General features: G+C 64.7%; 43 protein-coding genes. 29 read left to right on the top strand and 14 right to left on the bottom strand.

The features are described 5' to 3' along the window. Positions 1-825, top strand: an 825-nt coding sequence (locus B4L36_RS02825; RefSeq protein ID WP_292952043.1) for a YihY/virulence factor BrkB family protein, incomplete at its 5' end; no start/stop codon positions are given. A 165-nt stretch (positions 826-990) separates the two neighbouring features. On the opposite strand, the gene B4L36_RS02820 is transcribed toward B4L36_RS02825, so the two are convergent. Both B4L36_RS02820 and B4L36_RS02815 read right to left on the bottom strand, forming a co-directional pair. Then, positions 991-2,112: an alpha/beta hydrolase family esterase gene (locus B4L36_RS02820; protein ID WP_292952040.1), complete on the bottom strand. Its 1,122-nt coding sequence runs from the start codon at positions 2,110-2,112 to the stop codon at positions 991-993. Between the two features lie 23 nt (positions 2,113-2,135). Next, on the bottom strand, positions 2,136-2,552 hold the full coding sequence (locus B4L36_RS02815) for a CopG family transcriptional regulator (RefSeq protein ID WP_292952037.1): 417 nt from the start codon (positions 2,550-2,552) through the stop codon (positions 2,136-2,138). A 262-nt stretch (positions 2,553-2,814) separates the two neighbouring features. On the opposite strand from B4L36_RS02815, the gene B4L36_RS02810 reads away from it, so the two are divergent. The 8 genes from B4L36_RS02810 (at position 2,815) to B4L36_RS02775 (ending at position 9,020) form a co-directional block, all read left to right on the top strand. Beyond that, positions 2,815-3,522 (top strand): succinate dehydrogenase/fumarate reductase iron-sulfur subunit, encoded by a 708-nt coding sequence (locus B4L36_RS02810; RefSeq protein WP_292952034.1) that lies wholly within the window; start codon positions 2,815-2,817, stop codon positions 3,520-3,522. Between the two features lie 3 nt (positions 3,523-3,525). Next, positions 3,526-3,870, top strand: coding sequence for a succinate dehydrogenase (locus B4L36_RS02805; protein ID WP_292952031.1), 345 nt, complete (start codon positions 3,526-3,528; stop codon positions 3,868-3,870). Beyond that, a complete protein-coding gene (gene sdhC, locus B4L36_RS02800) occupies positions 3,867-4,208 on the top strand; it encodes a succinate dehydrogenase, cytochrome b556 subunit (RefSeq protein WP_292952028.1) in 342 nt (113 codons plus the stop codon). Before B4L36_RS02805 ends, sdhC begins: the two co-directional genes overlap by 4 nt. Positions 4,209-4,210: 2 nt before the next feature. Beyond that, positions 4,211-5,977 carry an L-aspartate oxidase gene (locus B4L36_RS02795; RefSeq protein ID WP_292952025.1) on the top strand — a complete coding sequence of 589 codons (1,767 nt, stop codon included), beginning with the start codon at positions 4,211-4,213 and terminating at the stop codon, positions 5,975-5,977. A 12-nt stretch (positions 5,978-5,989) separates the two neighbouring features. Further along, positions 5,990-6,958 (top strand): fumarate hydratase, encoded by a 969-nt coding sequence (locus B4L36_RS02790; protein ID WP_292952022.1) that lies wholly within the window; start codon positions 5,990-5,992, stop codon positions 6,956-6,958. Between the two features lie 66 nt (positions 6,959-7,024). After that, a complete protein-coding gene (locus B4L36_RS02785) occupies positions 7,025-7,729 on the top strand; it encodes a fumarate hydratase C-terminal domain-containing protein (protein WP_335662023.1) in 705 nt (234 codons plus the stop codon). 224 nt (positions 7,730-7,953) lie between these two features. Beyond that, positions 7,954-8,286, top strand: coding sequence for an NIPSNAP family protein (locus tag B4L36_RS02780; RefSeq protein WP_292952016.1), 333 nt, complete (start codon positions 7,954-7,956; stop codon positions 8,284-8,286). Then, the gene (locus B4L36_RS02775; RefSeq protein ID WP_292952013.1) at positions 8,283-9,020 is read left to right on the top strand and encodes a sulfite exporter TauE/SafE family protein; all 738 of its coding nucleotides are present in this window, start codon (positions 8,283-8,285) and stop codon (positions 9,018-9,020) included. Before B4L36_RS02780 ends, B4L36_RS02775 begins: the two co-directional genes overlap by 4 nt. Here the strand turns inward: B4L36_RS02775 and B4L36_RS02770 are convergent. From B4L36_RS02770 to B4L36_RS02750, 5 genes are all read right to left on the bottom strand, one after another. Continuing rightward, positions 9,017-9,919, bottom strand: coding sequence for a LysR substrate-binding domain-containing protein (locus tag B4L36_RS02770; protein WP_292952010.1), 903 nt, complete (start codon positions 9,917-9,919; stop codon positions 9,017-9,019). The genes B4L36_RS02775 and B4L36_RS02770 overlap by 4 nt on opposite strands. A gap of 79 nt (positions 9,920-9,998) precedes the next feature. Then, positions 9,999-12,647 carry a nitrate reductase gene (locus B4L36_RS02765; RefSeq protein WP_292952007.1) on the bottom strand — a complete coding sequence of 883 codons (2,649 nt, stop codon included), beginning with the start codon at positions 12,645-12,647 and terminating at the stop codon, positions 9,999-10,001. Between the two features lie 163 nt (positions 12,648-12,810). Continuing rightward, on the bottom strand, positions 12,811-13,146 hold the full coding sequence (gene nirD / locus B4L36_RS02760; protein WP_292952004.1) for a nitrite reductase small subunit NirD: 336 nt from the start codon (positions 13,144-13,146) through the stop codon (positions 12,811-12,813). Beyond that, positions 13,143-15,581 carry a nitrite reductase large subunit NirB gene (gene nirB / locus B4L36_RS02755; protein ID WP_292952001.1) on the bottom strand — a complete coding sequence of 813 codons (2,439 nt, stop codon included), beginning with the start codon at positions 15,579-15,581 and terminating at the stop codon, positions 13,143-13,145. Before nirB ends, nirD begins: the two co-directional genes overlap by 4 nt. A gap of 14 nt (positions 15,582-15,595) precedes the next feature. Then, positions 15,596-16,807 (bottom strand): MFS transporter, encoded by a 1,212-nt coding sequence (locus tag B4L36_RS02750; RefSeq protein WP_292951998.1) that lies wholly within the window; start codon positions 16,805-16,807, stop codon positions 15,596-15,598. 120 nt (positions 16,808-16,927) lie between these two features. Between B4L36_RS02750 and B4L36_RS02745 the strand changes: the two genes are divergently transcribed. Beyond that, positions 16,928-17,098, top strand: coding sequence for a hypothetical protein (locus B4L36_RS02745; protein ID WP_292951994.1), 171 nt, complete (start codon positions 16,928-16,930; stop codon positions 17,096-17,098). A 7-nt stretch (positions 17,099-17,105) separates the two neighbouring features. Here B4L36_RS02745 and B4L36_RS02740 read toward each other — a convergent pair whose 3' ends face one another. The 3 genes from B4L36_RS02740 to B4L36_RS02730 form a co-directional block, all read right to left on the bottom strand. Beyond that, positions 17,106-18,287, bottom strand: coding sequence for an ABC transporter substrate-binding protein (locus B4L36_RS02740; protein WP_292951991.1), 1,182 nt, complete (start codon positions 18,285-18,287; stop codon positions 17,106-17,108). Next, the gene (locus B4L36_RS02735; protein WP_292951988.1) at positions 18,284-18,871 is read right to left on the bottom strand and encodes an ANTAR domain-containing response regulator; all 588 of its coding nucleotides are present in this window, start codon (positions 18,869-18,871) and stop codon (positions 18,284-18,286) included. Before B4L36_RS02735 ends, B4L36_RS02740 begins: the two co-directional genes overlap by 4 nt. Before the next feature lie 177 nt (positions 18,872-19,048). Then, positions 19,049-19,927, bottom strand: coding sequence for an NAD(P)/FAD-dependent oxidoreductase (locus B4L36_RS02730; RefSeq protein WP_292951985.1), 879 nt, complete (start codon positions 19,925-19,927; stop codon positions 19,049-19,051). Here B4L36_RS02730 and B4L36_RS02725 point away from each other — a divergent pair. Genes B4L36_RS02725 through B4L36_RS02715 form a run of 3 tightly spaced genes read left to right on the top strand, consistent with a single transcriptional unit; the run spans position 19,908 to position 21,695 of the window. Further along, the gene (locus B4L36_RS02725) at positions 19,908-20,567 is read left to right on the top strand and encodes a PepSY domain-containing protein (RefSeq protein WP_292951982.1); all 660 of its coding nucleotides are present in this window, start codon (positions 19,908-19,910) and stop codon (positions 20,565-20,567) included. The genes B4L36_RS02730 and B4L36_RS02725 overlap by 20 nt on opposite strands. Positions 20,568-20,574: 7 nt before the next feature. Then, positions 20,575-21,159, top strand: a complete 585-nt coding sequence (locus tag B4L36_RS02720; RefSeq protein ID WP_292951979.1) for a cytochrome b/b6 domain-containing protein — start codon at positions 20,575-20,577, stop codon at positions 21,157-21,159. A gap of 41 nt (positions 21,160-21,200) precedes the next feature. Further along, on the top strand, positions 21,201-21,695 hold the full coding sequence (locus tag B4L36_RS02715; RefSeq protein WP_292951976.1) for a helix-turn-helix transcriptional regulator: 495 nt from the start codon (positions 21,201-21,203) through the stop codon (positions 21,693-21,695). A gap of 2 nt (positions 21,696-21,697) precedes the next feature. Here B4L36_RS02715 and B4L36_RS02710 read toward each other — a convergent pair whose 3' ends face one another. Next, positions 21,698-22,510, bottom strand: a complete 813-nt coding sequence (locus tag B4L36_RS02710) for an IclR family transcriptional regulator (RefSeq protein ID WP_292951973.1) — start codon at positions 22,508-22,510, stop codon at positions 21,698-21,700. A gap of 98 nt (positions 22,511-22,608) precedes the next feature. On the opposite strand from B4L36_RS02710, the gene B4L36_RS02705 reads away from it, so the two are divergent. The 8 genes from B4L36_RS02705 to B4L36_RS02670 all read left to right on the top strand — a co-directional run bounded on the left by B4L36_RS02705 (position 22,609) and on the right by B4L36_RS02670 (position 32,159). Then, positions 22,609-23,520 carry a polysaccharide deacetylase family protein gene (locus B4L36_RS02705; RefSeq protein WP_292951970.1) on the top strand — a complete coding sequence of 304 codons (912 nt, stop codon included), beginning with the start codon at positions 22,609-22,611 and terminating at the stop codon, positions 23,518-23,520. Positions 23,521-23,622: 102 nt separating this feature from the next. After that, on the top strand, positions 23,623-25,128 hold the full coding sequence (locus B4L36_RS02700) for an ABC transporter substrate-binding protein (protein WP_292951967.1): 1,506 nt from the start codon (positions 23,623-23,625) through the stop codon (positions 25,126-25,128). Positions 25,129-25,149: 21 nt separating this feature from the next. After that, a complete protein-coding gene (locus B4L36_RS02695; protein ID WP_292951964.1) occupies positions 25,150-26,070 on the top strand; it encodes an ABC transporter permease in 921 nt (306 codons plus the stop codon). Between the two features lie 10 nt (positions 26,071-26,080). Further along, a complete protein-coding gene (locus tag B4L36_RS02690; RefSeq protein ID WP_292951961.1) occupies positions 26,081-26,947 on the top strand; it encodes an ABC transporter permease in 867 nt (288 codons plus the stop codon). 12 nt (positions 26,948-26,959) lie between these two features. Further along, positions 26,960-27,739, top strand: coding sequence for an SDR family NAD(P)-dependent oxidoreductase (locus tag B4L36_RS02685; RefSeq protein WP_292951958.1), 780 nt, complete (start codon positions 26,960-26,962; stop codon positions 27,737-27,739). Beyond that, complete coding sequence (locus B4L36_RS02680) at positions 27,736-28,755, top strand: ABC transporter ATP-binding protein (RefSeq protein ID WP_292951955.1); 1,020 nt, start codon at positions 27,736-27,738, stop codon at positions 28,753-28,755. Before B4L36_RS02685 ends, B4L36_RS02680 begins: the two co-directional genes overlap by 4 nt. Continuing rightward, the gene (locus B4L36_RS02675) at positions 28,752-29,744 is read left to right on the top strand and encodes an ABC transporter ATP-binding protein (protein WP_292951952.1); all 993 of its coding nucleotides are present in this window, start codon (positions 28,752-28,754) and stop codon (positions 29,742-29,744) included. Before B4L36_RS02680 ends, B4L36_RS02675 begins: the two co-directional genes overlap by 4 nt. A gap of 30 nt (positions 29,745-29,774) precedes the next feature. Next, the gene (locus tag B4L36_RS02670) at positions 29,775-32,159 is read left to right on the top strand and encodes a penicillin acylase family protein (RefSeq protein WP_292951949.1); all 2,385 of its coding nucleotides are present in this window, start codon (positions 29,775-29,777) and stop codon (positions 32,157-32,159) included. Between the two features lie 22 nt (positions 32,160-32,181). Here B4L36_RS02670 and argE read toward each other — a convergent pair whose 3' ends face one another. Continuing rightward, the gene (gene argE, locus B4L36_RS02665; RefSeq protein WP_292951946.1) at positions 32,182-33,354 is read right to left on the bottom strand and encodes an acetylornithine deacetylase; all 1,173 of its coding nucleotides are present in this window, start codon (positions 33,352-33,354) and stop codon (positions 32,182-32,184) included. Positions 33,355-33,368: 14 nt separating this feature from the next. After that, entirely contained in the window at positions 33,369-34,325 is a 957-nt protein-coding gene (locus tag B4L36_RS02660; protein ID WP_292951943.1) for a LysR substrate-binding domain-containing protein, read from the bottom strand. A gap of 147 nt (positions 34,326-34,472) precedes the next feature. Between B4L36_RS02660 and B4L36_RS02655 the strand changes: the two genes are divergently transcribed. The 6 genes from B4L36_RS02655 (at position 34,473) to B4L36_RS02630 (ending at position 41,458) form a co-directional block, all read left to right on the top strand. Next, positions 34,473-36,074: an ABC transporter substrate-binding protein gene (locus tag B4L36_RS02655; protein WP_292951940.1), complete on the top strand. Its 1,602-nt coding sequence runs from the start codon at positions 34,473-34,475 to the stop codon at positions 36,072-36,074. 73 nt (positions 36,075-36,147) lie between these two features. Beyond that, on the top strand, positions 36,148-37,125 hold the full coding sequence (locus tag B4L36_RS02650) for an ABC transporter permease (protein WP_292951937.1): 978 nt from the start codon (positions 36,148-36,150) through the stop codon (positions 37,123-37,125). Further along, entirely contained in the window at positions 37,122-38,033 is a 912-nt protein-coding gene (locus B4L36_RS02645) for an ABC transporter permease (protein WP_292951934.1), read from the top strand. The genes B4L36_RS02650 and B4L36_RS02645 overlap by 4 nt, the downstream gene beginning before the upstream one ends. Beyond that, positions 38,030-39,016: an ABC transporter ATP-binding protein gene (locus B4L36_RS02640; protein WP_292951931.1), complete on the top strand. Its 987-nt coding sequence runs from the start codon at positions 38,030-38,032 to the stop codon at positions 39,014-39,016. Before B4L36_RS02645 ends, B4L36_RS02640 begins: the two co-directional genes overlap by 4 nt. Further along, positions 39,013-40,017, top strand: a complete 1,005-nt coding sequence (locus B4L36_RS02635; RefSeq protein ID WP_292951928.1) for an ABC transporter ATP-binding protein — start codon at positions 39,013-39,015, stop codon at positions 40,015-40,017. Before B4L36_RS02640 ends, B4L36_RS02635 begins: the two co-directional genes overlap by 4 nt. 25 nt (positions 40,018-40,042) lie before the next feature. Continuing rightward, complete coding sequence (locus B4L36_RS02630; protein WP_292951924.1) at positions 40,043-41,458, top strand: M20 family metallopeptidase; 1,416 nt, start codon at positions 40,043-40,045, stop codon at positions 41,456-41,458. A 79-nt stretch (positions 41,459-41,537) separates the two neighbouring features. Here B4L36_RS02630 and B4L36_RS02625 read toward each other — a convergent pair whose 3' ends face one another. Beyond that, positions 41,538-42,548 (bottom strand): LysR family transcriptional regulator, encoded by a 1,011-nt coding sequence (locus B4L36_RS02625; RefSeq protein WP_292951921.1) that lies wholly within the window; start codon positions 42,546-42,548, stop codon positions 41,538-41,540. Between the two features lie 281 nt (positions 42,549-42,829). Between B4L36_RS02625 and B4L36_RS02620 the strand changes: the two genes are divergently transcribed. Together B4L36_RS02620 and purU are read left to right on the top strand one after the other, a co-directional pair. Next, complete coding sequence (locus tag B4L36_RS02620) at positions 42,830-45,250, top strand: GcvT family protein (protein ID WP_292951918.1); 2,421 nt, start codon at positions 42,830-42,832, stop codon at positions 45,248-45,250. A 113-nt stretch (positions 45,251-45,363) separates the two neighbouring features. Continuing rightward, positions 45,364-46,269 (top strand): formyltetrahydrofolate deformylase, encoded by a 906-nt coding sequence (gene purU, locus B4L36_RS02615; RefSeq protein ID WP_292952046.1) that lies wholly within the window; start codon positions 45,364-45,366, stop codon positions 46,267-46,269.

Genomic DNA, 46,269 nt, shown 5'->3' with positions numbered 1-46,269 from the left:
TTCTACGCCTTGCTGGCGATCTTTCCGGCTATCACGGCGCTGATGGCGCTGGCGGGCATGGTGCTTGACCCTGCCCAGGTGACCGCGCAGCTTGCGACGCTGACCCAGATGATCCCCAGGCAGGCCGCGCAGATCATCCTCGATCAGGCGGTCGCCGTCGCGGGATCGCAGGATGCGGGCCTGGGGATCGCGTTCCTGATCGGCCTGTTGCTTGCGATCTATTCCGCGTCCAAGGGAATGAGCAGCCTGATGGAAGGGCTGAACGTCGCCTATGATGAAGACGAGGATCGCGGATTCATCCGCAAGACCCTGTGGACCCTTGGCCTGACGGTGTTTCTGATCGTCGGCCTGCTGCTGGGGCTTCTCGCGGCGCTGGCGGTGCCGGTCGCGCTGGATCTTGTCGCCCTGCCGGGCTGGCTGAAAACGGTGCTGGCCTTGTCGCGCTGGATCCTGCTTGCGATCATGACGATAATCGGGCTTGCGGTTCTTTACCGATATGGTCCGTCGCGCGATGACGCGGAATGGCGATGGCTGACGCCCGGCGCGATCGCGGCCTGCGTGATCTGGATCCTCGCATCGATCGCCTTCTCTCTCTACGTCGGCAATTTCGGCAGCTACAACCAGACCTTCGGCAGCATGGCGGGTGTCATCATCCTGCTGATGTGGTTGTGGATTTCGGCCTTCATCGTCCTGCTCGGAGCCGAGTTGAACGCCGAGATCGAGGCCCAGACCGCCGCCGACTCGACCGTCGGCCCGGACGAACCGATGGGTGCGCGCGATGCGGAAAAGGCCGATCATCTTGGTTCCGCGAAAGGCCGGACCTGACCCGACGTCGCCGCGGCCGGGACGATGCGCACAGGCCGGCCGGAGACCCCGGCAGGCTGCGTCGCGTGGCCTGGGGCGGCAGTTTCCGACCTTGCCGCCATCCGGCCCCTTGTCGGACCGAAGGTGGTTTTGGCCGCGACGGAGCATGTCGGGAAGGAGGTCATGTCATAAAACCGTCCCGGTCGCGTCAAGAAAGAACCGCACCATTTCCGCGCTTGCGTCGGGGCCGGCCGGATCGGCATAGGAGCCGGTCGCATCGCCGCCCGACCAGGCGTGGCCCAGCCCGTCGATGCGCCAATGTTCAAGGATCGGCTGACCGTTCGGGGCCAGCACAGTATCACGGATATAGCGGCGCCCGCCCATCGTGCCGCTATCGCGCAGCTCGGCCCCGGCGGCGCCCGCCTCGTCCACGATCCGCTGTCCGTTGGCCGCGTTGACGGTGGCGTCCGCCGCACCGTGAAACACGATCGTCGGCAGCGGGCGGAGGGGTGCGCCAGAAGTCTGGCGCAAGCTGCCGCCCATCGCCGCGAAGGCGGATTGCACGTCGCGGGCCGCCTTGTAGGGCAGACCGGAATGCACCCCCACATGAGTGAACACATCCGGGTAGGCCCGTCCGAGGATCACCGCCATCGCACCGCCGGCCGACAATCCGGCAACGAAAATCCTGTCCTCGGGGATGTCGTGATCCTGACGGATCTGAACGGCCAGACCGGCGAGGATCGCGGGTTCTCCGCTTCCGCGTTCCTGATCGGACGGCGCGAACCAGTTCCAGCACGATTGCATGTTCGCCCCACGCGACTGGCCGGGATAGACCACGATCAGGTCATGGGCATCGGCGATCCGGTTCATCCCGGTGCCATTCGCGAAATCCGCAGGCGATTGGGTGCAACCGTGCAGCATCATCACCAGACCGGCAGGGCGCCGCGCTCGCAGGTCGGGAATGTAGAGACGGTATGCCCGCTCTCCCGCCGGGCAGGTGAAACTGCCATGGTCGAAGCGGGCACCCCTGGGCAGCACCGGCTCGGGTGCGGGCGCACCGCCCACCCCGCCGCCCGGCCGTGCTCGGGCGGCCAGTTCGGCCAGGGTCTTGCGCAAACCCCGGCCCTTGCCGAAGGGCGCGACATCTTCTGCCGCGCGCAGCGTTTCCGGAACCGGCCCCGGTCGCGACATGGCGGACGCGGCCGTGCCGCGCAAGGCGGCCTGGATCATTTCCGTGGCAGCGATCGGGTTTCCGGCGCGCACAAGGTCACTGGCCCGGCGCATCGCCGAGCTTGCATCGTCTGTCATCTCTGTTTTTCCTTGATTGGGGGTCAGCGGATACGCGACCCAAGTGCCTTCTTGACCTCAGGGCTGGCCTGAAGGGCCCCCAGCACGTCGATGGACCCGATCGTCGCGAGGGCGAGTTCCGGCGTCACGTCGGATGCGATCCGCACGAGGCCGACGACCTTGATATGCAGTATTTCATGCGCATCGCGCGCGGCCTTCAGATCGGCTGCGCTGTAGTCGCGCAGGCCAAGCTCCATCGTATGCCGTTCGATCGATCTGGCCACCGCGTCGCCATGCGTGTCCAACTGCTTGCGGATCGCCGTGCGAATGAAGTCGCTGCGATTGGAATAGAATCCTTCCTGCACGAGCAGGTCGATCCTGCCGAGATCCACGAATCCCATATTGATGGTGATCTTCTCGTTCTCGGGCATCCTTTGGCCGATCTGCGTGACGTTGCCCATCTTCCATTCTCCATCTGTATGGATGGTATATGGATGTATTCAAGGAAAGCGCAAGGGGCTTGTTCCGGATATTCGGCGCAGGCCACCGGCGATCGGGTGATGCGACAGAGGTGCCCCGCCCGAATATGTCAGCTAAACTAACACGATTGTATAGTAATTGTCGCTTTTTGTAACTTTCATTTAAACGTATGCATCGTTGGAAAGAGATGAACATCACGCAAGCAGACAAGGATCCGGCACCGTGTCTTCGACCGATACCCGTATGAAGGTTTCCGTTTGGCGCGGCGACCATGAAGGTGGCGAATTCCAGATCTTTGACGTTCCCGCGCAAGACAGCCAGACCGTGCTGGATGTCGTGGCGTGGATCCAGCAGAACGACGATCCCACGCTGTCATACCGTTTTGCATGTCGCGTCGGAATGTGCGGATCCTGCGCGATGATGGTGAACGGCCAGCCGCGCTGGACCTGTCGCACGCATGTCAAGAAGGTGCTGAAGGACAATTGCATCGAGATCGGGCCGCTGCGCAATCTGCCGGTCATCAAGGATCTCGCGGCCGACATGGACCCGTTTTTCGAGAAATGGGTCAAGGCGGAAGGCGTGTTCCACCCGTCGAAGACCCGCAACGACCAGATCGAGGAGATCGACCCGGCGAGCGTTCAGCGGGTAAAGGCCGATGCCGGGATCGAATGCATCAACTGCTCGGTCTGCTATGCGTCATGCGATACCGTGGCCGGGAATCCCGATTTCCTCGGTCCCGCGGCGCTGAATCGTGCCTGGACGCTCTACAACGATTCCAGGGATGCGGGTTCGCGCAAAATCCTTGATGCGGTCAGCGGCGCCGGTGGCTGCCACAACTGTCACTCGATGGGAAGTTGCGCGCATTTCTGCCCCAACGGACTGAATCCGATGGACGCGATCGCCGGGCTGAAGCGGGCGACCGCCGCCGCGTTCTTCAGGCGGAGGACCTGACCGATGCTGGACATCCGGCTTTACCTGCTGCAGCGATTGTCGGCGCTGGTCATGGCGCCTCTGGTCATCGGGCACCTCGCGGTGATGATCTATGCGATTCAGGGCGGGCTAAGCGCAGCCGAGATCCTGGGACGAACGCAGGGCAGCTTTGCCTGGGCGACGTTTTACGGGACTTTTGTCATTGCCGTGTCTGTCCACGCGGCGATCGGCCTGCGCGTCATCGCACATGAATGGCTGGGTCTTGGGGCGCGCGCCCTTTCCGTGCTGACCTGGATTGCCTTTCTGGTTCTGGTCTGGATGGGCGTGCGCGCCGTCTGGGCCGTTACCGCCCCCGGGGGTGTCGCATGATCCGCCCGCACCGCACCCATCCGCTCTGGTATGCCTTCATTCTTCATCGCGTCTCGGGGGCCTTGCTGGCCCTGTTCCTGCCGGCGCATTTCTGGGTTCTGTCCATGGCCCTGAACGAAGCCGCGCGGCTGGACGGATTCCTGGCATGGACGGACATGCCGCTGGTAAAATTCGCGGAATTCGGGCTGGTCTTCCTGCTGGCCGTCCATTTCTTCGGAGGGTTGCGCCTTCTCGCGCTTGAACTGATGCCATGGACCTCTCGCCAGAAGACGCTGGCGGCGGGGGCGGTGGGCCTCTCGGTTCTCGTCTCCGGAACCTTTTTCCTGCAAGCGGTGTGATCATGCCCCTGAAAAGCGATATCGATCGTCACGACACCGACATCCTGATCCTTGGCACCGGCGGAGCAGGGCTTTTCGGCGCGCTGCATGCCCAGCAATCGGCGCCGCCGGGGACCAAGATCACCATCGCGGTCAAGGGGCTGATCGGCAAATGCGGCTGCACCCGCATGGTTCAGGGCGGCTACAATGTGGCCCTGGGACATGGAGACACCGTCGAGCGGCATTTCATGGACACGATCGTCGGCGGCAAGTGGCTGCCGGATCAGGACATGGCCTGGCGGCTGTGCGAACAGGCGGTCGTGCGTGTCCGCGAACTGGAAAACGAAATCGGCTGCTTCTTCGACCGGGTTGCGGACGGCTCGCTGCATCACAAGGCGTTCGCGGGACAGACGGCCGATCGCACGGTGCACAAGGGCGATCTGACCGGGATCGAGATCATCAACCGGCTGATGGAACAGGTTCTGGCCCGCCCGATCGAAAAGCTTCAGGAGCATCGCGCCGTCGGACTGATCCCGACCAAGGATGGCTCGGCCCTCGCCGGGGTCCTGTTCATCGACATGCGCAGCGGAAAGTTCCGCTTTGTCCGCGCCAGGACGGTGCTGATGGCAACGGGTGGCGGCCCCACCATGTACAAATACCACACGCCCTCGGGCGACAAGACGATGGACGGGCTTGCAATGGCGCTGCGCGCGGGGCTGCCGCTGCGCGACATGGAGATGGTTCAGTTCCATCCGACCGGGCTGCTGGCCGGCGACCATACCAAGATGACCGGCACCGTTCTGGAAGAAGGGTTGCGCGGCGCGGGCGGGCATCTGCTGAACGGCAACGATCACCGGTTCATGTACGATTATGACACCCGCGGCGAACGCTCGACCCGCGACGTGGTCAGCCGCGGCATCTATTCGGAGATGCGCAAGAACAATTCATCGCCCAATGGCGGGGTGTTCATCTCGATGGCGCATCTTGGCCCCGACATCGTTGCGAAGAAGTTCAAGGGCATGGTCCAGCGCTGCGCCGATTCGGGCTTCGATCTTGCCGGCGGCAAGGTGGAGGTGGTGCCGACCGCGCATTATTTCATGGGCGGCGTCGTTGTCGATGTCGATACCCGCACGGCCATGGAAGGGCTGTATGTCGCCGGCGAGGATGCGGGCGGGGCGCATGGATCGAACAGGCTGGGCGGAAATGGCGTCGCCAATTCGACCGTCTATGGCGGTATCGCGGGTGACGTGATGGGCCGCGACATTCGCGCCATGACGGCACTGCGCGATCCGGATGAGAATATCCTGTCGGCCGAGATCGAGCGCGCGCGACGCCCGTTTGGCAAGCCTGTCGGCAATGTCCAGAACCTGCGCCGCGTATTGCAGGACGCGATGTGGGACGATGTCGGCGTCATGCGGACCGAACAGGGATTGATCAGCGGCCTGAAAAAGATCGCGACGGTCGCCACCGACCTGCAGGATATCGGCGTCGATCCGTCCAACCTGGCGTTCAACCTGACCTGGCACGACTGGCTCAACCTGGCATCGCTGGTCGACGTGTCCGAAGTCATCGCCGAGGCTGCCCTGGCGCGCGAGAATTCGCGAGGCGCGCATTTCCGCGAGGATTTTCCCGATCAGGGAGATCTGGAAACCTCGTATTTCACGGTGGCGCGGAAAACCGCCGAGGGGCTGCGCGTATCGCGCGACCCGGTCCGGTTCACAATCGTTCGGCCGGGCGAAACCGTGCTGCCCGAGGGCGAGCCCGAGACGCTGGTGCAGGCGGCCCGGTAAAGGAGACGATCCATGATTTCCATAGACCTCATCGAATCCACCGCCGAAGTGCTGATGGACAAGGCGGCCATCGAGATCCCGCAAGACTATCTCGATGGGCTTGAAGCCACGGCCAGTGTCGAGGACGGCGATCTGTCGTCCTTCGTTCTTCAAGCCATGCTGGAGAACTACAAAGCCGCAAAGGAGGATCGTCGCGCGATGTGCGGTGATACGGGGTGCCCGCGCTGGTATGTCAAGATGGGCAACGAGGCGCAGATCGAGGGCGGTCCCGTCGCATTGGAAGAAGCCCTGCGTCGGGCGACGGCGACCGCGACGAACGGCGTTCCGCTGCGCCCCAACCGGGTCCATCCGCTGTGGCGTACCGATCACGACAACAATGTCGGTATCAACGCGCCCGAGATCGAATACGGTTTCGAGCCGTCAGCCCCCGGCCAGGGCGACTGGATCGACCTGACGACCGTGCACAAGGGCGGCCTGTTCGGCACCGATTACCGGATGCTGTTTCCATCCGACGGGATCGAGGGGATCAAGCGGTTCTATCTGGACAGTCTTGTCGCCTTCGGCAAACGCGGTCTGGCCTGCCAGCCGGCGATCATCGGTATCGGGCTGGGCGGCTCGAAGGATACCTGCATGGTGCTGGGCAAGCGCGCCGCCTGCCTGCGCACCGTCGGCGACCGCAACCCCGACCCCAGGATCGCCGAGCTGGAGATGGAGTTCAAGGAACTCGGCAACTCGATCGGCATGGGCGCCATGGGTTTCGTCGGCAAGTCGATGGTCGTCGATTGCCATATCGAGGTTGGCTATTGCCACACCGGCGGGATGCAGATGAGTGTTCACGCCTTCTGCCTGTCATCCCGGCGGGCCTGCGCGCGGGTCCATGCCGACGGGCGGGTCGAACACCGCACCGATCCGCAATGGTTCACCCCGTTTCAGCGCCGCGAGACGGTCGAATGGCCCGCGACCGCGACCGCGGCACAGTAGCATCCGGCCCCCGCGCAACCTGACGCGGCCCGATGCGGAAGGCCGCAAGGATCCGGCTGCGAAAAGATGGCTCCAAGCCCCGCGCTTGAAGGAGAAAATGTCATGACCCACAAGATCATTCGCCTTTCGACGACACCGTCGCCCGAAGACCTTGCAGCATTGAAGCTGGGGGACATCGTGCATCTGGACGGCGTGATCTATACCGGCCGGGAAGGTGTCTACAAGCGCGCGATCGAGGAAGGTGTCCCCATCCCGATGGACCTGCCGGCCGAAAGCGCGGCCAATTTCCACTGTGCGCCAGCCGCGGCGCAACGCGACGATGGCAGCTTCGACATGGGTGCCGTGACCGCGACAGCCAGTTTCCGTTTTTCCAGGTGGATCGCGGACTGGTTCCGCATCTCGGGCGCGCGCATCATCATCGGCAAGGGCGGCATGAGCCCGGAAGACTATCGGACCAAATTCGTTCCCAACGGCGCCATCTATCTGACCACCGTCGGCTATGGCACCGGCGCCCTGCTGGGGCGCGGAATCAAGAATGTCAAAGGCCTGCACTGGCGCAAGGAACTGGGCCTGGCCCAGGCGATGTGGGTGATCGAGGCGGAAAACATGGGACCTTTCATCGTCGCATCCGACATCGAGGGCAATTGCCTGTTCGAACGCGAGAACGCGAAGATCGCAGGCGGTCTTGCCAAGGTCTATGAAGGGACGCGCCCCGCCGTCCTCAAGCGGTATGGGGAAACCGATGACAGAACGGACGAAGTCATCGGCTGAGGAAGTCAGCGGTCTGTCCGGCAGTCTGATCCTGCCCGGGGCCGAAGACCATGGCGATCGCCCGGCCCGCGCTGGCATTGTCGCGCTGGTGTCAGGTGTCAGCAATCTTCGTGCCGGCCTGCGGATGTCGCCGAAGGCTTGCCGTTGGTGGCAGGTCCGCCATCGCGGCTCTGGGCCGCGCCGACAGGCATGCCGGCCGCTCTGGATCATTCTTTCCCTTCCGAATGCATGAGGAAACGATGTTTGTCGATGAACGCATCTACACGCTGAACGCAGGAAACGTACCGGTCTTTCTGAAACTTTACGAAGAACAGGGAATGGAGGTTCAGGTTCGCATCCTGGGCAGGATGGTCGGCTACTACTACACCGATTTCGGACCATTGAACCAGATCGTGCATATGTGGGGCTATGAATCGCTTGACGACCGTTTCCAGCGGCGCAAGCAGTTGCAGGCGTCGCCGGAATGGCAGTCCTATGCCAAACAGATGCGTCCCCTGGTCGCGAAGGTCGAGAACAAGCTGCTCGTGCCCGCTCCGTTCTTCAAGGTTCCTGCGTGAACGGCGAATATCTTCTGGTCCTGGTGGCCGGAGCGTTTTCGGGCGGGTTCGTGAACGGGCTGGCCGGCTTCGGAACCGCGCTTTTCACGCTTGGCTGGTGGCTGCAGGTGATGCCACCAACCCAGGCCGTGTCGGTGGTTCTGGTCATGTCGGTCGTCAGCGGGGTGCAGGGGGCAATCCTTGTGCGTCGCGCGATCGAATGGCGGCAGCTGTCCCGGTTCCTGATACCCGCGCTGATCGGTATTCCGATCGGATTGCGCCTTCTGCATCGCATCGACGCCGATTTTCTGAAGTTCATCGTCGCCGGATTCATGATCCTCTATGGTGGCTTCTTCACGCTGCGGCGCGACCTGCCCAGCCTGCGTCGCCCGACCCCGATCATCGACAGCGGAATCGGGCTGGTCGGCGGCTTTCTTGGCGCGGTATCGGGTTTGTCGGGCGCCCTGCCGACGATGTGGATCTCGATGCGAGACTGGACCAAGGAACAGAGCCGTGCCGTCTTGCAGCCCTACAACGTCGTCGTCCTGGGAATTTCGGCAACGCTGATGGCAATGGATGGCGTCTACGACGCGGCGTCCCTGAAGGTGATGGCCATCGCTTTGCCGGTAACGCTGATCGCCGCGCAGATGGGCCTGTGGACATTCAAGCACCTGAGCGATGACCAGTTCCGGCGCCTGCTGATCGTGATGATGTTCGTGGCCGGGATCGCGATTCCGCTTCGGGACATGGTCTAGACCGCGGTTCCGGGCGGCGTGAACCGGCCGATTTCGACCGCTTCGCGCAGCTTCTGCAAAAGCTGCTCCAGCACCTGCCCCTTCACATTGTCCGACCGCGACAAGAGCCCCAGAACCCGGCGGGGCATGGCCGGGGAAAGGGCAAGGCGCTTCAAGGGCAGGCTGATCGGAGGCGGGACCGCCTGCACCGGAACGATCGAAACCCCCAGATTTGCATAGACCATGCTGGCAATGATATCGAGATTGGCCAGTTCCATGCTTTCCTTGACTTCGATGCCTTGCGACTGCAGCCAGTTTTCGATCATCGTGCCGACCACGGCTTCGCGCGAAAACCGGATGAAGGCATGGCTCCGAAGCAGCTCGATCGGGTCGTCGCTGACAGATTGCCTGGAGGCGAGCAGCACCATGTTCTCTTGGGCGATTTCCTGCCACTCGTGCCGTCGCGGAACCGCCGGCAGACGGGTCAGGATCGCCGCGTCCAGCGCGCCGCGTTCGACCTGCAAGGCCAGTTCCGTGGTCTGGCCCGGCACGACGCGAACCAGCAGCCCGGCATGTTCGGATTTCAGCATGGAAATGACGAACGGAACCAGGCCGGTCAGCGTCGTCGGCACGGCGCCCAGGATCAGTTCGCCGCTGAACGCCGCTTCGCCCGACACGGACAGGACCATGCCGTCATAGGCGGCGACGATCTCGCGCGCCTTTGCGACAAGCGCCTTGCCGACCGATGTCAGCACGGGTGTCCGGCGGGAACGGTCGAACAGAACGACATTCCATTCCTGTTCCAGCGATTTCATCTGCTGGCTGACGGCGGCATGGGTAATGAAGACGGCTTCCGCCGCAGCCGAAAAGGTGCCGTGATCGGCAAAGGCGATCAAGGTTCTCAGGTTGCGAATGGTCATCTTGCGTTTATGAAAGCCGCGCTATCAATAGATTTAATTTGTGTGGCTTTTATAAAGATAATTTTACCGATATTGATTGTCAATCGGCATCGAACCCGTTTCCGGGCTTTGGCAGATCGGGATCGCCGAGCCTTGTCAGCAGGTTGCTGATCTCGGGGCGGCAGGAACCGCAATTGGCGCCGGCGCCAAGCGCCTTGCCGACCGCATCCAGCGTCACCAGTCCTTGCGTCGTGATCGCGCGTACCAGGCTGTTCATGCCGACGGTGGCGCAGGCGCAGACGATCGCGCCCTCGTCCGGCTGGTGGACACCCGGACGGCCGGCCAACAGGTTCGCGTCCATGTCACAGCCAAGCGCCGCAGCGACATGATGGCGCGACAGGGCAACCGGCTCGCCAGAGACGAAAAGCGCCGCCTGCACGCGGCCGTTTCCGGCAAAGGCCAATCGTGCAAGGCCGCGCCGCCGGTCATGCACGGCAAGCGGATCTGATGTCAAAGAGAACAGGTGCTTTGCAAAGGCGGTCCAGTCATCGGGTTCGTGCAGCCCGGCCAGTTCCGCCTGATAGCCGCCAGCCAGGGCCGAGACCGCCCAATATTCGCAATCGGGCCTGATCGGGGCCTGGGATATCGCAAAGCCATACCAGACCGCGCCAAAGGGCCGAATGGCTGCGGGCGACGATTTCAGCGCCGGCTGGCCCGAAACAGCGTCCACCAGCGCGGGTATGGCGCTGTTGATGCGCCCCGAAGCCGCTGTCTCGGCGCTCCAATGCATCGGGACAAAGGGTTGCCCGGCAGCGACGCGGTCGGTGACCAGGACGCGCAGCAGCGCATCTCCCTGCGCTCCGCTGACCCGCGCCAGACTTGCGGGTGACAAGCCAAGCGCGGCGGCGTCGCGAGGATGGATTTCCAGGAATGGCTCGGCCAGATGACGCGAGAGGCTGGGTGAAAGTCCGGTCCGGGTCATGCTGTGCCAGTGATCGCGCACACGGCCGGTATTGAGGCGGAAGGGAAATTCGCCCGTGACCGGCTGCGGCGGGCGCGGCGCGACGGCCACCATGCATCCGCGACCCGAGAAGGTATGATAGCGGCCGTCACCGAAAAAGCGGCCTCCTTGCCGCGCACCAGCACGCGGCCAGAGAAACGGCGTCATCCCGTCATAGGCGGCCCTGCCGATCCCCGCGCAATCGGAAATGTCGAAATCGCTGCCAAGACCGCCGGCGATCCCCGAAAGCGCCGCATATTCGGCGAAGATTTCTGACGGGTGGGACCAGCCGAAGGCGTCGCCCCATCCCATGCGCCGGGCGACATCGGCAATGATGCGCCAGTCGTCGCGCGCCTGCCCCACGGGCGCGAGGCTGGGCCGCTGGCGGCTGATGCGGCGTTCGGAATTGGTGACGGTGCCATTCTTTTCGCCCCATCCGGTCGCCGGCAGCAGGACATCGGCCAGCCGCGTCGTGTCGGTTCGCGCCATGATGTCGGAAACCACGGTAAAGTCACAGCCGGCGATGGCGCGGGCGACCCGGTCGGCGTCGGGCATCGAGACCGCCGGGTTGGTGCACATGATCCACAGCGCCTTGATCCGTCCCTCCTCGACCGCGCGGAACATGTCCACGGCCTTCAGTCCCGGCCTTTCGGCCATGCGCGGCGCATTCCAGAATCGCCGCACGGCGTCGCGGTGGGCGGCGTTTTCGATCTCCAGGTGGCAGGTCAGCATGTTGGCCAGCCCGCCGACCTCGCGCCCGCCCATGGCGTTCGGCTGACCCGTGACGGAAAACGGTCCCATGCCCGGTCGTCCGATCCGCCCCGTCGCGAGATGGCAATTCAGGATCGCGTTGACCTTGTCGGTGCCGCTGTCGGATTGATTGATCCCTTGCGAAAACAGCGTCACGACCTTTTCGCTGTCGCACCACAGGTTCACGAAACGGGCCAGATCCGCGGTCGCCAGCCCGGTCACGGCGGCATCGGTCCGGTTTGCGGCCAGAAGGGCCTGGTCCAGCCCGTCCAGGGCCGGATCGGGCGCGATCAGTCCGCGCCTGTCGATCTCGGCCAGCAGCCTGTTGAACAGGGCGGCATCCGCCCCGGCCGCGATGGGCAGGTGAAGATCGGCGATCTCGCAGGTGGCGGTGCGGCGCGGATCGATCACGACGATTCTGGTGCCGCGTTTCTCGCGCGCGGCCGCCAGTCGCTGGAACAGAACCGGATGGCACCAGGCGAGGTTCGAACCCACAAGGACGACGCAATCGGCCTGATCCAGATCCGCATAGAGCCCCGGCACCGTATCGCTGCCGAAGGCGCGCCGATGCCCCGCGACCGACGAGGCCATGCAAAGCCGTGAATTGGTATCGATATTGGCGCTGCCGATAAAGCCCTTCATCAGCTTGTTGGCGACATAGTAATCCTCGGTCAGCAGCTGCCCCGAGACGTAGAAGGCGACCGAATCCGGACCGTGCCGGGCGACGGTCCGGGCAAAACGCCGCGCCACCAGGTCCAGCGCCGCGTCCCAGCCGGCCGGGCGCCCGTCGATTTGCGGGGCCAGAAGCCGGCCCCGCAAACCCACGGTTTCGGCCAGGGCGGCACCCTTGACGCAAAGCCTTCCGAAATTCGCCGGATGATCGGGGTCGCCGGCGACGGTCAGGCCGCCTTCCGGTGTCGGTGTCGCCAGCACGCCGCAGCCGACGCCGCAATAGGGACAGGTCGTGCGAACCGCGCCCGCCGGGGAATGCATGTTCATGGCGCGATCTGTCCTTGTGGCGCCAGGACGGCTGTGCGCCGGACGGTCGCAATCGGGCCGCGCGACAGGCCGGACAACCCGCGGTGGCGGGTCGCAGCGATCATCGCGGTGGCGTCGCCGCGCGTGATTTCGCCAATGGAAGGCGTGATCATGGGCTTTCCTTTCAGGCGGCCTTGCCGCGCATGAGGCTTTCGGCGGAAATCAGGATGCGACCGCGTTCCACCCGGACCGGCCAGGTGCGGACCGCCCCCTGATCGGCGCCCCGGGCCGCCCCGGTGGTCAGGTCGAACACCCAGTCATGCAGCGGGCAGGTGACCTGATGGCCATGCACGATGCCTTCGGACAGCGGGCCGCCCTTGTGCGGGCAGCGGTCATCCAGCGCGAAGACGCGGTTGTCGGCGGTGCGGAACAGCGCGACGCAGCCATCGGTGGTGCGGATCAGCCGTGCGCCCTGGGCGGGGATGTCTTCCAGCGATGCGATATCGACATAGCGCGTCATTCGGCGGCCTCCAGGGTCAGATCGGCAAGCGGGGCCCAGCGGGGCGTTTCCGAAGGCGTCGAATGTTCGGCCCAGGGATCGCGGCGATAGACCGACTGGCTGGTCTCGAACCGCTTGACCAGCGCGCGGCGGTTTCGGGGATCATCCACGACCTGCGCGATGACCCAGTCCAGGCCGACCTTGGCGACCCACTTGTAGGGCCGGTCGAGATAACGGGCGTGTTCGCGATAGAGCTGGATGAAGGCGGTGACGATCTCGACCGCCTCGTCCTCGGAGGGGGTCGCGGCCAGATGCTCGGTCTGCTTCACCTCCATGCCGGCGGCGCCGGCGACGCTGATGTTGTAGCCGCTGTCCACGCAGACGATGCCCACATCCTTGCAGGTCGCCTCGGCGCAGTTGCGGGGGCAGCCCGAAACCCCCAGCTTGACCTTGTGCGGTGTCCAGGACCCCCATAGCAGCTTTTCCAGCCGGATCCCCAGCCCGGTCGAATCCTGTGTGCCAAAGCGGCAGAATTCGCTGCCCACGCAAGTCTTCACCGTCCGTAGCCCCTTGGAATAGGCGTGGCCCGAGACCAGCCCGGCCCGGTTCAGATCGGCCCACATCAGCGGCAAATCCTCCTTGCGCACGCCCAGCAGGTCGATCCGCTGGCCGCCGGTGACCTTGACCATCGGCACGCCATACTTGTCGGCCGCATCCGCGATGGCCCGCAATTCGTCCGGCGTGGTGACGCCGCCCCACATGCGTGGCACCACCGAATAGGTGCCGTCCTTCTGGATATTGGCGTGGTTGCGTTCGTTCACGAAGCGCGATTGCCGGTCGTCCCGGTATTCCAGCGGCCATTCGGCCAGCAGATAGAAATTCAGCGCCGGACGGCAGGAACGGCAGCCGCCGACGGACTTCCAGCCAAGTTCCTGCATGACGGCGGGGATGGATTTCAGACCCATCGACCGGATCAGCCGGCGCACATCCTCGTGACTGTGATCGGTGCATTTGCACATTCCGCCGGGCGCGGCGGCGGCAAAGCCATCGCCCAGCGTCAGACGCATCACCTGCTCCACGAGGCTGGTGCAGGTGCCACAGGATCCGCTGGCCTTGGTGCCGGCGCGAACCGCGTCCAGCGTGGTCGCGCCCCCTTGCACGGCATTGACGATGCTGCCCTTGCAGACGCCGTTGCAGCCACAGATTTCCGCCTCAGGCGGCAAGGCTGCAACGGCCGCCATAGGGTCCGGCCTGGACCCTCCCTGGAAGCCGGGACCGAAGATCAGCGTGTCGCGCATCTGCTCGATATCGGTGCCGTCCTTGATCAGCCCGTAGAACCAGTTGCCGTCAGCCGTGTCGCCATACATGACCACGCCGATGACGCGGTTGTCCTGCAGGACCAGCCGCTTGTAGATGCCACGCCCCGGATCGCGGAACACGATATCCTCGCGGCCCTGCGCCTCGGCGAAATCGCCCGCGCTGAACAGATCGCAGCCGGTCACCTTCAGTTTGGTCGCGGTCTGGACCGGGCGGAATTCGGCCGTCTCGCCGGACAGGGTCCGGGCCAGCGCCCGAGCCTGATCGTAAAGCGGCGCGACAAGGCCGAACAGCTGGCCGCGATGTTCCACGCATTCGCCAAGTGCGAAGATGTTCGGATCGCTGGTGCGCAGGCCGTCATCGACGGTGATGCCGCGCTCGACCTCCAGCCGTGCGTCCACGGCGATGCGGGTCTCGGGGCGGATGCCCACGGCCATGCAGACCAGATCGGCGGGATAGACGGTGCCGTCTTCCAGCAGCACCGCCTCGGCCCGGTCGTGACCCAGGATCGCCTTAGTGGCCCCCTTGCAGTGGACGGCAATGCCACGCCGTTCCAGATCCCGTTGCAGCAGATAGCCCGCCGCAGGATCAAGCTGGCGTTCCATCAGGTGGCCCATCAGGTGAATGACGGTGACCTTCGCCCCGCGCGCAGCCATGCCGGCAGCGGCTTCCAGGCCCAGCAGGCCGCCGCCGATCACGACCGCATCCCGGCCGGCCCTGCCCGCCTCGATCATCGCATCGGTGTCTTCCAGATCGCGATAGGTCACGACGCCGGGCAGATCCTTGCCCGCCACCGGGATGATGAAGGGGGCCGAGCCCGTGGCGATCACCAGCGCGTCATATTCGGCGCTGCTTTGGTTCGAATGGACCACGCGCGCGGCGCGGTCGATCCGCACCACCGGCTGGCCAAAGCGGCAATCGACGCCATGGGCCGCATACCAGTCAGCATCGTGGGTGACGATGTCGTCATAGGTCTTTTCGCCCGACAGGACCGGCGACAGCATCAACCGGTTGTAGTTGCCGCGCGGCTCGCCGTTGAACAGCGTCACCTGCCAGGCGTCCGGGGCGGTTTCAAACAGATGTTCCAGCAAACGGCCCGAGGCCATGCCGGCGCCGATAACGACCAGTTTCTTCTTCATGGCGACAGATCCTTTCAGGCGGCTTGCATGGCGGCGGGACGGCCCATGCGACGGACCGAGGCGTGCATCCACAGCGCACAGGCGGCGACCAGCACGAACAGAACCATGAAACAGCTGGACCACAGCCCGGTCTGATCCTTCAGCCAGCCGAACAGCAGCGGCAGCGCGAAGCCGCCCAATCCGCCGATCATGCCGACCAGGCCGCCGACGGCGCCGACATTGTGCGGATAATAGCTTGGGATATGCTTGTAGACGGCGGCTTTCCCCAGGCTCATCACGAAGCCCAGAATGAAGATCACCACCAGGAACACCGGCAGGGTGACCCCCGCCGGGATCGACAGGATCGCGGTCGCCGCCAGCGACACCGCGAAGGTGGCATACAGCACCCGGCGCGCCCCGATCCGGTCGGACAGCACGCCGCCATAGGCGCGGAAGATGGAGGCCGGGATCGAATAGGCCGCCCCGACCATGCCCGCCACCTTCACGTCGAAGCCATAGACACCGATCAGGTAATGCGGCAGCCACAGCGCCAGCGCGACGAACGCGCCGAAGGCGAAGAAGTAATAGGCCGAGAAGCGCCAGACCTGGAGGTTCCTCAGCGGCGCGAATTCGGCGCGCAGGCTGCGCCGGGATGCCGCGCTGCCGCGCCGGGCGGCGGTGACCGGATCATCCTTGCTGAGGATCCAGAACAGCACGGCCGTCACGGCCAGCGCGAGGGCCCAGATTTGCGCCGTGGCCTGCCAGCCGACGGCAACCATCACGAAGGGCGCGACGAATTTGGTCACCGCCGCGCCGACATTGCCGACGCCGAAAATGCCAAGCGCGGTGCCCTGCTGCGCATCGCGATAGAAGCGGGACACATAGGCCACGCCGACCGCGAAGGACCCGCCCGCAAGACCCACGCCAAGCGCGGCCAGCAGCATTTGCGGATAGGTCGTGGCCCATGACAGCAGCAGCGTCGCCAGTGCGGCGCTCAGCATGTTCAGCGTATAGACCAGACGCCCGCCCAGTCGGTCGGTGGCAACGCCCAGAACGATCCGGCTCAGCGAGCCGGTCAGGATCGGCAGCCCCACCAGCAGGCCGAACTGCGTCTCGGACAGGCCAAGCTGCTGGCTGATCTGGATGCCGATGATCGAGAAGATCGTCCAGACGGCGAAACAGATGGTGAAGGCAAGGGTGGACAGGCTCAGCGCGCGGCGTGAATCCTGCTGCGAAGGATGGGACATGAGATGCTCCGATGGCTGGCGTGGGACGGATCGCGCAGACATCCATCGTGGCTCCCAGAGGGAGGTCCGCGGCGGAACGCGCAATCAGGCTGTCAGGGGAACCGCGTCCTCGCGGAAATCGTGCGCAACGTTGCGAACGGGCCTGTGGCGCGCCATTGCGTCCTGGCCATGTCCTGCATCTTCACGCTTGTCCGGCGGCAGGGCAAGCGGAACACCGCGATCGCGACCGATGCCACCGGGGAAAACCGCGCGGCGCATCAAGTTTTTGCGGCGGATGCGGTGATTGCCTGAAAAGTGGTCAGTTTATGGATGAATCCGGGATCGGCGGCTCGAACACGAAGCCGTCGAAGAAGCTGTCGGCGCGCAGGATCATCTGGCCACGCTCGGCCGCGACGGTGCGATCTTCACCGATCATCCCCTCCAGTCGCAGCGACGCGCCGGGCAGGGACGCGCCTGCCGGTCTCAGGTGCCGGCGATAAAGATCGGTGCGGAAATGCCCCATCGCGCGCTGCATCGCGCCCTCGGGCGGCAAATCGTGGCGCAGTGCGATATTGCGCGCGATCAGCGCGGCCAGGCTTTTCCAGGGAAAGCTGGCCGCTCCGGCATTGAACGCCAGCAGGCGCGGGACCGCGCGCGCCTCGCCGGCCGGGGAAACCAGCAGCCGGCCGGTCAGCCCGCGTTCAACAAGTTCGGACGGCAGATCCAGATATTCGGCGCGCGACACGATCTCGGCGGCGGTGCCGCGATGGTCGGGTTCATCCAGCCAGCGCCCCGCCCGCCAGATCGCGCGCATCAGCGCGCCGGTCTGCCCGGGCCGGGTTTCGGCGAAGTCACGCCGCAGGACCAATCCCTTTTCGGGCGGCGAGGTCCAGATCGCCGTGCCCGGCAGCAGCAGCGCGGCGATGCCGCGTTCGACCGCAAACGAGGCCCAGGGTTCGCCCACGCAGAAGGCGTCGATTTCGGCCGCCGCCAGCGCATCGGCCATCATCGGCGGCGGCACGGTCTTGAGATGCAGATCATCTTCGCTGAATCCCGAAGCGCCGAGCCAGTGGCGGATCAGTTCAAGCTGGGTCGAGAACATGAACGGCACCCCCACCCGCAGCGGCCCGGTGATCGCGCCGCGCAAGGCCCGGCCCGCCGCCCCGGCGTCGGAGAAGTCAAAGCCGTGACCTGCCGCGCGCAGCCGGGTCTCGATCGCGGTGCTGACCCCCACCGCCTGGCCGCCATGCGACAGAAACATCACCAGATCGAGGTCGGGCAGGCGCGGCCCCAGCCCAAGCGCCTGACCGATCGGCATCGGGACCAGCATATGGGCCGCGTCGATCAGCCCCGCGCCCAGCATGTCGCGGCCCTGCGCCCAGGCCCCCAGCCGGATCAGATCCAGTTGCAGCCCTTCTTCGGCAGCAAAACCCAGCTCGCGCGCGACAATCAGCGGCGCCGCGTCAACCAGGGGAAGATAGCCTAGCCGCAGCGCGATCATCGCCCCAGCAATCCCGCCGCCGTCACCAGTTGCTGCGCGATTTCGCCGATGCGCTTGCCCTGATCCATCGCCGTCTTGCGCAGCAGCGCATAGGCCTCGGCCTCGTCGATGCCGCGCGCCTTCATCAGCACGGCCTTGGCACGATCCACGATCTTGCGGTCTTCCAGCGCGGCACGGGTGGCGGCCAGTTCGGCCCGCAATTGCCGCAGGATATGAAAGCGCGCGACGGCGGCGTCGATGATCGGCTTCAGGCGGTCCGGGCGCAGCCCGTCCACCACATAGGCCGACATCCCCGCCTCGATGGCCGATCGCGTCAATTGTTCGTCCGAACGATCCACGAACATCGCCACCGGCCGTTCGGCCGGACCAGAGGCCAGCGCAAGTTCCTCGAGCATGTCGCGCGACGGATTGGCGATGTCGATCAGGACCACGTCCGGGCTCAGTTCGGCCACGCGCCGGGCCAGCGCCGAATGCTCGGCCAGGATGCGGATATCGTGATCGCCGACGTCGCCCAGCCCGTCCGCGATCGCCTGCGCCCGGTCGGGATCCGATTCAACGACGACGATGAGAAGTTTTTTCAGCATGGCGACCCGATCACGCTTCTCGCGTTGGCACAGGCAGCCCTGCGACGCAAGGATGTCCGGCACCCGTGACCATGCCTTTCGCCCCGATGCACCTTGTTTGCCCAGATCTGCCTGCCGAATGCGGGGCGCATCGGCACCGGGACGGACGACCTGCGATCCGTCGCCATGGGCAGGTCATTATTCGCGTGGGGTTCCCGGCAGCGCATTGTGGATCGCGGTCGCGGCCACGGCGGCCTGACCCATCGCATGGGCGATCTGATCCAGCCCGTCGGTGATATCACCGATGGCATAGACTCCGTCGATGCTGGTTTTCAGTTTTGCATCGCCGATGATGCAGCCCGCATCACCAAGTCCGACGCCCAGCGAACCGGCCAGTTCCGAATGCGCGGAGGTGCCCAGGGCGACATAGAGCGTGTCGAAATGGTGCGTCTGGCCGTCTTCCAGCGTCACGACGACCTGCGAATCCGTCAGAGCCAGACCTTTCATCGGCGCGTCCAGGGCGCCGATCCCGTCCCTTGCGCGCGCCGGAATCCCCTCGGGCGGGATCAGCGTCACCGTCGGGGAATAGTCGCGAACGAAGCGCGCCTCGGCCAGGCCATGCGCGCCATTCCCCAGGACGGCAACACGCTTGTCGCGAATTTCATAGGCATCGCAGACCGGGCAATAACGGATCAGCCCCTGCGCGACGCCCCGATCGTGGTCGCTGGCCGACAGCGGCGGCCGATGGTTGACGACCCCGGACGCGAAAATGACGAAGCGCGCGGTTTCGGTCCGGCGGTCGGCCGTGACCCGGAACAGGTCGCCCTGTTTCTGGACCGCCTCGACCGTCGCGTTTTCGATCCTGGCACCGTAAAGTTCGGCATGCGCGCGCATCCGGTCAAGAAGCTCCTTCCCGGAAATGCCGTCCGGAAAGGGTCCGAGATTATGGGTTTTCGGGATCATCCGCGCCCGCCCCGCTCCGGCGTCGAAAACCGTGACGCGGCGCAGGAACCGGGCAAGATAGAGCGCCGCGGTCAGTCCCGCCGGGCCTCCGCCGATGATGATGCAGTCTTCCATGTCCGGCCTCTTGTTCTGTCACGCCATTCCTATAGCCAAACACCGGCCGGGCAAGCGAAGCTATCGTGATCGTCACGGCCAAGGGGGCCGCGACGCGGGGCCGAACCCGAATGGCGTTTCAGACACCTGCCCCCAGTCCCGGCTCAGCGAACGGCAGAGCGGCGCGCGGGATGATCCCGCGCATCTTCGGTGGTCCTTCCCCCTGTCGCGATGGCCGTTTTTCCGCAACAGTCGCCCCCATTTCGGCGAAATGTCGTCGGGCCGGCCCCATACGCTGACGCTTATGCCGGCTTGCATAAGCCCGCCGTGCCTGTTTTTCCCCGGCGGACAGGAGCATCTGCACCGGACCGTCGCGATGTCGTCGCGACTCAACCTGAAAGGATACCAAATGCGCAAGTTCCTGATTGCCACCGCGATGGTCGTCGCACTTCCTGCCTTTGCCGCCGAAGTCACCCAGGGCGCCCAGCTGGGGAAAACCATGGACGAGGTCAAGGCCGGCCTTGTCGGGATGGGCTACGAGGTCCGCAAGGTGCAGATGGAGGACGGCAAGATCGAGGCTTATGCCGTCATGGGCAAGACGCTCAACGAGGTCTACGTCGATCCGGCCACCGGACTCGTGACGAAAATCCTGTCGAAGTGATGCCGTCATGCTGGGAAAACATGATCTCGGCAGCGGGCGCGAAAGCGCCCGCACCGACAGGACGGTTCAGGTCTGGGATCCGCTGGTCCGCCTGATCCATTGGGGCGTGGTTCTGATGGTCGTGATCAACGCGGCCATTGTCGCCAAGGACAGCCCCCTTCATCTGTGGGCTGGCTATACGATGCTGGTGCTTGTCGGGGTCCGATTGCTTTGGGGAATCATCGGCTCGCGCCCTGCGCGGTTTTCGGCCTTCCCGCCAAATCCGTTCCGGGCGCTAGGCTATCTGAAAGAGATGCGCCGGGGAGACAAGACCGTGCACCTGTCCCACAACCCCCTGGGAGCCTTGATGGTCTATAATATCTGGGCGACGCTGCTGGTCATCGCAGCGACCGGCTACATGATGGGGACTGCCAGGTTCTTCGGTGTCGACTGGGTCGCGCAGACCCATGATCTGGCCTATGATTGGCTGTTGATTTCAATCACGGCACATGTCCTTGGCGTTGTCTTCGACACATGGCGTTCGGGTGTCCCGCTTGTGCAGGCGATGATACACGGCCGCAAGCGCATCCCGAATGATAGACCGGTCGAATGAAAAACAGTTTGCAGCGATCCAGAAACGACAAACGGCGGGCGGTGACGCTCGCCGTGATCATTCTGTTGCAGGCGCTGAGCGCGGCGTTCTTCTTCAGCGATGTCGTCTCTGATTTCAAGGAAGACACCTATCTCAGCGAAGCCCATTTCTACATGGAGGCGGTTGCTTCTGTCGTCTTGATCGCCGGTGTCGTCTTTCTGATGATCGAACTGCGGGCGGTCATGAGCCGCATGGAAGAATTGGACCGCGGCCTGCGCGGCGCGCGCGGCGAGATGGCGCAGATAATCGATGCCTTCTTCGAGGAATGGAATCTGACGCCATCGGAAAAGGATGTGGGACTGCTCATTCTCAAGGGGTTCGACAATGAGGCGATAGCAGAGTTTCGCGGCACCGCGACCGGAACCATCCGGGCGCAATCGACGCGCATCTATTCGAAGGCAGGCGTGGAAAGCCGCGCACAATTGTTCAGCGTCTTTCTTGAAGAACTTCTGGCCGGAGAGGATCGCCTGGTCGAAGCGAAATCAGAGGCCCGATAGCCTCAGCGATCATCACCTGAATTTCCCTGCTCCATGGATGCGGCCTGCACCGTCGCGGCTGTGACCAGCGCCGTCTGAATCTTTCGGCCGGCCTCCTGCAACATCGCCAAGAGAACGCGCTCGCGGCCCAGGTATCGCGTGCTGGGCATTCCCAGGTTCAGCGCGGCAACTACCCTGCCGCTCGCGCCGCGAAGGGGAATGGCGATGCCGGTCGATCCGGTGACGAACTCGCCATCATTCACGGCATGACCCTGCCGCCGGACCTGATGCAGCAAATCGCGCAGGACGGCCGGCCGGGTTTCGGTGCGCGGCGTATAGCCGAGCATGGTCACCCGCGCGAAATAGGCGTTCACGACCTTGCCCGGCGCATAGGCCAGCAGCACGCGGCCGCTGGCGGTGCAATGGGGCGTGATCGCCGCGTCGATATGGACATCATAGCGCACCGGATTGCGGCTCACGACTTTCGACAGCCGCCTGATTTCGCCGCCCGCCGTCAGGATCGACAGGATCACCGTCTCGTCGCTGTGATCGCGCAGTCGCATCATCACGGGCATCGCTGCATGGACAAGCGCGTTCTCGTTGCGGCGAAACGGAAAACCGTGCCGGCTTTCCTCGACCAGAACGAACCGGCCGTCGGTGCCCTGATGGACATGACCGCGCGCGACAAGCGTGTGAAGAAGTGCGTGCAAGCTGCTGCCGGGCAGCGACATGTCACGCGAAACCCGTGCCAGGCCGACAGGCTCCCGGCAATTTGCGAGATAGGCGATGAGGTCCAGGACCCGACCGGCGCTTTTCACTTCCTTATTCACATACATGAATGAAACCGCGATTTAGCCGCTTGTCCAGATCCCAGTCGGGGCTAGGGTCGAAGTCAGGATGAATGCGCCGAAGCGCCCTGTGACGGGAGATGGCAATGGCCGGAGATTCGACCGATCCCTGGACCTGGCCCGAGGAAACCTGGCGCCGGAAGGCAGGTCAGGCGGCCGCCGGGCGGTCACTGCGGCCCGAAACGTGGAAAGACGGCGCGACATGGGCCGTCGCATTGTCTTTCGACAGCGATCACGAGACGTTCGAATTGCGCAACGGCGGAAATTCGGTCGGTCGCATGTCGCAGGGCGCCTATGGCGCAAGGCGAGGCATCGAACGGATCCTGCGCGTGCTGGATCGGGCCTCGGTCCCGGCATCCTTCTTCATGCCCGCCGTTGCCGGCCTGCTGCATCCCGACGAGGTGCAGGCAGTCACCGGTGCCGGGCACGAAATGGCGATCCACAGCTGGATCCACGAGATGAACTCCCGACTCGATCATGCGACCGAGCGAGAGCTGTCGCTGCGCGCGGCCGACGCGCTGGAACGGCTGACGGGAACGCGGCCTGTCGGAATGCGGACGGCGTCGTGGGATTTCAGTCCCCATACCCTGTCGATCATCCGCGAGATGGGTTTGCTCTATGATTCCTCGCTGATGGCCGATGACGACCCCTACGAGATCCTGGATGGCGATGAGGCGACCGGGATCGTCGAGGTTCCGGTGGAATGGATCCGCGACGACGCGCCCTATATGGCGATGGACCGGATGAGCCATGCCCGCCCCTATGCCGGCCCGGCGATGGTGCTGGAGATCCTGCTTCGGGAAATGGAGCTGGCGCAGACCGAAGGCGGTCTGTTCCAGGTGACGATGCACCCTCATCATATCGGCCACCGCTCGCGTATCTTCGTGCTCGAAGAGGTCATCCGGGCCGTGCAGGCAAAGGGCGGTGCCTGGGTGGCCACCCATGCCGAGATCGCCCGCTATTGCGCCCGGGAGGCCGGGCTGACCGGCTCGACCTGAGCGCAAGCGGCGGACAGCGAAGGAAAAGACAGAACCGGGGCTACATCCGGCAAGACCAAAAAGACCAACAAGAAACACCGACCAACCAACAGAGAGGACGCCATGAGACCGAGACTTTCAGTAAGGCTTCTTGCCTCGACATTGCTGGCCGCGGTGCTTGCCGCCGGACCGGCGCTGGCCCAGACCAAGGAATTGCTGACGATCGACCTGCCGGGCGATCCGGCGACGCTTGATCCGCACCTGCAGTGGAACACCGACAGCTATTCCGTCTATCGGAACATCTTCGACAACCTCGTGACACGGAACGCCGAAGGCGAGATCGTCCCGCAGATCGCGACCGGCTGGACGCAGGACGACGACACGACCCTGACCTTCACCATCCGCGACGACGTCGCCTTTCATGACGGCACGTCCCTGACGGCCGAGGACGTGGCCTATTCGATCAATCGGATCATCGATCCCGACCTGAACAGCCCGCAGCTGTCGCAGTTCAACCAGATCGAGAGGGCCGAAGCGATTGATCCGACCACCGTCAGGATCACCACAAAGTCGCCCTATCCCGCGCTTCTGGCGCAACTCGTCAAGCTTTCGATCGTGCCCAAGGCCTATGTCGAGGCGGTCGGGGACGAAGAATTCAACCTGAAGCCCATGGGCAGCGGCCCCTACAAGCTGACCGCCTGGCGGAAGGGCGTCGAGACCGAACTGGAAGCTTTCGCCGATTACTGGGGCGGCCAGCCACCGTTCGAGCGGGTGCTGTTCCGTGCCGTGCCCGATGTCTCGACGCGGATTGCCGATCTCAAGACCGGCCAGGCCGACCTGATCCGCGACGTGCCGCCGGATCAGGCATCCAGCGTCGACGGGGCAAGCGGCGTGAAGCTGCTGTCGGTGCCGACCGAACGGGTCGGATATCTCTATATCAACGCGCAGGCCGGGCCGACGGAAGATGTGCGCGTGCGTCAGGCAATCGCCTATGCGCTGGACCGCCAGACCCTGATCGATGCGTTGCTGGAAGGCTATGCCTCGCCGGTCAACATTCTCGGGGCACCGCCGATCTTCGGCTATACCGACCAGATCGAAGGCTATCCCTATGATCCGGACAAGGCCAGGGCGCTGCTGCAAGAGGCCGGAGCCGAAGGCGCGACGCTCGAATTCCTCACGTCACCCTCGTATAATCAGGCGATGGTCCAGGCGATCCAGCAGATGCTTCAGGATGTCGGGCTTGATGTCTCGATCTCGTCCAGCGACCAGGCGACCTTCCTCAAGCGGCGGCAGGGCGATCCCGAGAATGCCGGATCATTGGCGATCGGGGCCTGGTCCTGCGCCTGTCAGGATGCCGACGGCATCATCTTCCCGCTGTTCCGCACCGGCAGCATCTGGGCCAAATATTCCAATCCGGCATTCGACGAGGCGGTGGATGCCGCCCGTTCGACGCTGGACGAGGCAAAACGCAAGGCCGAATACGAAACCGCCTACCAGATCCTGCGCGAAGACGTGCCTGGACTGGGCCTCTATCAGGTCTATGCGCTCTATGGCGCCAGCGAACGGCTGCAGTGGCAGCCGACCGCAAACGAGTCGATGTTCGTCATGGACATGAGCTGGTCCGAATAGCAGCCAGGGGACATCAGGGCCATGCTGCGCTACATCGTCAATCGCCTGTTGCAGGCGGTCATCGCGATCTTCGGCGTCCTCACCATCGTCTTCGTCGTGATGCACCTGTCGGGCGATCCGACCCTTCTGCTGGTCCCGCAGGATGCATCGGCCGAGGTGATCGCCAACCTGCGGCGTCAGCTGGGGTTCGATCGGCCGATCGGCGTGCAATATCTGGATTACCTGGGCGATCTTCTGCGTCTCGATTTCGGAACGTCCGTCGTGCAGCGCGTCCCGGTATCGCAGATCGTCGCCGCGCGCGTTCCCTATACAATCGAACTGGCCGCAGGCGCCCTTGCGGTCGCCTTGGGCCTTGGCATTCCGATCGGCGTGGTCATGGCGACCCGGCGTGGCGGCTGGATCGAACGCGGCCTGACCGCGGTGGTTGTGACCGGTCAGAGCGTGCCGACCTTCCTGTCCGGCATCCTGCTGATCGCGATTTTCGGCGTGCTGCTGCGCTGGCTGCCGACCTCGGGCACGGGCAGCATTTCGGCCCTTGTCATGCCGTCGATTGCTCTTGGTTCCGTGTCGATGGCGACGTTTGCACGGATGACGCGCATCGCGATCCTCGACGAACTGGGCAAGGATTACGTGCGTGCCGCGACGGCGCGGGGAATGCGGATGGATCAGACCATCCTCCGGCACGTGCTTCGAAATGCGTCAATCCCGCTCATCACCATCACGGCGCTCGAGATCGGCAATCTGCTGGCAGGCGCCGTGATCATCGAAACCGTCTTCGCATGGCCCGGCATCGGCCTGCTGGCCATCCAGTCGATCCAGGCGCGGGACTTTCTGGTCGTCCAGATGATCGTGTTGCTGATTTCGGTGGTCTACGTGCTGACAAGCGTGCTGGCCGACCTCATCTACGGCTTCGTCGATCCGCGTATCAGGCTGATGCGGTAGGAGCAGCGACATGGCAATCATCACCTTCCCCCTTCCCCGGCCGCGCCTGCCGCAGATGCCGCTATCGGTCGTCCTGGTCGCGATTCTGTTCGTCGTGATCGTGGTGCTGGCCGTGCTGGCACCCTGGATCGCGCCGCAAGATCCCAACGATCAAAGCCTTCTCGCGCGGCTCCGGCCGCCGGGCTACACCTATCGCGACGTCACTTATCTTCTGGGAACGGACGATCTGGGTCGCGACCTGCTGTCCCGCGTGCTTTACGGTGCCCGCATCTCGCTTGCCGTGTCGGTCCTGTCGGTCGCGGTGTCCACGGTCGTGGGCGTGTCGCTGGGAATGGTGGCCGGCTGGTATCGCGGCTGGGTCGAGACCCTCATCATGCGCGCCGTGGACATCATGATGTCGATCCCGGCGATCCTGCTGGCCGTCCTGACCGTGGCGGTGCTGGGGCCGGGCTTCATCAAGCTGGTGCTGGTCCTGGGACTGACCCGCTGGCCACGCTACACCCGCGTGGCATTCGGTCAGACGCTGACCGTCGCGGGACTTCCGTTCATCCGCGCATCCGAATTGGCGGGTGCAGGCGCCGGGCGCATTCTGATCCACCACATCCTGCCGAACATCGCCGGTCCCATCCTGATCGTCGCAACGGCCGAATTCGGCCTCATGATCCTGTTCGAGAGCGGCCTTTCCTTCCTGGGCCTCGGCATCCAGCCGCCAACCCCGTCATGGGGGTCGATCATGAGCGTCGGACGCCAATATCTGGAACGGGCTCCGTGGATCGTCTTCGTGCCGGGCGCCTGCCTTTTCCTGCTCGTCTTTTCCGTCAACGTGCTGGGGGACTGGCTGCGCGACTGGATCGATCCGCGCTCCCGGTCCCGCTGAAGGAGAATATCCATGAACATCGACTTTGCCGACAAACGCCTTGTCCTGACCGGCGCCGCGGGCATCTTCGGGCGACGCATCGCCAGGTATTTCGCGCAACGTGGCGCAAGACTGTGCCTGTCGGATCGCCGCGCCGATGCGCTGCATTCCATGGTCGCCGATCTGGAACCGGATCCGTCCCGCATTCTGGTCCACGAGACCGAACTGACACGGCAAGCCTCGATGGACGAACTGGTCGCCATGGTCGCTCGCGAATGGGGCGCGCCGGATATCCTGGTCAGCAATGCGGGCATCTATACGCGTTTCGACCTGATGCAGATGGACCTTTCGGACTGGGATCTGGTGATGGACGTGAATGTCCGCGCCCCCTTCTATCTTGGGCGTGAAATGGCCAAGCTGATGATAGCGGAAGGCGTGAAAGGCAGCATCATCGACATTTCGTCGGGCGCGGCGCGGCAGATGAACACCACCGGCGCGCCCTATTGCATCTCGAAAACGGCAGTGGACCGGTTGTCCAAGGGCCTGGCGCTGGCATGTGCGCAGCACGGCATTCGCGTCAACGTGGTCGAGCCCGGCTTTGCCCAGGGCAGCGAAGTCAGCCATCTGGACCGGGACTATGTCGCGCGGATGCTGGAACGGATCCCCCTGGGACGCGAGAGCGGCCCCGAGGACGCGCCGGCGGCGATCGCCTTTCTCTGCTCGGAGGCGGCCGGATTCATCACCGGTGCCACGCTCAGCGTCGATGGCGGCAACTCGATCGGCACCTATCAGCGGCCACGGGCGCCGGAATGAGCGACGGGACCGGCAGCGACGGGGCCCGCACCCTGACGGCAGAGGGCCTGAGCGTCGAGATCGGCGGCGCCCGGGTCGTCGACGATGTCTCTTTCATCGTGCGGCCGGGGCGGGTCATGGCGCTGGTCGGCGAATCGGGTTGTGGCAAATCGCTGACCGCCTATGCCATCCTGGGTCTGCTGCCGCCCGCCGCGCGGCTGGCTGGCGGACGCATAAGGCTGGGCGACACCGAATTGTTGGCTCTGTCCAACAGGTCGCTGCGCCACATTCGCGGCCGCGAGATTGCGATCATCTTCCAGGAGCCTTCCGCCTCGCTCGACCCTCTCACGACGATCGGCAGCCAGGTGGCAGAGGCCTACCGGTTGCATCACGATGTCGGCCGGGCCGAGGCGATGGCCAAGGCGCGCGACATGCTGGCCGATGTCGGCATTTCCGATCCGGACCGGCGTCTGCATCAATATCCGTTCGAACTGTCGGGGGGCATGTGCCAGCGGGTGATGATCTCGATCGCGCTGATCAACAGCCCCAAGGTGCTGGTCGCGGACGAACCGACGACGGCGCTGGACGTGACCATCCAGGCGCAGATCCTGGACCTGATGAAGAAGCTGGTGGCCGAGCATCACACCTCGATCGTGTTTATCACCCATGACATGGGGGTGGTCGCCGATATCGCCGATGAGGTTGCGGTGATGTATGCCGGCCGGATTGCCGAGATCGCGCCGGTGCAGGCGCTGTTCTCGTCGCCCAGGCATCCCTATTCCGCCTTGCTGCTGGCAAGCGTGCCCAGGCTGGATGCGGCGGCCAAGGCCGAGTTGCCGACCATCGAGGGGACGGTGCCGACGGCCGAGGAATTCGGGCCGGGCTGTCGGTTCGCCGATCGCTGTCCGCTTGCCGACCAGCAATGCAGAACGGAACAGCCGCCGCTGTTCGATTGCGGCACCGGACACCGCGCCGCCTGCTGGCACATCGACCGGATCGGCGAATTGTCGAAACAGGGCACCAGGGTGACGGCATGAGCGACGGGGAAAGGGCCGGATCGCCGGTGCTGGAGCTGCACGACGTCGCCGTATATTTCGGCGGACGCAAAGGACTGCTGGACCGCGAACGCCCGGTGATCCGCGCCGTGAACGGCGTTTCCCTGACGATCGGCCGCGCAGAGACGGTGGCGCTGGTCGGCGAATCCGGCTGCGGCAAATCGACCCTCTCGAACGCCATCGTCGGTCTGGAGCCGGTGCAGCCCGGCGGCAGCATCCGCATCGGCGGCGACGAGGTGACGGGCGCCTCGCGGCGTGCCTTGCGCGACATCCGCCGTCGGGTGCAGATGATCTTTCAGGATCCGGCCCTGTCCCTGGATCCCCGCGCGACCATCGGCGCCGCCATCGCAGAGCCTTTGCTGGTGCGCGGCGTGGCCCGCGGCGCGGCCTTGAAGGCGCGCGTGGCCCGGCTTCTGCGTCAGGTCGGACTGCGTCCCGAATTCGCCAGCCGCTATCCGCATCAGTTCTCGGGTGGGCAGCGTCAGCGGGTGGTGATCGCCCGGGCGCTTGCGCTGGAGCCCGATCTGGTGATCTGCGACGAGCCGGTCAGCGCGCTGGACGTGTCGGTCAGGGCGCAGATCCTGAACCTGCTTGTGGAACTTCAGCGGCGGACCGGCGTGTCCTACCTGTTCGTCAGCCACGATCTGGGCGTCGTGCGCCACATCGCCGATCGCGTGGTGGTCATGTATCTGGGACGTTTCGTCGAAATCGCCGAGCGCGAGACCTTCTTTGCCAAAGCCCATCACCCCTATACCCGCGCGCTGATGTCGGCCGTGCCCGAGCCGGATCCCGTTCTGCAGCGCGGCAAGGAGCGGTTTCCGTTGCACGGCGAACTGCCAAGTCCGGCGAAAATTCCAAGGGGCTGCGCCTTTCATACCCGTTGCCCGCTGGCCACCGAAATCTGTTCGCAGTCCCGGCCCGAGCTGACACCGCGTCCTGACGGCGCTTTCGTCGCCTGCCATCACGTCTGAGCGGACCGAGACAGCGAGAAAGCCCGACCCATGCCTGAAACCCCTTCTGACACGAATCCCGGGACCGCGCCCGAGACATTCGTCCTGCACGGCCTTGAAGGACCGGCCGAGATCCGCGTCGATCGATGGGGCATCGCCCATATCGAGGCGGGCAGCCTTCACGATGTATTCTTCCTTCAGGGCTGGAACGCGGCACGCGACCGCCTGTGGCAGATCGACCTGTGGCGCAAGCGCGGGCTTGGCCTGCTGGCCGCCGATTTCGGTCCGGGGTATCTTGCACAGGATCATGCCGCGCGACATTTCCTCTATCGCGGCGACATGGACGCGGAATGGGCGGCCTATGGCGACGGGACGCGGGACATCTGCGCAGCCTTCGTCGCGGGCATCAATGCCTGGATCGCACTGACCCGGGTCGAGCCCGATCGCCTGCCGCCGGAATTCGCGCTGCTGGGAACCCGTCCCGCAAGCTGGGAACCGGAAGACGTTGTGCGGATCCGCAGCCACGCGCTGGTCCACAACGCATTGTCCGAGATCCTCCGCGCGCAGGTTCTAGGCAGGGCCGATGCCGAAACCGATCGGCTGCGCGCCGATCTGGAACCCCCGGTCGATCCGGGATCCCTGACCGGTCCGGATCCCCGCGATGTGCCCCTTGCGGCCTGCGAACTCTACAAGCTCGGGACCGCGCCGGTCAGCTTCGAACCCGCGCGGCTGCAAGCGACGCTGGACGAGGCGCCAAGCTGGTCGCGCGTGACCGCCCAGGCCGAGGTGGTGCGCCGGCTTGCCGACGAGGGCTCGAACAACTGGGCGGTGCATGGCGAGCGAACCGAAACGGGCCGGCCGATCCTTGCAAGCGATCCTCACCGAACCCAGGCCGTGCCATCGCTTCGCTATCTCGTTCACCTGCGCGCGCCGGGCCTGGACGTGATCGGGGCGGGCGAACCCGCCGTGCCGGGCGTGTCGATAGGCCATAATCAGGATCTGGCCTTCGGGCTGACGATCTTCCGGGCCGATCAGGAAGACGTCTATGTCTACGAGACCGATCCTGCCGATCCCGATCGCTACCGCTACGGCGGCGGGTGGGAAAGCGTGGTGCGCGTCGATGAACGCTTCGCGGTCAAGGGCTGTCCCGATCAGCATCTTGCCCTTTCCTTCACCCGCCACGGACCGATCCTGCACCAGGACCACCGGCGCCGGCGGCTTGTGGCGATCCGGTCGGTCTGGGCCGAACCGGGAAGCGCCGCCTATCTGGGCAGCCTGTCCTATCTTCGCGCCGATACGGTCGATGCCTTTGCGCGATCGTTGTCGCATTGGGGCAGCCCGGCGGTGAACCATGTCGCGGCAGACACGAAAGGCGATATCGGCTGGTTCACGGCCGGTTTGGTGCCATTGCGCGCCAACTGGCCCGGAATCCTGCCGGTTCCCGGCGATGGCAGATACGAATGGCAGGGGTTTCGGGATGCCGCCGCGCTGCCACGGGCAAAGAACCCGGCCGGGGGTTTCGTGGCCTCGGCCAACGAGATGAACCTGCCGAAATCGTTTCTCGCGAAGGGCGCGCCTTCGATCGGGCACGAATGGGCCGATGGCAGCCGTGCCCGCCGCATCAGACAAACCCTGTCCGAACAGACGCGCCATGGGCTTGCCGATTCCGCGGCCCTTCAGACCGACGTCCTGTCCCTGATCGCGAAACGCCTATGCGCCTGTCTCGAGAATCTCCCGGCGACCGGCGACACCGGCGCTGCCCTTCGATTGCTTTCGGGATGGAATTCCTGTCTGACGGCCCAGAGCGCGCCGGCGGCGCTGTTCGAATTGTGGTGGATGACCCACCTTCGCCCCGGCATCCTTGGCCGCTTCGCGCCCGATCCGGATCTGCGGCGGCTTCTGCTGCCGGGCGACCTTGACCGCCTGGTCGTGCTGATCGAGACGCCCGAGCCTGCCTGGAGCACGGAAGATCGCGACGCGCTTCTGACCCGAACACTCGCCGCGGCCTGGGCCGATTGTGCGACGCGGCTTGGACCCGATCCCGCCGCTTGGGCCTGGAGCCGTCTGCATCAGGCGCTGATGCGTCACGCCGCAAGCCCATTGCGCGGAAATGCCGAATGGGATGTCGGACCGCATGGCGTGGGCGGCTCTCAGTCCACCGTCATGAACATGGCCTATCGGCCGGAGGACTTTTCGGTCACCTCCGGCGCCTCGGTCCGGCTGGTGATGGATGTGGGAGACTGGGATCGCAGCCTGTGTCTGAACTATCCCGGCCAATCCGGCGACCCGCGTTCGCGGCACTACGCCGACCTGGCCGAGACATGGGCGGCATCGGACCATGTGCCCTTCCTCTACTCGCCGGATGCGATCAGCAAGGCCACGGCACGGCTGCTGCGGTTCAAACCGGCAACCAGCCCGGGACGATCTGCTGTCTGATCCGTCTTTCGGTAGCGGCCGGTCACCGCCAATCGCGTCCGATACGGGCCCAATCTGCAAGCTGCGCGAGAAAGGCGTCACAGGCGTCCAGTTGCGATTGTTCCACATATTCATCCGGCTTGTGCGCCTGCGTGATCGACCCCGGTCCGCAGATGATCGTCGGCACGCCCAGCATCTGGTCAAAGCGGCCGCCTTCGGTTCCGAAGGCGACCTTGGAATGTCCGTTGCTGCCCGTCAGGCTTTTGGCCAGCGTCACCACGGGCGCGTCGGGCGACGTGTCCAGCCCCGGAAACTGGGCATAGAGGTCGATCTCGATCCCGGCTTCGGGGGCGATACGCTGCATCGCGGCCTCCAGCTCGCGCGCGTAGTCGCGCAGTTCGTCGACAAGCGCATCGGCATCCTCGAAGGGCAGCACGCGGAATTCGCAATCGAAGACGCAGATGTCGGGCACGATGTTCAGCGCGGTGCCGCCGCGGATGATGCCGGTATGGGCGGTGCTGTGGGTGATGTCGTAGTCACGGTCGATACCGCCCCGCGCGGCCAGCCGGGCGGCGATGTCCTGCATCCGCACGATCAGCCGCGCGGCCTGGTCGATCGCGTTCACGCCCTGCGGCGCCAGCGAGGAATGACACCCCCGGCCCCGCACCGTCACCCGCATCGACCGCTTGGCCTTGTGGCCGGTGACCACCTGCATCAGCGTCGGCTCTCCGACGATGCACATGGCGGGGCGGATGTTTTCGGATTGCAGCATCTCCAGCAGGCCCACGACGCCGACGCAGCCGACCTCCTCGTCATAGGAAAACGCCAGATGCACGGGACGGGCCAGATCCCGCGCGACCAGGCCCGGCACGGCGGCCAGCGCGCAGGCCAGAAAGCCTTTCATGTCGCAGGATCCGCGCCCGTACAGCCTGCCGTCCCGCGCATCCAGCGTGAACGGATCGCTGGCCCAGTCCTGACCATCCACCGGCACCGTGTCCGTATGTCCCGACAGGATCACACCGGACCGGTCGGCGGGTCCGATGGTCGCCCACAGGTTGGCCTTCTGACCGGTCTCGTCCGGGATCGTGCGGCTCTCGACCCCATACGCGGATAGAAAGTCCCCCACATACCGGATCAGCGGCAGGTTCGAGACGCGGCTGGTCGTGTCGAAGGCGACAAGCTGCGCCAGGATATCGCGGCTGGACGGTGTGGACATCAGGATTTCCTTTGTCAGGTCGAATGCGGCGGCTTGGGGTAGGCGGCGCGGTCAAGGCTGACGCGGACCGCCTGCATGAAGGCCAGCGCCACCGACGAGGGCGCACGGCTGGAAGGCAGCAGAAAGTTCGTGCTGTAGGCGATGGCCGGTAGAAAGGGGCGCATGACGACATTCTCGCCCATCTGGTGGACCAGCGGGAACGGGTTCAGCAGCGACACGCCCAGGCCTTCGCGCACGAATTCGGTCACGGACACGTTGGTCGATGCCTCCATCACGCGGTTCAGGTGCAGGCCCGCCCGGTCGAACAGCCGGTCGATGGCGGCACGGCTGGAATGGCGGCGCGACAGGGCGATGAATGCCTCGTCGCGCAGGTCTTCGGGGCGAATCACCTCGAAGGAGGCAAGGTGGTGTTGCTTGGGCAGGATGCAGATCGCCTGCGTTTCCAGAAACAGCTCGCTGGTGATGCCTTCATGGGCCACGTTGCTGTCGGTCATCCCGACATCGAACCGACCCTCGGCGATGCCCGTCAGCAGGCTGTCGCTGGCCAGCACGTCAAAGGTGATCTGCAGGTCGGGGTTGCGCCGCTTGAAGGCTGCGATCCGGCTGGGAAGGAAGCGATGGGCGATCGTCGGCGGGGCGACGATGGACAGCGTGCCCGCATGGGCCGTTTCGGGCTGTGCCGCGTGATTGGCGATGCGCGCCAGCGTCTCGAAGACGGGCGTCAACTGCTCGTTGATCGACAAGGCCTCGACCGTGGGCACCAGCCGGCCGCCGGCGCGCATGAACAGCTGAAAACCCAGACGATCCTCGAGCTGCGCCAGCCGGCGGCTGACCGCGGATTGCGAGATGCCCAGCCTGCGTGCGGCGTTGATGGCCGTGCCGCCGCCGACCAGCGACTGCAAAACCTCGAGTTCGCGCAGGGTTATGCCGGCGCGGCGCTGGTCGGCATCGGCGGCGGTTTCGGGATCCATGTGCGACCTATTACAAAAACGCATTGATATTCCAGATTGACATCTGGTTATCGCATAATACCCTGTCCGCCAAGCAGGATTGCAACACCGGGGATCAACCCCGGACCGACAACCCCGACAGCAAACCCCAACAGGAAGGACATGACGATGAAAGCGCTGACCCTGCCATTGCTGGCCGGCATTGCCGTCGCCGGAATCGCGCCCGCCACGGCCCAGGAACTGACCATCGGCCTCAAGTCCGAGGCGACCTCGATGGACCCGCAATTCCATCAATTGTCGACCAATATCCAGGTCACAAAGAACATCTTCGAGGCGCTGACCACCCAGGATGCGGTGCAGAAGGTCACCCCCGGCCTGGCCGAAAGCTGGGAGGCGGTAGACGACACCACCTGGCGGTTCAAGCTGCGCCAGGGGGTCAAGTTCCACGACGGCAGCGACTTTACCGCCCGCGACGTGATCTATTCCTTCTGCCGGGTGCCGCTGGTGCAGAATTCGCCATCGGCCTACACGATCTATACTGCCGGCATCGCCGACATGCAGGCCGAAGACGATTATACGCTGACCATCAGGACCAAGGCCACCAACCCGCTTCTGCCCAGCGAAATGTGGAGTCTGGCGATCGTGTCGGCCAACGCCCTGGGCGCCGAAGACCAGGTGACCTATGGACCCGACGGCACCTGCGAGGGGATGGGCGATGTGCCCCAGGCGCCGGCCTTCAACGATCCCGGGATCGCCGTCGGCACCGGGCCCTACGTGCTGGACAATTATACCCGCGGCTCGGAAATGGTCGTGACGCGGTTCGACGATTACTGGGGCGGCACGCCCGATTGGGAACGGGTCGTGATGCGGCCGATCACAAGCGACGGGCCGCGCGTGGCCGCGCTGCTGGCCGGTGACGTGGAAATGATCGAATCGCCCCCGATCCAGGACATCCCCCGGATCGAGCAGGCGGGCTTCTCGGTCGTCGATGCCTTGTCCAACCGGATCATCTATCTGCACATGCTGCAGCAGGAAGATGCACCCGGCATCAGCGGCGCCGAGGGCAACCCGCTGCTGGATCCCCGCGTCCGCGAGGCGATTTCCCTGTCCATCAACCGCGAAGCCATCGCGGAACGGATCATGGGCGGCTATGCCCAGCCCGCCGGCGAATTGCTGCCGCCGCCGATGTTCGGCACCTCGGGCCGTCCGGTCGATGCCTATGACCCCGAACGCGCCAGGGAGCTGCTGGCCGAGGCCGGCTATCCCGACGGCTTCTCGATCACGCTCGGCACGCCGAACGACCGCTATATCAACGACGAACAGGTGGCCCAGGCGGTCGCCCAGATGATGTCCCGCATCGGCATCCAGACCCGCGTCGATGCCAGCACCGCCAGTCAGTTCTTCTCGCGCCGCAACGCGCTGGAATTCCCGATCTACATGGCCGGCTGGGGCGCGTCCTCGGGCGACATGTCCTCGCCGCTGAAATCGCTGGTGGCGACCTATGACCCCGAAACGGGCATGGGACCGACCAATGCCGGGCGCTATTCCAACCCGGACATGGACGCCCTGCTGATCGAGGCGATGTCGACCATCGACGACGAGAAACGCGACCAGATGCTGCAAGAGGCGGAAACCATGGTGCTGGACGATTACGGCATCATCCCGCTGCACTACGAACAGACCGTCTGGGCGATGAAGTCGGACCTGTCCTACGAACCCCGCGTGGATCAATATACCATGGCCACCGAGGTCAAGCCCGCCGCCAAGTGATCCGAACCGCCGGCCCCCCTGACGTGGGGTGCCGGTGCCGTTGCCGATTGCCGGCCCACCAGGGATCCAAGCCATGATCGTCTATCTTGTCCGCCGCCTTGGCCAGAGCCTGCTTGCCGTGATGGCAATGGCGGTGCTGGTATTCATCGGCGTCTATTTCATCGGCAATCCCGTCGATGTGCTGATCAACCCCGAGGCCAGCCAGGCCGACATCCTGGCCACGACCGAACGTCTGGGCCTGGACAAGCCCCTGTATCAGCAGTTCGGCATCTTCATCTGGAATGCCCTTCAGGGCGATCTGGGCACCTCGTTCGTCTATGGCCGCCCGGCGCTGGACATCATCCTGGATCGCCTGCCGGCGACGATGGAGCTGGCTCTGGTCGCGCTGATCCTGTCGGTGGGCATCGGCATCCCGCTGGGGGTCTGGGCCGGACTGCGCCCCCACAGCATCGCCGGGCGCACGATCATGGGCGGCTCGATCCTGGGTTTCTCGCTGCCGAACTTCTGGCAGGGGATGCTGCTGATCCTGGTCTTCGCCGTCATCCTGGGCTGGCTTCCCGCGGGCGGACGCGGCGAGACGACCGAATTCCTGGGCATGCAGGTCAGCTTCCTGACCTGGAACGGATTGTCGCACCTGATCCTGCCCGCGATCAATCTGGCGCTGTTCAAGATGTCGCTGATCATTCGCCTGGCCCGCGCCAACACGCGCGAGGTCTGCCTGCAGGATTACGTGAAATTCGCCCGCGCCAAGGGCCTGTCCGGCCGCCGCGTCGTGCTGGTCCATGTGCTGAAGAACATCATGATCCCCGTCGTCACCATCATCGGGCTCGAGCTGGGCTCGATGGTCGCCTTTGCCATCGTCACCGAAACCGTCTTTGCCTGGCCGGGCATGGGCAAGCTGCTGATCGACAGCATCAACCTGCTCGATCGTCCGGTCATCGTCGCCTACCTGATGCTGACGGTGCTGATCATCGTGGGCATCAACCTGGCCGTCGACGTGATCTATTCGCTCCTGGACCCGCGCATCCGCCTGTCGGAGATGAAGGGATGACCGACATCGCCAGCCCCGCCGCGCCGGTGCGCATCGACAGCCCGACCAGGCGCATCGTCAAGGAATTCCTCGAGGATCCCGTCGCCGTCATCGGGCTGATCCTGTTCATCCTGATCGCGCTGATCGCCCTCGCGGCGCCCTGGATCGCGCCGCAGAACCCCTATGACCTGGCCCAGCTGGACATCATGGACGGCGCCCTGCCGCCCGGCGAGGCCAGCTTCGGCACCGGCATGACCTATTGGCTGGGCACCGACCAGCAGGGGCGCGACATGCTGTCGGCCATCATGTACGGGCTGCGCGTCAGTCTGATGGTCGCGATGGTGTCGCTGGCGCTGGCGATCACCATCGGCACCATTGTCGGCGTCTCGGCCGCCTATTTCGGCGGCCGGCTGGACAGCATCATCATGCGGATCGTCGATCTTCAATTGTCCTTCCCGGCCATCCTGATCGCGCTGATCCTGCTGGCCTTGCTGGGGCGCGGCGTCGACAAGGTGATCCTGGCGCTGGTGATCGTGCAATGGGCCTATTACGCGCGCACGGTGCGCAGCTCGGCCATGGTCGAGCGGCGCAAGGATTATATCGATGCCGCGCGCTGCCTGGCGCTGTCCAATCCGCGCATCATGTTTCGCCACCTGCTGCCCAATTGCGTGCCGCCGCTGATCGTGGTGGCGACCGTCCAGATCGCGCAGGCCATCGCGCTGGAGGCGACGCTGTCCTTTCTGGGTGTGGGCGTGCCGATCACGGAACCCTCGCTGGGGCTGCTGATCGCGAACGGCTATGATTACCTGCTGTCGGGCAGCTACTGGATCAGCATCTTTCCGGGCATCGCGCTGGTGATGACGATCATCGCCATCAACCTTGTCGGCGATCGTCTGCGCGATGTCCTGAACCCGAGGTTGCAGAAATGACCGCCCTGCTGGATGTCCGGAACCTGCAGACGCATTTCTTCACCCGCGACGGCGTGGCCAAGGCGGTGGACGGGGTCAGCTTCTCGCTGGAACGCGGGCAGATCCTGGGCCTGGTGGGCGAATCGGGATCGGGCAAGTCGGTCACCGGCTTTTCGATCCTGGGGCTGGTCGATCCGCCGGGCCGCGTGACCGGCGGCCGGATCCTGTTCGATGGCGACGATCTTGTCGCCGGCGGCGAGGCTGCGCTGCGTCCCTTGCGCGGCAAGCGCATCGCGATGATCTTTCAGGATCCGATGATGACGCTGAACCCGGTATTGCGCATCGACACGCAGATGATCGAAACCGTGCGGGCCCATGACAGGGTCACCAAAGCCGAGGCGCTGCGCCGATCGCGAGAGGCGCTGGTGCAGGTTGGCATCTCGTCCCCCGACGAACGTCTGCAAGGCTATCCGCACCAGTTCTCGGGCGGGATGCGTCAGCGCGTGGCCATCGCCATCGCGCTGCTGCACAAGCCCGACCTGATCATCGCGGATGAACCGACCACGGCGCTGGACGTGACCATCCAGGCGCAGATCCTGTCCGAGGTGCAGGCCCTGTGCACGCAATCCGGGACGGCGCTGATCTGGATTACCCATGACCTGGCGGTGGTGTCGGGCCTCGCCGACCGGCTGGCCGTGATGTATGCCGGCCGCATCATCGAGGAAGGCCCCACGGCCGAGGTCATTTCCAACCCCCGCCATCCCTATACACGCGGGCTGATCGACAGCGTGCCGCAGGGCAAGCGTCACGGCGCGATGCTGACGCAGATCAAGGGCATGACCCCCTCGCTGCTGAACCTGCCCGAAGGGTGCAAGTTCGCCCCCCGCTGCCCGCGCGCCGATGCCGCCTGCCAGGTCGAGCCATCGCTGGACCCGGCCGGGGCGGATCGCAGCCTGCGCTGCCATCATCCCTATGCCGATGCGGACCAGAGGCTGACGTCGTGACCCAAGAGACCATCCTGACCATCGACAACGTGTCCAAACGGTTTACCAAGAATCTGGACATCGCCGAACGCACCGCCCGCAAGCTGGGCGCGAAGATCGCGCCGGTGACCGTCCATGCCGTTGACAATGTCAGCCTGGACATCCGCCGGGGCGAGGTTCTGGGTCTGGTCGGCGAATCCGGCTGCGGCAAGTCCACCCTGGGGCGGATGGTTGCGGGGCTGGACGCGCCCTCGGACGGACGCATCGTCTATAACGGACAGGACGTGGCCGGGCTGAAGGGCGCCGCCGCCCGCGATGCCGCGCTGAAGATCCAGATGATCTTTCAGGATCCGATGTCCTCGCTGAACCCGCGGATGCGGGTCCGCGACATCGTCGGAGAGGCGCCACGCGTCCACGGCATCGTGTCCAGGGACCGGGTGGATGCCTATGTCGAGGATATCCTGGACCAGGTGGGGCTGGATCCGACGACGGCCAAACGCTATCCGCATCAGTTTTCCGGCGGCCAGCGGGCGCGGGTCGGCATCGCCCGCGCGCTGGCGGTGCGGCCCGACTTCCTGGTCTGCGACGAATCCGTGGCGGCGCTGGACGTGTCGATCCAGGCGCAGGTGCTGAACCTGTTCGTGAAGCTGCGGCAGGATTACGACCTGACCTACCTGTTCGTCAGTCACGATCTGGGCGTGGTCGAACATGTCTCGGACCGGATCGCGGTGATGTATCTCGGCCGCCTCGTCGAACTGGGCGAGGCCGAGGCACTGATCGCCCGTCCGAATCACCCCTATACACAGGCGCTGATCAGCGAGATCCCGACATTCGAGACCGGCAAGCGCCGTTATCACGCCATCAAGGGCGAGATCCCCTCGCCCCTGGACCCGCCCAAGGGGTGCCATTTCCACCCCCGCTGCCCCCATGCCCATGACCGCTGCCGCACCGAGGTGCCGGCCCTGCGCGAGGTGGCGCCCGGCCGGATGTCGGCCTGCCACCTGAACGACCGGGCGGCCTGACGCCCCACTTCCAAGGAGATTTCAGTTGCGAAACGACAACCCGATCTGGCCTTTCGTCGATCAGAAGGCGGTGGATTTCACCGGCCTGGCCGATCGCGTCTTCGACACACCCGAACTGGCCTATGACGAGGTCAAGTCCTGCGCCGCGCACACGCAGATGCTGCGCGAGCAGGGTTTTCGCGTGACCCGGAATGTCGCCGGCATTCCCACCGCCGTGATGGGCGAGGCGGGCGAAGGCGGGCCGGTCATCGCGATCTTGGGCGAATACGACGCGCTGCCCGGCCTGTCGCAGGAACCCGGGCTGGCCCAGCCCCGGCAGATCGCCGATCACGGCTTCGGCCATGGCTGCGGGCACAACCTGCTGGGTTCGGCCGCATTGTCCGCAGCCACCGCCGTCAAGGATTGGCTGGAATCCGAAGGCATTGCCGGCCGCGTGCGCTATTACGGCTGTCCCGCCGAAGAAGGCGGCGCCGCCAAGACCTACATGGTCCGCGAGGGTCAGTTCGACGACGTCGATATCGCCATCACCTGGCACCCGGCCAGTTTCAACGCGGTCGACGACATGCGGTCGCTGGCCAATACCCGGATCGATTTCACCTTCCACGGCAAGGCGGCGCACGCGGCGGGCGCGCCTGAACTGGGGCGGTCCGCGCTGGATTCGGTCGAGCTGATGAACATCGGCGTCAACTACATGCGCGAACACATGCCGGATGCGGCGCGGGTGCATTACGCCTATCTGGACGCGGGCGGCATCGCGCCGAACGTCGTGCAGGCCAGGGCCACGGTGCGCCAACTGATCCGCAGCCCCAGCCTGGGCGGACTGTCGTCACTGGTCGAACGCGTGCGCGCCATCGCCGAGGGCGCGGCGCTGATGTCGGGAACCCGGGTAACCTCGCGCGTCTTTTCGGCGGTGTCGAACCTGACCGAGAACCGACCCCTGTCCGAGGCGATGCAGGCCGAGTTCGAGGCTCTGGGCCCCGTCCCCTTCGACGCCGAGGATGCAGTCTTTGCCAGCAGCATCCGCGAAAGCCTGTCGCGCGAAGACATTGCCGACACATTCGAACGTCTGGCGATGAAACCCGATTATGACATGGCGCTGTGCGATTTCATCGCGCCCCTGGACCGGCCCTTCATGGGCGGCATGGGCTCGACCGATGTGGGCGATGTCAGCTGGGCGGTCCCGACCGTCCAGGCGCGCGTGGCGACCTGCGCGGTGGGCACGGCGCTGCATAGCTGGCAGCAGACCGCGCAGGGCAAGGCGCCCGCCGCGCACAAGGGGATGCTGCACGCCGCCAAGGTGATGGCCGCGACCGCCCGCAGGGCGCTGACCGATCCGGCCCTGATCGCGGCGGCGAAAAAGGCCCATGAATCGCATCTGGCCGAATACCCCTATACCTGTCCGATTCCGCCCGAAACCAGGCCGCCCGTCGGCGAAGGCTGATGCATCGGTGCAAGCTTGTCCGGCCATGTGGACCTGGCGGGCAAGGTGCGCCGGCGGAAACTGCTGCTCTGGAACGGGATCAGACCAGCAATTCGTGACACACCTCTATCGAGCCGGTCATATGTGGCGCCATTCTGGCGAATTCCCGCACCGCCTCCTGTTGAAGCAGGGCGCGAAATTGTCTGGCCAGGGTTTCGGGTAGCGAACCCAGTTCATCCACCCGGTTGATCAGATAGATCTGCCGAGACAGCCCTGCAAAGGGAAGCGTCGACAGATCGATCTGGTCCTTGAACCGGCCAGCGTCGAGAATGCTGAGCGGTGTTGTCAGCGTCCAGCCGCCGGTGCGGGCAACGGTCGCAATGACCGACCTGCTGGCCTCGAAGGAAAACCGTCGCGGCGCGTAAAAGCCGATCCGCTTCAGATGCGTCGATACCATTCGACCCATCGGCATCGCTTCGGAATACTGCGCCAGCGGCAGGTCCGACAGCTGCGCGCGCCAGTCGAGATCTGCGGAATATGCCCCGCGCGCCGTCACCAGCACGAATTTCTCGCGCAGAATCTGAAGGATCTGAAACTGGTGCATGTTGGCGGGGATGCTGGCGGTAACGGCGATATCGGCCTCTCGCGAGATCAGCCGGGAGGTGACCTGATCGGAGCGGCCCGAAAAGGTGCAGATGAAGCAGCGCGGCAGTCTGGCTTGCAGGGACGCGGCCAGCGCAGGGGTCAGCGAGGCGTCCAGATCGTCGATGACCGCAAAGTCGAGACGGGGCAGACTGCCAAGGTCAAGCTCTGCCAACGCCTCTTCGGCAATCGAAACCGTGGCGAGAATCCGATGCGCGTGCAGGCTGAGAGCCTGACCCGCCGGTGTCAACGAGATCGGTTTTTGCGTCCGGTCGAACAGCTTGGCTCCGATGCCGTTTTCCATGGTCGTGATCTGCTGCGACACATTGGACTTGCTGAGCCCCAGGGCCCTGGCGGCCTCGGCCACCGAACGCGCCTGTTCCAGCGCGATGAAAACCCGCAGACCGCGCAGCGAAAGCCGGCCCGTGGCGTCGGCGGTGAGTTTTGGCCTGATGCGGTTGTCGGTCATGTCGCGGTCGATTTTCTCTCCGGCTCCGGGCGCGCGCACGGATGTCTTGCGGGTTGCGCCAGTCTCGATGCCCAGGGATGCGGCTGTGCCTCGTCAGCCGCGAGAATGCAGCATTCCCATCGGTTCGCAAGCCGGTCATGTCCCGGCAAGGCGCGAGCCCCGTTCGCAACCGACTGCGGTATCGTTCTGATTTCCTGAACATGGGGCATTGCGATTGACCCGAGGCAGGCCCGTCCCGTTCCCTGATTGCAGGTCAAGCTTCTGCAAGACGGAAAGTGGCGATGAAGAATCAGACGCGCGTGGTCGTTATCGGTGGGGGTATCGCGGGATGTTCGACGCTGTACCATCTGACACAAGAAGGATGGACCGATGTCGTGCTGGTCGAGCGCAATGAACTGACATCGGGCACGACCTGGCATTCCGCGGCGCAGGTGACCAATTTCGGCGCCACGCAGACCATGGTCGGGCTGAAGAGCCACTCGATCAGGCTCTACAAGGAACTGGCGGACGATCCCGAATATCCGATCAACTACCATCATGCCGATGGCGGCATAAGGCTGGCCAATACCGATCGGCAGATGGACGGCTATCGCCACTTCATCAGCGTCGCCAAGGGCATGGGCGTCGATTTCGAACTGATCGACGCCGAGGAATGCGGCCGCCGTCACCCGCTGATCTCGACCGACAACCTGCTGGGCGGTCTTTGGGATCCGCTGGACGGCGATATCGACCCGGCGCAGCTGTGTCAGGCCTTGGCTCGCCGGGCCCGTCGCGCCGGGGCCGAGGTTTATCGCAATACCCCGGTGACGGGGCTGACCCAGCATACCGATGACAGTTGGAGCGTCCATACCGAACAGGGCGACATCCGCTGCGAAATCGTCGTCAATGCCTGCGGCTATCGCGTGAACGAGGTCGGCGCGATGATGGGCGTTCATCACCCCGTCGCCTCCATGGAACACCAGTATTTCCTGACCGAGCCGATCCGGGCCATCGAGGAGGCCGGCCACCGTATGCCGCTGTTGCGCTGCCCGATCAGCGATTATTACTGCCGCCAGGAAAAGAACGGCCTGCTGGTCGGCTTCTACGAACAGGACTGCAAGACCTGGGGCATGGACGGGATCGACCCGAATTTCGTCAACGCGCTTTGCCCCGACGATCTGGATCGGGTGATGAGCGTGCTGGAAGGTGCCTTTGCGCGGATGCCGGCCCTGATGGAGACGGGAATCCATACCGTCGTCAACGGACCGATCACCTACACGATCGACGGCGCACCCCTGGTCGGACCCATTCCGGGGAAACGCAATGCGTTCTGCATCATCGGCTTGCGCGCCGGCTTGGGCGAAGGTGGTGGCCATGGCTGGCTGCTGGCGCAGCAGATCGTGCATGGCGAGGCCTGCTATGACACCTGGGGCATCGACCCGCGTCGCTTTGCCGGCCATGGCAATGTCGAACTGACCGCCCTGAAGGCGATCGAGGATTACCAGAACGAATTCCGCTTTCACTTTCCGCACGAGCATCGCCCGGCCGGCCGGCCGATCAAGACCACGCCCCTGACCCCCGTTCTGGCCGCCGAGGGGGCGGATTTCGGCGTCGTCAACGGCTGGGAGCGCATGGCCTATATCAAGCCCGGCCCGGATTTCGAGGAAACCTACAGTTTCCGGTTCAACGAAACCTTCGATGTGATCGGCGACGAAGTGAAGGCGGTTCAGACCGGCGTCGGCCTGACCGAGGTCAACGGCTTCAACCGGATCGAGATCACCGGTCCCGGCGCGCGCGACTGGCTGGACGGGATGATCTGCGGACGGATCGCCGGAAAGGTCGGCAAGGTCGGGCTGGGCTACCTGCTGAACGAGCATGGCCATGTAAAGGCCGAGGCGACGCTGGCCAATCTGGACGAGGATACGATCTGGTACGGATCGGCCGCCGCGTCGGAATTCCACGACATGGACTGGCTGCGGACACATTTGCCCGATGACGGGTCGGTGTCGCTGCGCTCGCTGACCAACGACTGGACCATCCTTGTTCTGGCCGGCCCGAAATCGCGCGACGTGCTGTCGGCGGTCGCGCGCGGCGACTGGTCGGCCCGTGCGTTTCCGTGGCTGTCCGTGCGCCGGGCCTTCGTCGGCATCGCCCCTGCGGTGGTGATGTCGGTCAGCTTCTCGGGCGAACTGGCCTACGAGATTCATGTCCCCAACAATCAGCTTCATGCCGCCTATCTCGCGCTGCGCAACGCCGGCAAGGTCCATGGCTTGCGGCTGTTCGGATCCCGCGCGGTCGAATCGATGCGCCTGGAAAAGGGCTATCGCCAATGGAAGGCGGATCTGATCACCGAATTCGGCCCGGTCGAAAGCGGACTGGATCGGTTCGTCAAGGCAGACAAGCCGAATTTCGTGGGCAAGGCCGCCCTGGAGGCGCAGATGGCGAAAGGTCCGCGTCGCAGGTTCGTCAGTCTGGTTATCGAATGCAGTCATGCCCCGGCCCATGGCGGCGACAGCATTCTGTCGAACGGCACCTGCATCGGCACGGTAACCTCGGGCGGCTGGGGATATCGGACCGGGAAGAACATCGCGATGGGCTTTGTCGATCCGGATTTCGCAGAGATCGGAACGCCGCTGTCGGTCGAGGTGATCGGCGAGGCCGTGGCCGCCTGCGTGGTCGACCCCTGTCTCCATGATCCACAGAACGAATTGATGCGCGCATGACCCAAGACCACGTGAAGGTTCTGGCGCCGGCGAAGCAGGCGATCGGCTGCAACGTCGGGGCCCGCATGAAAGCCGATGGATCCGGGGTCGATCCGGGCAGTGTGACGATGCCGATGGACGCGAAACCCGTGGCCACCCGATATTGCCTGACGGTTGCCTGCGCCTCCAGGCGCGGCATCGTCGCGGCCATCGCGGGCTATCTGGCCGATGCTGGCTGCAACATCACCGCAAGCGCGCAGTTCGACGATCCGCAGACCGGCCGGTTCTTCATGCGCGTCAGTTTCGTGCCCGAAACGGGCGCCACGCTTGAGCAGCTTGAAAAGGGCTTTGCCCATATTGCCGGGAAACTGGGGACCGATTTCCAGTTCCGCGACGAATCCCGCAAGATGAAGCTCGTGGTGATGGTCAGCCGGTTCGGCCACTGCCTGAACGACCTGCTGTATCGCTGGCGGATCGGGGCGCTGCCGGTCGATATCGTCGCCGTGGTGTCGAACCACATGGATTACCAGAAACTGGTGGTCAATCACGACATTCCTTTCCACTGCATCAGGGTGACACGGGAAAACAGGCCCGAGGCCGAGGCGCGGATCATGGCGGTGGTCGAGGAGACCGGCGCCGACCTGATCGTGCTGGCCCGCTACATGCAGATCCTGTCGGACGCGCTGTGCAAGAAGATGTCGGGTCGGATCATCAACATCCACCATTCGTTCCTGCCGTCCTTCAAGGGCGCCAACCCCTACAAGCAGGCGTATCAGCGCGGGGTGAAGCTGATCGGCGCGACCAGCCATTACGTGACCGCCGATCTGGATGAAGGCCCGATCATCGAACAGGACATCATCCGCGTGACCCATGCACAATCGGCCGAGGACTATGTCAGCCTGGGGCGCGATGTCGAAAGCCAGGTTCTGGCCCGCGCGATCCACGCCCACGCCACCCACCGCGTCTTCCCGAACAACAACAACAAGACCGTCGTCTTCCCGGCCTCGCCCGGAAGCCATAGCAGCGAACGCATGGGCTAG

Source organism: Paracoccus sp. UBA889, from assembly GCA_002294185.1.
Lineage (GTDB): Bacteria > Pseudomonadota > Alphaproteobacteria > Rhodobacterales > Rhodobacteraceae > Paracoccus.
Note: the sequence above shows the minus strand (reverse complement) of the source record. Positions and strands in the feature narration are given on the sequence as shown.

Excerpts from the sequence above, each read along its gene's own strand:
- B4L36_RS02820 (WP_292952040.1), bottom strand. The coding sequence starts at position 2,112 with ATGACAGACGATGCAAGCTCGGCGATGCGCCGGGCCAGTGACCTTGTG.
- B4L36_RS02815 (WP_292952037.1), bottom strand. The coding sequence starts at position 2,552 with ATGGGCAACGTCACGCAGATCGGCCAAAGGATGCCCGAGAACGAGAAG.
- B4L36_RS02810 (WP_292952034.1), top strand. The coding sequence starts at position 2,815 with ATGAAGGTTTCCGTTTGGCGCGGCGACCATGAAGGTGGCGAATTCCAG.
- B4L36_RS02805 (WP_292952031.1), top strand. The coding sequence starts at position 3,526 with ATGCTGGACATCCGGCTTTACCTGCTGCAGCGATTGTCGGCGCTGGTC.
- sdhC (WP_292952028.1), top strand. The coding sequence starts at position 3,867 with ATGATCCGCCCGCACCGCACCCATCCGCTCTGGTATGCCTTCATTCTT.
- B4L36_RS02795 (WP_292952025.1), top strand. The coding sequence starts at position 4,211 with ATGCCCCTGAAAAGCGATATCGATCGTCACGACACCGACATCCTGATC.
- B4L36_RS02790 (WP_292952022.1), top strand. The coding sequence starts at position 5,990 with ATGATTTCCATAGACCTCATCGAATCCACCGCCGAAGTGCTGATGGAC.
- B4L36_RS02785 (WP_335662023.1), top strand. The coding sequence starts at position 7,025 with ATGGCTCCAAGCCCCGCGCTTGAAGGAGAAAATGTCATGACCCACAAG.
- B4L36_RS02780 (WP_292952016.1), top strand. The coding sequence starts at position 7,954 with ATGCATGAGGAAACGATGTTTGTCGATGAACGCATCTACACGCTGAAC.
- B4L36_RS02770 (WP_292952010.1), bottom strand. The coding sequence starts at position 9,919 with ATGACCATTCGCAACCTGAGAACCTTGATCGCCTTTGCCGATCACGGC.
- B4L36_RS02765 (WP_292952007.1), bottom strand. The coding sequence starts at position 12,647 with ATGAACATGCATTCCCCGGCGGGCGCGGTTCGCACGACCTGTCCCTAT.
- nirD (WP_292952004.1), bottom strand. The coding sequence starts at position 13,146 with ATGACGCGCTATGTCGATATCGCATCGCTGGAAGACATCCCCGCCCAG.
- nirB (WP_292952001.1), bottom strand. The coding sequence starts at position 15,581 with ATGAAGAAGAAACTGGTCGTTATCGGCGCCGGCATGGCCTCGGGCCGT.
- B4L36_RS02750 (WP_292951998.1), bottom strand. The coding sequence starts at position 16,807 with ATGTCCCATCCTTCGCAGCAGGATTCACGCCGCGCGCTGAGCCTGTCC.
- B4L36_RS02740 (WP_292951991.1), bottom strand. The coding sequence starts at position 18,287 with ATGATCGCGCTGCGGCTAGGCTATCTTCCCCTGGTTGACGCGGCGCCG.
- B4L36_RS02735 (WP_292951988.1), bottom strand. The coding sequence starts at position 18,871 with ATGCTGAAAAAACTTCTCATCGTCGTCGTTGAATCGGATCCCGACCGG.
- B4L36_RS02725 (WP_292951982.1), top strand. The coding sequence starts at position 19,908 with ATGATGATGCAGTCTTCCATGTCCGGCCTCTTGTTCTGTCACGCCATT.
- B4L36_RS02730 (WP_292951985.1), bottom strand. The coding sequence starts at position 19,927 with ATGGAAGACTGCATCATCATCGGCGGAGGCCCGGCGGGACTGACCGCG.
- B4L36_RS02720 (WP_292951979.1), top strand. The coding sequence starts at position 20,575 with ATGCTGGGAAAACATGATCTCGGCAGCGGGCGCGAAAGCGCCCGCACC.
- B4L36_RS02710 (WP_292951973.1), bottom strand. The coding sequence starts at position 22,510 with ATGTATGTGAATAAGGAAGTGAAAAGCGCCGGTCGGGTCCTGGACCTC.
- B4L36_RS02705 (WP_292951970.1), top strand. The coding sequence starts at position 22,609 with ATGGCCGGAGATTCGACCGATCCCTGGACCTGGCCCGAGGAAACCTGG.
- B4L36_RS02700 (WP_292951967.1), top strand. The coding sequence starts at position 23,623 with ATGAGACCGAGACTTTCAGTAAGGCTTCTTGCCTCGACATTGCTGGCC.
- B4L36_RS02695 (WP_292951964.1), top strand. The coding sequence starts at position 25,150 with ATGCTGCGCTACATCGTCAATCGCCTGTTGCAGGCGGTCATCGCGATC.
- B4L36_RS02690 (WP_292951961.1), top strand. The coding sequence starts at position 26,081 with ATGGCAATCATCACCTTCCCCCTTCCCCGGCCGCGCCTGCCGCAGATG.
- B4L36_RS02685 (WP_292951958.1), top strand. The coding sequence starts at position 26,960 with ATGAACATCGACTTTGCCGACAAACGCCTTGTCCTGACCGGCGCCGCG.
- B4L36_RS02680 (WP_292951955.1), top strand. The coding sequence starts at position 27,736 with ATGAGCGACGGGACCGGCAGCGACGGGGCCCGCACCCTGACGGCAGAG.
- B4L36_RS02675 (WP_292951952.1), top strand. The coding sequence starts at position 28,752 with ATGAGCGACGGGGAAAGGGCCGGATCGCCGGTGCTGGAGCTGCACGAC.
- B4L36_RS02670 (WP_292951949.1), top strand. The coding sequence starts at position 29,775 with ATGCCTGAAACCCCTTCTGACACGAATCCCGGGACCGCGCCCGAGACA.
- argE (WP_292951946.1), bottom strand. The coding sequence starts at position 33,354 with ATGTCCACACCGTCCAGCCGCGATATCCTGGCGCAGCTTGTCGCCTTC.
- B4L36_RS02660 (WP_292951943.1), bottom strand. The coding sequence starts at position 34,325 with ATGGATCCCGAAACCGCCGCCGATGCCGACCAGCGCCGCGCCGGCATA.
- B4L36_RS02655 (WP_292951940.1), top strand. The coding sequence starts at position 34,473 with ATGAAAGCGCTGACCCTGCCATTGCTGGCCGGCATTGCCGTCGCCGGA.
- B4L36_RS02650 (WP_292951937.1), top strand. The coding sequence starts at position 36,148 with ATGATCGTCTATCTTGTCCGCCGCCTTGGCCAGAGCCTGCTTGCCGTG.
- B4L36_RS02645 (WP_292951934.1), top strand. The coding sequence starts at position 37,122 with ATGACCGACATCGCCAGCCCCGCCGCGCCGGTGCGCATCGACAGCCCG.
- B4L36_RS02640 (WP_292951931.1), top strand. The coding sequence starts at position 38,030 with ATGACCGCCCTGCTGGATGTCCGGAACCTGCAGACGCATTTCTTCACC.
- B4L36_RS02625 (WP_292951921.1), bottom strand. The coding sequence starts at position 42,548 with ATGACCGACAACCGCATCAGGCCAAAACTCACCGCCGACGCCACGGGC.
- B4L36_RS02620 (WP_292951918.1), top strand. The coding sequence starts at position 42,830 with ATGAAGAATCAGACGCGCGTGGTCGTTATCGGTGGGGGTATCGCGGGA.
- purU (WP_292952046.1), top strand. The coding sequence starts at position 45,364 with ATGGACGCGAAACCCGTGGCCACCCGATATTGCCTGACGGTTGCCTGC.